At 40.2% G+C, this 57,671-nt stretch carries 53 protein-coding genes and 1 other RNA gene (2 of these 54 running past the window's edge); 30 read left to right on the top strand and 24 right to left on the bottom strand.

What is annotated here, in order from left to right; translation table 11 throughout:
• Positions 1-253 carry the final stretch of an ATP-binding cassette domain-containing protein gene (locus BLQ18_RS07785; protein ID WP_090293971.1) on the top strand. 998 nt of this gene lie to the left of the window's left edge, so the window shows 253 of its 1,251 coding nt (coding positions 999-1,251); the start codon falls outside the window, past its left edge; it ends in the stop codon at positions 251-253.
• A 77-nt stretch (positions 254-330) separates the two neighbouring features.
• Positions 331-1,794 carry a glycosyltransferase gene (locus BLQ18_RS07780; protein ID WP_090293969.1) on the top strand — a complete coding sequence of 488 codons (1,464 nt, stop codon included), beginning with the start codon at positions 331-333 and terminating at the stop codon, positions 1,792-1,794.
• Between the two features lie 69 nt (positions 1,795-1,863).
• Here the strand turns inward: BLQ18_RS07780 and secDF are convergent, their stop codons facing one another.
• On the bottom strand, positions 1,864-4,830 hold the full coding sequence (secDF, locus tag BLQ18_RS07775; protein ID WP_090293967.1) for a protein translocase subunit SecDF: 2,967 nt from the start codon (positions 4,828-4,830) through the stop codon (positions 1,864-1,866).
• A 222-nt stretch (positions 4,831-5,052) separates the two neighbouring features.
• Positions 5,053-5,979 (bottom strand): malate dehydrogenase, encoded by a 927-nt coding sequence (gene mdh / locus BLQ18_RS07770; protein ID WP_090293965.1) that lies wholly within the window; start codon positions 5,977-5,979, stop codon positions 5,053-5,055.
• Positions 5,980-6,227: 248 nt separating this feature from the next.
• Between mdh and BLQ18_RS07765 the strand changes: the two genes are divergently transcribed.
• Positions 6,228-6,602, top strand: coding sequence for a hypothetical protein (locus BLQ18_RS07765; protein WP_175443732.1), 375 nt, complete (start codon positions 6,228-6,230; stop codon positions 6,600-6,602).
• Positions 6,603-6,678: 76 nt separating this feature from the next.
• Here BLQ18_RS07765 and BLQ18_RS07760 read toward each other — a convergent pair whose 3' ends face one another.
• From BLQ18_RS07760 to asnB, 3 genes are all read right to left on the bottom strand, one after another.
• Entirely contained in the window at positions 6,679-7,689 is a 1,011-nt protein-coding gene (locus tag BLQ18_RS07760) for a DUF6588 family protein (RefSeq protein ID WP_090293963.1), read from the bottom strand.
• A gap of 71 nt (positions 7,690-7,760) precedes the next feature.
• Positions 7,761-9,701, bottom strand: coding sequence for a DNA topoisomerase (ATP-hydrolyzing) subunit B (gene gyrB / locus BLQ18_RS07755; RefSeq protein WP_090293961.1), 1,941 nt, complete (start codon positions 9,699-9,701; stop codon positions 7,761-7,763).
• 249 nt (positions 9,702-9,950) lie between these two features.
• A complete protein-coding gene (gene asnB, locus BLQ18_RS07750) occupies positions 9,951-11,621 on the bottom strand; it encodes an asparagine synthase B (protein WP_090293958.1) in 1,671 nt (556 codons plus the stop codon).
• 236 nt (positions 11,622-11,857) lie between these two features.
• Here asnB and BLQ18_RS07745 point away from each other — a divergent pair, with 236 nt between their 5' ends.
• Positions 11,858-12,388, top strand: coding sequence for a DUF2911 domain-containing protein (locus BLQ18_RS07745; protein ID WP_090293956.1), 531 nt, complete (start codon positions 11,858-11,860; stop codon positions 12,386-12,388).
• A gap of 46 nt (positions 12,389-12,434) precedes the next feature.
• Here BLQ18_RS07745 and BLQ18_RS07740 read toward each other — a convergent pair whose 3' ends face one another.
• From BLQ18_RS07740 to BLQ18_RS07720, 5 genes are all read right to left on the bottom strand, one after another.
• Positions 12,435-12,872 (bottom strand): hypothetical protein, encoded by a 438-nt coding sequence (locus BLQ18_RS07740; RefSeq protein ID WP_139150375.1) that lies wholly within the window; start codon positions 12,870-12,872, stop codon positions 12,435-12,437.
• 23 nt (positions 12,873-12,895) lie between these two features.
• Entirely contained in the window at positions 12,896-14,515 is a 1,620-nt protein-coding gene (locus BLQ18_RS07735; protein WP_090293952.1) for an amidohydrolase, read from the bottom strand.
• A 42-nt stretch (positions 14,516-14,557) separates the two neighbouring features.
• Positions 14,558-15,676: an OmpA family protein gene (locus tag BLQ18_RS07730; protein WP_090293950.1), complete on the bottom strand. Its 1,119-nt coding sequence runs from the start codon at positions 15,674-15,676 to the stop codon at positions 14,558-14,560.
• A 78-nt stretch (positions 15,677-15,754) separates the two neighbouring features.
• Positions 15,755-17,506, bottom strand: coding sequence for a TonB-dependent receptor (locus BLQ18_RS07725; RefSeq protein ID WP_090293948.1), 1,752 nt, complete (start codon positions 17,504-17,506; stop codon positions 15,755-15,757).
• Positions 17,507-17,518: 12 nt separating this feature from the next.
• Positions 17,519-20,542 (bottom strand): tetratricopeptide repeat protein, encoded by a 3,024-nt coding sequence (locus tag BLQ18_RS07720; RefSeq protein ID WP_090293945.1) that lies wholly within the window; start codon positions 20,540-20,542, stop codon positions 17,519-17,521.
• 146 nt (positions 20,543-20,688) lie between these two features.
• Here BLQ18_RS07720 and BLQ18_RS07715 point away from each other — a divergent pair, with 146 nt between their 5' ends.
• The 6 genes from BLQ18_RS07715 (at position 20,689) to ppgK (ending at position 25,715) form a co-directional block, all read left to right on the top strand.
• On the top strand, positions 20,689-21,372 hold the full coding sequence (locus BLQ18_RS07715; protein ID WP_090293944.1) for a cell division ATP-binding protein FtsE: 684 nt from the start codon (positions 20,689-20,691) through the stop codon (positions 21,370-21,372).
• Positions 21,373-21,451: 79 nt separating this feature from the next.
• Positions 21,452-22,534 carry a sensor histidine kinase gene (locus BLQ18_RS07710; protein ID WP_090293941.1) on the top strand — a complete coding sequence of 361 codons (1,083 nt, stop codon included), beginning with the start codon at positions 21,452-21,454 and terminating at the stop codon, positions 22,532-22,534.
• Entirely contained in the window at positions 22,531-23,214 is a 684-nt protein-coding gene (locus BLQ18_RS07705) for a LytR/AlgR family response regulator transcription factor (protein WP_090293939.1), read from the top strand. Before BLQ18_RS07710 ends, BLQ18_RS07705 begins: the two co-directional genes overlap by 4 nt.
• 95 nt (positions 23,215-23,309) lie before the next feature.
• Complete coding sequence (locus tag BLQ18_RS07700) at positions 23,310-24,140, top strand: dioxygenase family protein (protein ID WP_090293936.1); 831 nt, start codon at positions 23,310-23,312, stop codon at positions 24,138-24,140.
• 11 nt (positions 24,141-24,151) lie between these two features.
• Entirely contained in the window at positions 24,152-24,820 is a 669-nt protein-coding gene (locus tag BLQ18_RS07695; protein WP_090293934.1) for a pirin family protein, read from the top strand.
• A gap of 136 nt (positions 24,821-24,956) precedes the next feature.
• Positions 24,957-25,715, top strand: a complete 759-nt coding sequence (gene ppgK / locus BLQ18_RS07690) for a polyphosphate--glucose phosphotransferase (RefSeq protein ID WP_090293931.1) — start codon at positions 24,957-24,959, stop codon at positions 25,713-25,715.
• 181 nt (positions 25,716-25,896) lie between these two features.
• Here the strand turns inward: ppgK and typA are convergent, their stop codons facing one another.
• The 3 genes from typA to BLQ18_RS07675 all read right to left on the bottom strand — a co-directional run bounded on the left by typA (position 25,897) and on the right by BLQ18_RS07675 (position 28,997).
• Positions 25,897-27,696: a translational GTPase TypA gene (gene typA, locus BLQ18_RS07685; protein WP_090293929.1), complete on the bottom strand. Its 1,800-nt coding sequence runs from the start codon at positions 27,694-27,696 to the stop codon at positions 25,897-25,899.
• A gap of 97 nt (positions 27,697-27,793) precedes the next feature.
• Positions 27,794-28,351 carry a hypothetical protein gene (locus BLQ18_RS07680; RefSeq protein WP_139150374.1) on the bottom strand — a complete coding sequence of 186 codons (558 nt, stop codon included), beginning with the start codon at positions 28,349-28,351 and terminating at the stop codon, positions 27,794-27,796.
• 64 nt (positions 28,352-28,415) lie between these two features.
• Positions 28,416-28,997: a hypothetical protein gene (locus BLQ18_RS07675; RefSeq protein ID WP_090293923.1), complete on the bottom strand. Its 582-nt coding sequence runs from the start codon at positions 28,995-28,997 to the stop codon at positions 28,416-28,418.
• A gap of 73 nt (positions 28,998-29,070) precedes the next feature.
• Between BLQ18_RS07675 and kdsA the strand changes: the two genes are divergently transcribed.
• The 6 genes from kdsA (at position 29,071) to BLQ18_RS07645 (ending at position 35,459) form a co-directional block, all read left to right on the top strand.
• Positions 29,071-29,889, top strand: coding sequence for a 3-deoxy-8-phosphooctulonate synthase (kdsA, locus tag BLQ18_RS07670; RefSeq protein ID WP_090293919.1), 819 nt, complete (start codon positions 29,071-29,073; stop codon positions 29,887-29,889).
• Positions 29,890-30,052: 163 nt separating this feature from the next.
• The gene (locus BLQ18_RS07665) at positions 30,053-32,515 is read left to right on the top strand and encodes a TonB-dependent receptor (protein ID WP_090293916.1); all 2,463 of its coding nucleotides are present in this window, start codon (positions 30,053-30,055) and stop codon (positions 32,513-32,515) included.
• 9 nt (positions 32,516-32,524) lie between these two features.
• A complete protein-coding gene (locus tag BLQ18_RS07660) occupies positions 32,525-33,241 on the top strand; it encodes a DUF4198 domain-containing protein (protein WP_090293914.1) in 717 nt (238 codons plus the stop codon).
• 3 nt (positions 33,242-33,244) lie between these two features.
• Positions 33,245-33,577, top strand: coding sequence for a hypothetical protein (locus BLQ18_RS07655; protein ID WP_090293911.1), 333 nt, complete (start codon positions 33,245-33,247; stop codon positions 33,575-33,577).
• A gap of 3 nt (positions 33,578-33,580) precedes the next feature.
• Complete coding sequence (locus tag BLQ18_RS07650) at positions 33,581-33,880, top strand: hypothetical protein (RefSeq protein ID WP_090293909.1); 300 nt, start codon at positions 33,581-33,583, stop codon at positions 33,878-33,880.
• A 4-nt stretch (positions 33,881-33,884) separates the two neighbouring features.
• Positions 33,885-35,459 (top strand): PepSY-associated TM helix domain-containing protein, encoded by a 1,575-nt coding sequence (locus BLQ18_RS07645; protein ID WP_090297420.1) that lies wholly within the window; start codon positions 33,885-33,887, stop codon positions 35,457-35,459.
• Positions 35,460-35,463: 4 nt separating this feature from the next.
• Here BLQ18_RS07645 and BLQ18_RS07640 read toward each other — a convergent pair whose 3' ends face one another.
• The 3 genes from BLQ18_RS07640 to BLQ18_RS07630 all read right to left on the bottom strand — a co-directional run bounded on the left by BLQ18_RS07640 (position 35,464) and on the right by BLQ18_RS07630 (position 37,286).
• Positions 35,464-35,832, bottom strand: a complete 369-nt coding sequence (locus tag BLQ18_RS07640) for a DUF1801 domain-containing protein (RefSeq protein WP_090293906.1) — start codon at positions 35,830-35,832, stop codon at positions 35,464-35,466.
• Between the two features lie 13 nt (positions 35,833-35,845).
• On the bottom strand, positions 35,846-36,718 hold the full coding sequence (locus tag BLQ18_RS07635) for a DUF808 domain-containing protein (RefSeq protein ID WP_090293904.1): 873 nt from the start codon (positions 36,716-36,718) through the stop codon (positions 35,846-35,848).
• Positions 36,719-36,803: 85 nt separating this feature from the next.
• The gene (locus BLQ18_RS07630) at positions 36,804-37,286 is read right to left on the bottom strand and encodes a COG2426 family protein (protein ID WP_417935103.1); all 483 of its coding nucleotides are present in this window, start codon (positions 37,284-37,286) and stop codon (positions 36,804-36,806) included.
• A gap of 186 nt (positions 37,287-37,472) precedes the next feature.
• On the opposite strand from BLQ18_RS07630, the gene BLQ18_RS07625 reads away from it, so the two are divergent.
• Positions 37,473-38,585, top strand: a complete 1,113-nt coding sequence (locus BLQ18_RS07625) for an Sb-PDE family phosphodiesterase (RefSeq protein WP_090293902.1) — start codon at positions 37,473-37,475, stop codon at positions 38,583-38,585.
• Positions 38,586-38,588: 3 nt separating this feature from the next.
• Here the strand turns inward: BLQ18_RS07625 and BLQ18_RS07620 are convergent, their stop codons facing one another.
• Together BLQ18_RS07620 and BLQ18_RS07615 are read right to left on the bottom strand one after the other, a co-directional pair.
• A complete protein-coding gene (locus tag BLQ18_RS07620; protein ID WP_090293899.1) occupies positions 38,589-38,864 on the bottom strand; it encodes a hypothetical protein in 276 nt (91 codons plus the stop codon).
• Between the two features lie 80 nt (positions 38,865-38,944).
• Positions 38,945-40,150 (bottom strand): NAD(P)-dependent oxidoreductase, encoded by a 1,206-nt coding sequence (locus BLQ18_RS07615; RefSeq protein WP_090293895.1) that lies wholly within the window; start codon positions 40,148-40,150, stop codon positions 38,945-38,947.
• A 297-nt stretch (positions 40,151-40,447) separates the two neighbouring features.
• Here BLQ18_RS07615 and ssrA point away from each other — a divergent pair.
• The 4 genes from ssrA (at position 40,448) to BLQ18_RS07595 (ending at position 43,366) form a co-directional block, all read left to right on the top strand.
• Positions 40,448-40,848: a transfer-messenger RNA gene (ssrA, locus tag BLQ18_RS07610) on the top strand.
• A gap of 406 nt (positions 40,849-41,254) precedes the next feature.
• Positions 41,255-42,502, top strand: coding sequence for a type III sulfide quinone reductase, selenoprotein subtype (gene sqr, locus BLQ18_RS07605; RefSeq protein WP_090293890.1), 1,248 nt, complete (start codon positions 41,255-41,257; stop codon positions 42,500-42,502).
• Between the two features lie 23 nt (positions 42,503-42,525).
• Positions 42,526-42,834: a TusE/DsrC/DsvC family sulfur relay protein gene (locus BLQ18_RS07600; RefSeq protein ID WP_090293888.1), complete on the top strand. Its 309-nt coding sequence runs from the start codon at positions 42,526-42,528 to the stop codon at positions 42,832-42,834.
• 55 nt (positions 42,835-42,889) lie between these two features.
• Positions 42,890-43,366 (top strand): DsrE/DsrF/DrsH-like family protein, encoded by a 477-nt coding sequence (locus tag BLQ18_RS07595; protein ID WP_090293886.1) that lies wholly within the window; start codon positions 42,890-42,892, stop codon positions 43,364-43,366.
• Between the two features lie 111 nt (positions 43,367-43,477).
• Here BLQ18_RS07595 and BLQ18_RS07590 read toward each other — a convergent pair whose 3' ends face one another.
• Genes BLQ18_RS07590 through hypB form a run of 4 tightly spaced genes read right to left on the bottom strand, consistent with a single transcriptional unit; the run spans position 43,478 to position 46,859 of the window.
• Positions 43,478-45,220 carry a tetratricopeptide repeat protein gene (locus BLQ18_RS07590; RefSeq protein ID WP_090293883.1) on the bottom strand — a complete coding sequence of 581 codons (1,743 nt, stop codon included), beginning with the start codon at positions 45,218-45,220 and terminating at the stop codon, positions 43,478-43,480.
• Between the two features lie 15 nt (positions 45,221-45,235).
• Positions 45,236-45,919, bottom strand: a complete 684-nt coding sequence (locus BLQ18_RS07585) for a leucyl/phenylalanyl-tRNA--protein transferase (RefSeq protein ID WP_090293881.1) — start codon at positions 45,917-45,919, stop codon at positions 45,236-45,238.
• An 11-nt stretch (positions 45,920-45,930) separates the two neighbouring features.
• Positions 45,931-46,197, bottom strand: coding sequence for a HypC/HybG/HupF family hydrogenase formation chaperone (locus tag BLQ18_RS07580; protein ID WP_090293876.1), 267 nt, complete (start codon positions 46,195-46,197; stop codon positions 45,931-45,933).
• Between the two features lie 14 nt (positions 46,198-46,211).
• Positions 46,212-46,859, bottom strand: coding sequence for a hydrogenase nickel incorporation protein HypB (gene hypB / locus BLQ18_RS07575; RefSeq protein WP_245668087.1), 648 nt, complete (start codon positions 46,857-46,859; stop codon positions 46,212-46,214).
• Positions 46,860-46,880: 21 nt separating this feature from the next.
• Between hypB and BLQ18_RS17085 the strand changes: the two genes are divergently transcribed.
• A complete protein-coding gene (locus BLQ18_RS17085; protein ID WP_245668086.1) occupies positions 46,881-47,108 on the top strand; it encodes a hypothetical protein in 228 nt (75 codons plus the stop codon).
• Here BLQ18_RS17085 and BLQ18_RS07570 read toward each other — a convergent pair.
• Entirely contained in the window at positions 47,105-47,446 is a 342-nt protein-coding gene (locus tag BLQ18_RS07570; protein WP_090293871.1) for a hydrogenase maturation nickel metallochaperone HypA/HybF, read from the bottom strand. The two genes, BLQ18_RS17085 and BLQ18_RS07570, sit on opposite strands and share 4 nt — an antisense overlap.
• A gap of 160 nt (positions 47,447-47,606) precedes the next feature.
• Between BLQ18_RS07570 and BLQ18_RS07565 the strand changes: the two genes are divergently transcribed.
• From BLQ18_RS07565 to hypE, 7 genes are read left to right on the top strand one after another with little or no spacing between them, the layout of a single operon-like run.
• Complete coding sequence (locus BLQ18_RS07565) at positions 47,607-48,731, top strand: hydrogenase small subunit (protein ID WP_090293869.1); 1,125 nt, start codon at positions 47,607-47,609, stop codon at positions 48,729-48,731.
• Positions 48,732-48,741: 10 nt separating this feature from the next.
• Positions 48,742-50,475: a nickel-dependent hydrogenase large subunit gene (locus BLQ18_RS07560; protein ID WP_090293866.1), complete on the top strand. Its 1,734-nt coding sequence runs from the start codon at positions 48,742-48,744 to the stop codon at positions 50,473-50,475.
• 13 nt (positions 50,476-50,488) lie between these two features.
• A complete protein-coding gene (cybH, locus tag BLQ18_RS07555) occupies positions 50,489-51,241 on the top strand; it encodes a Ni/Fe-hydrogenase, b-type cytochrome subunit (protein WP_090293863.1) in 753 nt (250 codons plus the stop codon).
• 9 nt (positions 51,242-51,250) lie between these two features.
• Entirely contained in the window at positions 51,251-51,805 is a 555-nt protein-coding gene (locus tag BLQ18_RS07550; RefSeq protein ID WP_090297412.1) for a hydrogenase maturation protease, read from the top strand.
• A gap of 1 nt (position 51,806) precedes the next feature.
• Positions 51,807-54,062: a carbamoyltransferase HypF gene (gene hypF / locus BLQ18_RS07545; protein WP_175443731.1), complete on the top strand. Its 2,256-nt coding sequence runs from the start codon at positions 51,807-51,809 to the stop codon at positions 54,060-54,062.
• 3 nt (positions 54,063-54,065) lie between these two features.
• Complete coding sequence (hypD, locus tag BLQ18_RS07540; RefSeq protein WP_090293857.1) at positions 54,066-55,160, top strand: hydrogenase formation protein HypD; 1,095 nt, start codon at positions 54,066-54,068, stop codon at positions 55,158-55,160.
• A gap of 3 nt (positions 55,161-55,163) precedes the next feature.
• Positions 55,164-56,189, top strand: a complete 1,026-nt coding sequence (gene hypE / locus BLQ18_RS07535; RefSeq protein ID WP_090293855.1) for a hydrogenase expression/formation protein HypE — start codon at positions 55,164-55,166, stop codon at positions 56,187-56,189.
• Here the strand turns inward: hypE and BLQ18_RS07530 are convergent.
• Positions 56,186-56,893: a sulfite exporter TauE/SafE family protein gene (locus BLQ18_RS07530; protein ID WP_090293852.1), complete on the bottom strand. Its 708-nt coding sequence runs from the start codon at positions 56,891-56,893 to the stop codon at positions 56,186-56,188. The genes hypE and BLQ18_RS07530 overlap by 4 nt on opposite strands.
• 179 nt (positions 56,894-57,072) lie before the next feature.
• Here BLQ18_RS07530 and BLQ18_RS07525 point away from each other — a divergent pair, with 179 nt between their 5' ends.
• A protein-coding gene (locus tag BLQ18_RS07525; protein WP_139150373.1) for a DUF6340 family protein crosses the window boundary here: on the top strand, positions 57,073-57,671 show its 5' portion. It continues 406 nt past the right edge of the window; 599 of the gene's 1,005 nt are visible here — the first part of the coding sequence; the start codon lies at positions 57,073-57,075; the stop codon falls past the right edge of the window.

The raw sequence follows: 57,671 nt of genomic DNA, 5'->3' as shown, positions 1-57,671 counted from the left end.
TGAGAAAAGGTTGGTGATGATGGCACGGGCAATGGTAAAACACTCCCCGTTATTAATCCTAGACGAACCCACTGCAGGATTGGATGATGCCAGTGCTTCCTTATTTGTTGCACTAGTAAATAAAATTGCCCAAGAAAGCGATTCCGCCATTGTTTTTGTTTCCCACAGAAAAGAACCACAACTAGAACCAGAACGCATTTTTGAATTACAACCAGACCCAAATGGTTCCCTTGGCATTGAACTAAAACCCTAATCCTCTCATATTCAAAACGAAAGAAAACCGTCAATTTTTGCTATCTTAAAGGGAATTCAAAAATACACTTCCCACCCATGCAAAAAATTACTGTTAAGCCAGGCGCCAAAATCGCAGATTATAAGGCGTATGGCTCCCTCTACTCTTCTGTTCTGGATTTTATGGAACAGGCACAGGAACCGATTGACACTTTAAAAGGAAAAACCGTTTGGATGATCAACTCAACCGCCATTGGAGGTGGGGTTGCCGAAATGTTACCCAGTCAAATGCGTATACTTCGTGAACTTGGTACTTCCATTGAATGGCTGGTCATAGAAGCAAAGGAAAAATCGTTCTTCGACCTGACCAAACGCATTCACAATGCCATTCATGGGAGTGGCAATGGTGTTTTTACGGAGGATGACCGAAAAATATATGAAGCTGTCAACCGAAACAACCTTGCCAAGGCATTGGAATTCATAAACGATGGTGATATTGTTGTGGTTCATGACCCACAGCCTATGCCCTTGGCGGCTATGATTAAAAAAGAGAAAGATGTCTCCATTATTTGGCGTTGCCATATCGGATTAGAAGACGATACTGAAGTAACCGATGCGGTTTGGGAATTTTTAAAGCCATACACCAACGATTATGATCATTTTGTGTTCAGTTTGCCCAGTTATGTACCAAAATCTTTAAAGAGTCGCTCTTCCATAATTCCTCCTGCGATTGATCCATTGAGCCATAAGAACAGAGAGCTCCAATTGCATAAATGTATCGGAATTTTATACCAATCGGGAATCTTGGACGACCACAAGGCCATTCTTTATAATCGATACAACCATTTGGTTCGAAAAGTGATGCCCGATGGTTCCTTTGGCACTTTGGACGAGGGCACCAACCTCAATCTAATTTACAGACCTATCATCACCGAAATATCACGTTGGGATCGATTAAAGGGTTTTAAGGAATTGATGGAGGCTTTCATAAAAATGAAATTGGACAATCGCAAAAATGGCGACCCTGATAGCCTCGATTACAAACAAATAGAAATGGCATTGTTGATCATGGGAGGTCCAGATCCTGCTTTTGTTTCAGATGACCCAGAGGGTGAAGAAGTACTCAAAGAACTTATTGAAACATATAAAGAAGTGGATAGCGCCATGCAAAACGATATTGCCATATTGTTGTTGCCGTTGGACAATCCCAAGGAAAATGCCTTGATTGTAAACGCTATTCAACGTACATCGAGCATTATTGTTCAAAATTCGATCCAAGAAGGGTTTGGATTAACTGCCACGGAGGCGATGTGGAAACGGAAACCTGTTTTGGTATCCAATGCAGCTGGACTTAAGTTTCAGGTAGTACACAATAAAACGGGACAAATCAATCCTGATCCAACCAACATTCCCGCTTTATCAAAAACGATGGCACATATGCTGAACAACCCCAAAGATCGAGATAAGTGGGGCTTTAACGGACAGCTTCGAGTCATTCAAAATTTTACGTTGTTCAGTCAACTGTTATCTTGGCTTGAAGTTCTATCAGCAAACAAGAATTAAATATTTAACCCATAAAAAAAGGCCGCTTTTAAAAGTGGCCTTTTTTGGTGTAATCTAAAAAAACGAAATCTATGCTCCCGTAGCAGCAGCGATTTTCTTCTTTAATGAATCGAACATTACTGGTGTTGCAATGAATACAGAAGAATATGTACCCACTATTACACCCGTAATCATCGCGAACATAAATCCTCTTAAACTTTCACCTCCGAAGATGAAAATGGCCAACAACACGATCAATGTGGTAAGCGAGGTGTTCAAAGTACGACTCAAAGTACTGTTCAAGGCTTCGTTGATATTTTCTCCACCTTTCCAACCTTTTAGGCCAGTAATCTCACGAATACGGTCGAATACAACCACCGTATCGTTCAGTGAGTAACCGATTACGGTTAGAATGGCCGCTATGAAGGCTTGATCTATTTCCATGTTAAATGGCATGATACTTCCTGTTAGGGAGAAGATTCCCAATACGATCATAACATCGTGGAATACCGCTACAACTGCACCCAATGAGAATTGCCACTTTCTAAAACGTAATAAGATGTACAAGAATACTACTGCCAATGAACCTAAGATGGCCAAGAATGCATTTTTCTTGATATCATCCGCAATGGTAGGTCCAACTTTAACCGATTGCATAATACCGATAGACTTTTCTGAAGCACCCACGGTAAAATCATTAAAGCTAGTTCCGTCTGGAAGGTATTTTTGCAATGAAGTATATAGTTTATCTTGAATTTCAGCATCTACCTCAATTCCTTCTTCATCTACTTTATAAGGTGTAGTTACTTTAATTTGGTTGTTACCCCCGAATGTCTTCACATTGGTTCCACTTCCAAAAACCGTATTCAATTCTGATGCAATTTCAGAAGGGTTCACAGCCTTTTCAAAACGGATTTGATAGGTACGTCCTCCGATGAAGTCAACACCTTGTTGCAATCCTGTAGTCAATAATGAGAATACACTTACTGCAACCAAAATACCAGAGATGATATAGGCTATCTTACGTTTCCCTAAGAAATCAACAGTCAAGTTACTGAATAGGTTCTTTGTGATTCCAGTGTAGAAATCCAAACGTCTACCCTTTTTGCTTGTGTAAGCCTCAATCATTAATCGAGTTACAAAAATGGCGGTAAACAAGGAAGTAACAATACCAATCATCAAGGTTGTTGCGAAACCTTTAATAGGTCCAGAACCAAAGATGAAAAGGATAATCGCCGTTAAACCTGTAGTAATGTTTGCATCCAAGATAGAAGACAATGCATTTCCAAAACCATCAGCAATAGCTTGTGCTTTGCCCTTTCCTTTTTGCAATTCTTCTTTTACTCTTTCAAAAATAAGTACGTTGGCATCCACCGACATACCAATGGTCAATACAATACCTGCGATACCTGGCAATGTCAATACAGCACCAAGACTGGTCAATACACCAAAAATCAAAAGAATGTTGAAAATCAAAGCGATATCAGCAAATACTCCTGCTCTTCCGTAATAGAAAATCATCCACGCCAACACAAAAAGCATGGCGATCATAAATGATCTAAATCCACTGTCAATAGCTTCTTGACCCAAAGATGGACCCACTACTTCCGATTGGATAATGTCTGCAGATGCAGGAAGTTTACCCGCACGCAATACGTTGGCGATATCTTTAGTTTCGTTTACGGTAAAAGTACCTGTAATTTCAGATCGTCCACCAGAGATAGGCCCTGAAGAAACACCAGGAGCGGTGTATACTTTATTATCCAAAACAATGGCAATACCTGTTTGGTTATTGTAAGCATCACCAGTTAATTTTTCCCATTCTTTGGCCCCGCGTGTGTTCATGGTCATGCTCACTGCAGGCTTATTGAACTGGTCGAAAGTATCCTGTGCATCGGAAACTACGTCCCCACTGATTCTTGGTACACCATCCCTATTGGATTTAAGTGCATACAATTCAGCAATTTCAGAATCTTGAGATGGTCTTTCCCAAAGGAATTTTACAAACTGAATATCATTTGGAATCAACCTTTTGATTTCAGGCATTCTTAAATACGCACCAATTTCGGCAGTATCTGAAACCATAGCGCTAGCAATCGCATGTCCACCTGGGCTTGCTGGAATCAATTTTCCAAGAATTGGATTGGCCTCTTGGGTCATATCCAAAGAATCTTGTGCCACATCAGACAACAAAGAATCGATTTCAGACTCTGGTTTGGAAATTTCTTCCTCCGTAGTTTCTGGCTTCAAAATTTCTTTCAAACGCTCGTTGGCATTTACCAAGAAAACACCCAAACTTTGGTTGCTCTGTGGATAGGTTTCCCAGAATTCCAATTGGGCAGTACTGGAAAGAAGATCTTGTGCACGGGCAATATCCCTTGCACCTGGAAGTTCCACCAAGATACGTCCTGAATTTCCTTCACGTTGAATATTTGGTTGGGTAACCCCGAAACCATCGATACGCTCACGAAGCACTTCGAATGCAGAAACAATGGACTCATCAATTTTTCTTCTGATAACAGGCTTTACCTCATCATCACTCATTTGAAAATTGACATCGTCGCTAAGACCTTTATTGGCAAAAATATCTGGGGAGGCCAGTTTGGTATCTCCTTTAATATTATCAAAAGCGTCAAAAAACAGCTCCAAATAGGTAGCGTCACTATTTTTGGATGCAGCATCGGCATCAGCCAAAGCTTTGTTGAACACTGGGTTCTTGGTATTGTTGGCAAGTCCCTTCAAGATATCCTTAACGGAAATCTGCAAGGTTACGTTGATACCTCCTTTAAGGTCCAATCCCTTGTTCAACTCTTTCGTCTTCGCCTCTCCATAGCTTGTAAAGCCCAAAACAGTGTTGTCACTGATGGAATCCAAGTACGATGCCTCTAAAGCTTCACGCTTTGCCACATAATCTTCCTCAGCTTCCGAAATTTGGCTAACAGCATAAGCTTCAGCATCTTTCTCCAACTTACTTGTGATGAAAGTAAAGGATAGCTGATAGATGCTCACCAAGCCAAAAAGGATCGCGAAAAGCCTTATAAGTCCTTTATTTTGCATTGATTATTAAATTTTTAGAAGTTTTCTTAAACAGCGTGCAAATATATCATTTCCGATAAGATTTGCCAATAGAAATTAATGTAATTGCAATAATGGTGGGTTACCATAAAAATAAAATGAAATTGTCACCCCAGATTCCCCTCTACAGTTCCAAGTCAATCTATACTGATTTCTTGGCGGTTACACCTGAAATGACAATTTCTATACTTAAGTATTTCGAGCTTATACGTCTAGCAGACCATTGGTTTTTTTAACACCTTCGGCACTTTCTTGCATTTTAGCTTTTTCTGCATCAGTAAGTTCGATTTCTACGATTTCCTCGATTCCGTTTTTACCCAAAATCACAGGGACACCGATACAAATATCATCCAAACCGTACTCACCTTCCAACATTGTGGAACATGGGAACATTTTCTTTTGATCGCATGCGATGGCCTGTACCAATCCAGAAACTGCGGCTCCTGGAGCATACCAAGCACTGGTTCCCAACAATTTGGTCAAGGTTGCACCACCAACTTTGGTTTCTTCCACAACCCATTGCATTTTTTCTTCGGAAAGGAATTCGGAAACTTTTACACTGTTTCTGGTTGCGTGGGCGATCAATGGCACCATACCTACATCACTGTGGCCACCAATTACCATACCGTCCACATCGGAAATCGGAGCTCCCAATGCTTCGGCTAATCTGTATTTGAAACGCGCACTATCCAAAGCACCACCCATACCAATAATCTTGTTTTTTGGAAGACCAGTTGCCTTGTGCACCAAATAGGTCATGGTATCCATTGGGTTACTTACTACAATAATGGTCGTATTTGGAGAATGCTCCAATAAACTTGTTGCCACAGTTTTTACAATTCCAGCATTGATTCCGATCAATTCTTCACGGGTCATTCCAGGCTTACGTGGAATACCAGAAGTGATCACTGCGATTTCACTGCCAGCAGTTTTGCTGTAATCGTTGGTACTTCCAGTTATTTTGGTATCAAAACCATTAAGGGATGCTGTTTGCATCAAATCCATTGCTTTTCCTTCGGCATATCCTTCTTTGATATCCAACAAAACAACTTCTGATGCAAAATTTTTCATTGCTATGTATTCAGCACAGCTTGCTCCAACTGCGCCTGCTCCAACTACGGTAACTTTCATTTGTGTAAGTTTAAATTTTTAGACTTCAAAAATAAGGCATTTGAAGCAGAAAAAGACTGACTTTTACCAGTTTTAGCGGCTTAAATCACGTGGTAAATCCGAAAAACGGGATTCCCTCACAAATGCGATGAAAATTGTCTTTTTAAGCCCCTTAGGAACCATCAAAAAATCTTTCTTGGATTTTTGTGCAATAGATTCCTACAAAACTACGTTCTAATAGTCCCAAAACTTATTTAACCTACGAGACTATGAAAAAGCTCTTTTCATTGTTGTCTATTATAGCCATCTTGGCCGTAAGCAACTGTAGCGAGATTCCAGAGAACAACGACCCTATCTTGGGCATCTGGGCCAAAACCGAAATTTCTTCCGAAACCGATAAAGTTTCAAGCAATACCACTCGCGAGGAATGGATTTTTAACGATGTGTATCTGGGAAGATACCAGAGTTATTCCGATTCTAAACTTGTTTTTTATACCGATTTTAAATGGTCCGTAGACAACGGTATTTATACCATTATATATGGTGATCCTCAAGTGCAGGATATCACCGTTAGCATGCAAAAAGCAAAACAACCCGAAATTTTAACCCTGGAGAACGGTTCGGTCTTCGCCACCAGGGAGTAACACGTGAAGACTACTTATATGAAAATAGAAGGCCCCAATGCAGATTGGGGCCTTTCTTATGTTTGGTTGTTTGGTTTTATCTGAATCCAAAATTCAATCCGAAAGTAAAGGTGTTGAATTCTGCAAAATTGTACTCGGCATTGATTCTAAAGAATCCCAATTTGATTTTTGTACCCAAATTGGCCGCTACTCCACTTACTTTTTCTGAAACGCTAAAGGGATCCACTACTCTTTCTGAGAAAAATGGCCCATTGGCTTCATAGGTACCCAGCACATCGATATCAGATTTACCTGTGATATAACCAAGTCCTCCATAAAAATTGATTACTGGAATATTTCTTGTCGAAACCACTGCACTAAAATTCCATGTTTTGAATTTGGCATCTAACCGTTGGTCGCTACCATCAATGGTACTGGATTCGGTAAAATCGTATTCCCCACTTAAATTGGTGTATCCTATTACCCCAGAAATTGCCACTGGCAATAATTTGTCAGCAGGAAGCATTTTGGTGAAATCGTATTGCAATCCTGCACCAAAGAGTCCGATTTTAGCATCATCATCAAATTTGATTTTGGGCAAAAAACGAGCTTTTACTTCCAAACCTTTAACTAAACCAACACTACCTTGTAAATAGCCAGAAGGAATAAAATTAAAGTCCTCGGCTGCTAGACCCGAGGGCAGTTCAAATTCTTCACGGAACAAACCACTTTCATCTTCCACAAAAACCTGAATTCCTTCAATATCACCCAAGGCGGTAGACACCAATCGGGGTTGACCTGGATTCTGAACAAAGTCCAAATTGTCATATTCAGCAGGGTCCAACAAAAAGGCTTTCTTGTCTTCCTTGTTTTTGAATCCTGTTATGTTTCCTACAATTGAAATTTCGAAACCGCCAAGGGGTTTCGCATCTGCCGAATTGTACCATCCTGTTGAGATGCCATAAATGGCAGCTTCTGAAACGGGAGCCAAAAAAGAATTGGCAAATCGGTTGGCATCATCTACACCCGAAACCAATAAATCGTTGATGCCTTGTGCTTTCGCTAGGGAAACTGACGTTAATGCCAATAATAAAAGAATCTTCTTCATTATTTAAAATTTTCCCTAAAACTAAAAAACTCGCCTTTCTGGGGCGAGTTTTTGTTGTGAACGGCATTTATTTATGCATCTATATTCGCATAGACCGCATTTTTCTCGATGAACTCCCTTCGAGGAGGAACTTCATCCCCCATCAACATAGAGAATATTCTATCTGTTTCCGATGCGTTATCAATAGTAACTTGTCTTAATGTTCTGAATTCAGGATTCATTGTAGTATCCCACAATTGTTCTGCATTCATTTCCCCAAGACCTTTGTAACGTTGAATAATTGCTCCTCCATTCATGGAAGCATTAATTTCATCACGTTCCTTATCATTCCAAGCATATCTTCTCTTCTGTCCTTTACGCACCAAATACAAAGGTGGTGTTGCGATGTATACGTGTCCACCTTCAATTAGTTCACGCATGTATCGGAAAAAGAAAGTCAAAATCAAGGTTTCAATGTGGCTACCATCCACATCCGCATCACACATGATCACTACCTTGTGGTATCTCAATTTATCAAGGTTCAATGCTTTACTGTCTTCTTCGGTACCAATGGTTACCCCTAAGGCAGTGTAAATGTTTTTGATTTCTTCGTTTTCGAAAACCTTGTGCTGCATGGCTTTCTCTACGTTCAAAATTTTACCACGCAATGGCAAAATCGCCTGGAAGTTTCTATCCCTTCCTTGTTTGGCCGTTCCACCCGCGGAATCACCCTCTACCAAGAATACTTCGCATTTGGTTGGGTCTTGTTCGGAACAATCGGACAGTTTCCCTGGCAAGCCACCCACACTCATTGGGTTTTTACGCTGAACCATTTCACGTGCCTTGGCCGCTGCATGTCTAGCTTGGGCAGCCAATTTCACCTTTTCTACAATTTGCTTGGCATCATCTGGGTGCTCTTCTAAATAATCGGTAAGCATTTCAGATACCGCCTGACTCACTGCACTGGTCACCTCGCGGTTCCCCAATTTGGTTTTTGTCTGACCTTCAAACTGTGGTTCGGCCACTTTTACGGAAACAATTGCGGTAAGTCCTTCACGGAAATCATCCCCAGAAATTTCAAACTTCAATTTATCAAGCATCCCAGAGTTATCGGCATACTTTTTTAAAGTAGACGTTAGACCTCTTCTAAATCCTGAAAGGTGAGTACCTCCTTCGTGGGTGTTGATGTTGTTTACGTAGGAATGTAAATTTTCGGTATATCCAGTGTTGTACACCATTGCCACCTCAACAGGAATTCCGTTTTTCTCTCCTTCCATGGAGATTACACTCTGAATCAATGGTTCACGGTTTCCATCCAAGAATTTGATAAATTCCTTTAACCCTTCTTCGGAATGGAATGTTTCTGAAATATATTCTCCTTTCTCGTCCTTATTTCTTTTATCGGTAAGGGATATAGTGATTCCTTTGTTCAAATAGGCAAGCTCTCGCATCCTATTGGACAAGGTTTCATAGTTATATTCTGTGGTTTGGGTGAAGATGGTGTCATCTGGAACGAATGTAACGACGGTACCAGTCTCTTCGCTATCACCAACACTCTTTACTGGGTATAGTGCTTTACCCCTTTCATATTCTTGTTCCCAAACTTTACCTTCTCGGTAGACGGTCGCTTTAAGGTGATTGGAAAGTGCGTTCACACACGACACCCCAACCCCGTGAAGCCCACCGGAAACTTTATAGGAATCTTTATCAAATTTACCGCCCGCACCAATTTTGGTCATTACCACCTCAAGGGCAGAAACACCTTCTTTTTTGTGCAAGCCAACCGGAATACCCCGACCGTTATCTTTTGTAGTGATGGAGTTGTCCTCGTTGATGATCACCTCAATGGAATCGCAATATCCGGCCATGGCCTCATCAATGGAGTTATCCACTACTTCATACACCAAATGGTGCAATCCACGGACCCCTACATCTCCAATATACATGGAAGGTCTCATACGCACGTGCTCCATACCCTCAAGGGCCTGGATACTATCCGCTGAGTACTGTTTTTTGTTCGCTTCTTCGCTCATATATACTTTGTGTTTGCCTTCAAATTTTCAAATCTTACAAATATAATGATTACCCTATTGAAAAGGGTTTTCGGAAGGCATTGGACACCCTAAGTTATCAACAAATACTGTGGAAAAATGAGCGTTTCGTTGAATAAGTGGCAGTCAGCATCCTTTTCATAAAAAAACCCCTTAAAAAGGGGCTTTTTTGGCTAATTAAATGAAACGATCTTTAAAACCGATTCATTCTAATCTGATTTAAATAATGGATTATTTTTCATAGGCATCAGTATGCACCTTGGCCACTGCCCTACCTGAAGGATCGTTCATGTTTTTAAAAGCTTCGTCCCATTCGAGTGCAATTTTGGTGCTACAAGCTACCGATGGCTCTTGAGGTACACACAAGGCTGCTGCATCGGAAGGGAAATGACTTTCAAAAATAGATCTGTAATAATATTCTTCTTTGGTGGTCGGAGTTTGGATTGGGAATTTGAAATGCGCGTTTGCCAATTGCTCATCGCTCACCTCTTCGTTTACCATTTCCTTCAAGGTATCAATCCAGCTATATCCTACACCATCCGAAAATTGTTCTTTCTGTCTCCAAGCCACACTTTCTGGCAAATAATCTTCGAAGGCTTTACGTACTACCCATTTTTCCATACGCTCACCGTTGATCATTTTATCTTTTGGGTTGATGGTCATGGCGACATCCATAAATTCTTTGTCCAAGAATGGTACACGGCCTTCGATTCCCCAAGCAGCCAAAGATTTGTTGGCGCGCAAACAATCGTACATGTGAAGTTTATCCAACTTGCGAACAGTTTCTTCGTGGAAATCTTTTGGGCTTGGTGCTTTGTGGAAATACAAATACCCACCAAACAACTCATCCGCCCCTTCACCAGACAATACCATTTTTATTCCCATGGATTTGATTACACGAGCCATCAAATACATAGGCGTGGAGGCTCTAATGGTGGTGATATCGTAAGTTTCCAAGTTGTAGATCACATCTTTGATGGCATCCAAACCTTCTTGAATAGTGAATTTTATTTCGTGGTGAACGGTTCCGATATGATCGGCCACTTTTTGCGCAGCTGCCAAATCTGGAGAACCCTCAAGTCCTACAGAAAAGGAGTGCAATTGAGGCCACCAAGCATCGGCAGTATCACCAGACTCAATTCGTTTTTGGGAATATTTTTTTGCAATGGCAGACGTTACAGAAGAATCCAATCCTCCTGAAAGCAACACCCCATAAGGTACATCGGACATCAACTGGCGGTGTACGGCAGCTTCCAACGCATCTTTGATTTTTTGGATACTGGTTTCGTTTTCTTTTACGGCATCATAATCCATCCAATCTCTTTGGTACCATCTTACAAATTCGCCATCAGAACTATGCATGTAGTGTCCTGGAGGAAAAAGTTGGATTTTAGAACAAGTTCCCTCCAAAGCCTTTAATTCGGAAGCCACATAAAAAGTTCCATTCTTATCCCATCCAATATATAATGGAATAATTCCCATATGATCTCTTGCGATGAAGTACTCATCCTTTTCGGAATCATAAATGGCGAATCCAAAGATACCGTTCATTTCATCCACAAAGTCTACTCCTTTTTCTTGGTACAAAGCCAAGATCACTTCACAATCCGATTGGGTTTGAAAGTCATATTTGCCTTCAAACTGCTTACGAAGTTCTTGATGGTTATATATTTCACCATTGGCGGCCAATACCAATTTTCCATCGGCACTGAACAATGGTTGTTTTCCAGATGCTGGATCTACAATTGCCAATCTCTCGTGGGCCAAAATTGCTTTATCATTAGCATAAATACCACTCCAGTCTGGCCCTCTGTGCCTAACTTTTTTAGACATTTCCAATAATTGTGGGCGCAATACCTCCGTACTTTCCTTTACATCAAATGCACAAACAATTCCACACATAATTTTTTATTTATTGTTACAATTATGACACAAAAATGAACTATAAACTTAATATATAAAACTAAATATTAATTTTAAACTACACTTTGAAATTATTTAACTATCATTTATATCAAAATGAAATAATTTCAATGATTTTAGCTATTACATCGAACACATTGTAAGGTTCCTTTATTTTATCGTCTTTATATTGAACAATTATTAATTAGATTTGACAATAAACTAAAACCAAAATCATGAAAAATTTAACCTTAGTACTAATGTTATTTGCAGGTCTTGTATTTACGACCGAGGCTACAGCACAGAAATTCAGTGGACTGGACGCGAGTCCTGCGGACATTGCATACTACCCTTCCAGCTCTAGGGAAACCAATAAAATGGCAAAAGTAGTTTACAGCCGCCCACAGCTTAAGGGACGTAGCTTGGATGAACTTGCCCCTGTTGGTAAAGTATGGAGAACTGGCGCCAATGAGTCTACCGAAGTTACTTTTTATAAAAGCGTAACTTTTGGTGGTAAATCCATCAAAGCAGGTTCTTATGCATTGTTCACTATTCCAGGTGAAGGCGAATGGACTGTTATTTTGAACAGCAACCTGCATGAATGGGGTGCTTATTCGTACAACAGTGATGGCGATGTAGCAAGAGCTACTGCCAAAGTAAGCTCCGATAGTGAAGAATTGGAAGCTTTTTCCATTGCTTTTGACGATGACGGAAATATGGTAATGGGATGGGGAACCACTCGCGTTACTTTGCCACTTTCTTATTAAGCAGAAAAGTTGCTAAAAGATAAAAGCCCCTTAATTGGGGCTTTTTTTATTCTTCTTCAACACCAAAATACTTGACTCCTTTCTCTTTTGATTTCCTTAGATAGCTTTCAAGAATTTTTTGGTCATTTGGCAATAATCGGTGACCTGCAATGAAACTGATATCCTTATCTTTTTTATGAACTAGAACATAAAAACCATCACCCTCTTTCAACGCTAAATCAACATCCAATTCCTTGCCTATCAAAATTGAATCTGATTTAAGATTGTACGCATAATAAACATTGATTTCATCCCATCTAAAATGTGAACTATTTCCAACGATAGGTGTTCTTGTAATTTTAATCACAACCGCAGGCACCTGATCGAAATCATTTTCATCAAAATCCTCATATTTTGGTGGCCCATCATTCTTACATCCCGAAAAAACAAGTAATAATACCCAAATTGAAAAACTTATCGGTGCGTGTTTTGAAAGATTCTTCACGTTGTTCAGAATGACATTCAAACTTATTTCATCTTTTTACCGCCCAAGAAGACTTGTTCGGCTTCTATGTTTGGAATGTTTTGCAAAGGAGCAGTCATAATATCCTCACTCAAAATGACAAAATCTGCAAATTTACCTGGTTCAATGCTTCCCTTTTCATCCTCCTCAAAATTGGAGTAGGCTGCCCAAATGGTCATCCCTTTTAAGGTTTCTTCCCGAGACAAAGCATTTTCCATTTGATAGCCTCTTTCTGGATATTGCTCCAAATCTTGTCTGGCAACAGCAGCGTAAAAAGTTAAAAATGGACTTACACGTTCCACGGGAAAATCGGTCCCTAAAGCGACCAATCCAGCTTTTTCCAATAAATCTTTGTAAGCATAGGCACCCTTTTCACGTTCTGAACCCAATCTATCTCCTGCCCAATACATATCACTTGTAGCATGGGTGGGTTGCACGGATGGAATGATTCCCTTTTCGTAATAATCAAAATCGGAGGGGGAAATTACTTGAGCATGCTCAACTTTCCATCTGCGGTCGGATTTCCCTTCCAAAGCTTTATCATAAGCTCTAAGCACTACAATATTGGCAGAATCCCCAATCGCATGGGTATTCATTTGGTAATCAGAGGCAGCAATTCGTTGCGCTAATGCTTCAATCTGGTCCACTGGGGTTACCATGGCTCCAAAATGCCCAGGTTTATCGGAATATGGTTCACGCAAAGCCGCTCCTCTGGAACCCAAAGCGCCATCACCATACACTTTTACTGAACTTACATTTAAACCATCGGTTTTGATGATGCCTTTATTTAAAAAGTAATCCAAATTCTCGGGGTAATTGGCTACCATCGCATAGACACGAATGGACAATTCTCCTGCTTGTTGCAGACTATCAATAAGTTCGATGGTCTCCCTGGACAATCCTGCATCATTCACAGTGGTCAATCCATAATCCAAGGAAATTCTTTCAGCATCTTTTAGTGCCTGAATTTGTTGTTCTGTGCTTAATGGAGGAACAATAGGATCGATAAGTCCCATTGGATTATCCACTAAAACACCCGTTAGTTTACCGTTTTCCTTTACGATTTCACCCCCCTCGGTTTTAGTATCGACTGTAATTCCAGCCAAATCCAACGCTTTTTGATTGACCAAAAGGGCATGGCCATCAATTCTACGCAAGGCAACAGGCGTATCTGGAAATAATTCATCCAATTTCTCTTTGGTCGGGAATTCTTTCACTTCCCAATCGTTTTGGTCCCATCCCCTACCCATCACAAAACTGGATGGACGCTCTTTGTGAAAGGCGACAACCTTTTCCAATATTTCGTCATAACTCGAGGTTCCTACCAAGTCCACCACTTGCTGATTTTGTCCCAAACCATAAAAATGACAATGGGCATCGATCAGACCAGGAACAATGGTTTTGCCCTCAGCGTCTAAAAGTTCTTTGGCGTTGTATTTTTGAGTGATTTCTTCGATATTACCTACCGCAACAAACTTTCCATCTTTGATGGCAATGCTCGATGCTTTTGAAAAATCACCATCCACAGTGTAGATGTTGGCATTTTGAACAATAAGATCAACCTCTTCTTTGGTTTGGCAAGAAAGTGCCAGAAAAGTAATAGAGATAAAAAGGAACTTTTTCATTTTCGGATGGTTTCCACCAAAAATAGAAAAAGCAAAGGAATATTAAGGGTCTTCGTCTTCAAACTCGGTCATAACGAATTCCACACGTCGGTTCTTACGTCGAGCTTCTTCTGTCAATGTTGAGTCGATTGGTTTTTTGTCCCCGTAGCCTTTGGAGGAAATTCGTTTTTTATCCAGACCCAAGGCGATTAAATAATTAGCAACGACCAATGCTCTTTCCCGAGAAAGTACATCATTGTATTCATCGGAACCCAAATCATCTGTATGTCCACTAATGGCCACTTCGAGATTGGGGTTTTGCTTTAAGTATTCATAAACATCTTGCAAGCTTTGCTTCGCTTTGGGCTGAAGGTCGAATCGGTCAAAATTAAAATTGACATGATCTAACACATACACCTCATTGGCTTTGTACTCAGGACCAAGGTAGGTCAAAGAAATATCATCCAAATAGTAATAAGAGTAGCCCTCTTCTTTATTTGCCTCTTTATTGTGACTCACATAAGTGGTTCCTGCATTACTTTTAAAATTGCCCAGAATCAAATGGGTTTCAAAACCTTTGGCCACCACATTAAAACTTAACTCCATCCATTTCTGTTTGTCCTCATACAGTCCAGTGGCAGGAAATTGTTTGATGTGGGTTGTTTGCACTGGTGAAGAAGACAAAACGCCATGTGAAAGTTGTCTTTTGGTATGGATGGAAAGCGGTTTTTCGGCAAATACAGCACCAATATCCATCACAGAACCATCTGATTTTTCTGCAAGGCTGATGAATAAGGTCAAACGGTATCGGCTTCCCTTTTCAAGAGTTTCCTGCAATGGCACTTGAATATATTCTCGATAATCTTTGGGTGCATACAAATACAAACCTGCATAACCTGAACCTTCGTAGGGGTCTTGTTTCCCTTTGAAGTTCATGGGCACACCCAATTTTGTTTTGCTGCATTGGTTAAAATAATCGGTAGTTCCCAAAGATGGTGCGCTCCAATGTTCCGCATCACGATTGAGATTGCTCATTTTCACTGGACAGTTAATGAAGTCCTCAAAACCACCATTCAATACCAAATTTTGGGAAAAGCATATAGCAATGGCCGACAGAAATAGGATAGTTGAGGCTATGTATTGAGGTCGAAATCGCATGGTTTCCAGAACTTTGAGAACCATCAATCACATGATTATCAATGCATTGATGGAATGTACAAAACGTCCCATCTGCAAAATTATTGCGTAAAATCCTACAAATTAGAAATCGAACTTATAAGACACTCCTGCCAAAGCTTGGAATCCTTGCACTCTAAAATTGGCCCAACGCTGGTAATTGTTGTTCGCAATATTCGATGCTTTAACAAAAATGGAAAGTTGATCGTTGAAGCGGTATCCCACATGGGCATTGGCATCAAAAAAGCCATCCAAGGTAATTGGCGTGTAGGTAATCGTTGGAGGCACATTATTGGTTAGCACAACTGAGGTCAAAGCATCCCGCTCCCCTACATAAAACAGATTCGCCCCCATATACCATTGATCCGTAATCTGGTAATCCATGAACAAAGAACCCTTTATTGAGGGTAAATTCCACGCTGGATTATCCGTTTCTGTATCGTAATCATAAAACTCTGCGTTCACTCCCAAAGTAAAATTTCGGTTGACATCCACATTGATTTCCCCGAAGACACCCAAAGTTTTCACATCATCATAAAACACCTGAAAAGAATTACCGTAGTAATAGCTCTTTTCATCAGTTCTGTCCGTATTTACACTGTTTTGGTAAAACAAGGGTTTTCTGTTTTCCGCCATGTATGATCCTTTGATGTTGTATCCAATATTTGAGGTCAATTGTCCTTTTAATCCTAAATACCCCTCATATTGTTGGTCAGTAGGTTCAATATTTAGAGTTGGGGACACATAGGGGTTCTCGTCCACAAAATCGTGATAGGAGTTTTGTTTCAACTCGCCCTCGATTCCCCCATAAGCGATTACATTTTCATCCAATAATCGATATGAAGCGGTAACTGCTGGATAAATATAAAAGTTGCTGTCACTGTTTTCAATATCCAAACCGTAGACAATATTGGCACCAAGATTTACGGTAAGGTCATCACGTAGGATCAAAAGGCTTGGGTTTACCCCTGCTTGAAGCAAACCATACTTCTTCTCCCCTTCATTTACCCCTTCCGTAATGCTTCCATTTTCAAAACTACCTCCCACATAATCCACTTTGGCAGAAATGGTAATCAATTCTTCGGTAATGGGCAGCTCAAAAGTTGGGTTGATCACTGCACGGTTTTCTGCGGATTTGGTAGCATCCCAAAAACGTCTCAACAATACATTCCCACCTTTAAATGGGGAATCTTCCATGTTGAAATTCGCCTTGGCCTCTGCATTGAAATAATTTTGCGTCTCATCCATGGCATTAATCTCGTCTTCGCTGAACAATTCACTCTGGATGCCATACCAATTATAGAGTTGATGTTGCAAACCAATACTTGCCCCCCAATCCATATAACGGTCTTTTTTGGCGTAGGAAGCATTTACCTTGGTATCATAAAAATCAGTGTCCAAAGGTGTGGAGTCCAAATCTCCACGGGAAGAATTATGGGTCAAACCAAAATCCAAAAGGTCTTCGCCTCGATTAAATTCGCGACTTGTGTAAAAATCCACCAAGGCATTGTTGAAATTGCCCAACCCCACCGATGCATACGAATTGTACAAAGTTGGAGGCGGAGTTTTTTCAACTCCCGAAGCTTTTCCTTTTGCTGGGGTAAATGTAGATGCTACGGGTACCGAAAATATGCTGTAATTGATTTTCTTCTTTTGCAGCACAATGGAATCGTTCAAACTTGGGGAGGACTTGATTTTAAAGGCATCCGAAACGGTAGGGGAATACGGTTTTACCACCGTTACCGTTTCCGTACCAATGTTATCCTCTTCCTGGGCGATAACCACTCCGCAAAGGCTCAAAAAAAGTAATGAAAATATATAGGTTCTCTTTTGCATGTTGTGTCTCGTTTAGTTTTGGTTGGGATCTACGGATGAATTGCTCTCTGCCTCTTTGGCCTTAATGGTGGCCAACTCACTTTCTGCATCCGAAACGATATCCTCAAATTCGGAAAAGTTCGAAATCACACTTTCCAAAATGTAGGTAGCCTGAAAAGCATCACCCAGATTGTAGAAGTTCTTCGCCATGATCACCAAACCTTTCCCTGCCCATTCTTTGTAGGCCGCATAATCTTTGGCCAATTTTTGAACGGAGGTGTTAGAAGCCTCAAAGTCTTCCTCTTTATTTTTAAAATAAGCATCGTAATACCAAGCCTCTGCGGCCAATTCCCCAGATGCGATTTGTTGCACTTCTTGGTAAGCCGTTTTCGCCAAACGTTCATTGTCCGTTGCAATGGCGGAACGCGCAATCATGATTTGTGCATCACTTTTAATGCGGTCGTCAATTTTTGGGGCTTTCAAAACTTTTTCAGCATAGGCAATGGTCTGGGGATACTGCTTTTGACCATAATACCCTTTCATTAAATTGGACTGGGCAAAAGTTCTGTTTTCCACGATTCCCGCAGTGCTTTCCAAACGCTCCAAATACGTAATGGCACTATTGTAATCCTGTTTCTCCACATAAATTTCACAAACTCGGGTCAAGGCCTGTTCGGTATATTCCCCAGTTCCACTATCGGCAACAGCTTTATATTTTGGCAAGGCTTGGTCTTTATGCCCTTTAGCAAAGTAGAGTTGCGCCAAGGCAAAATTTACACTTTCAATATGCAATCCATTTGGAAATTGTTTGGCGTAATCTTCGTACCCACGAATGGCGGCATCGGTCTTGCCCTCGATTTGTTTTCTTTCTGCGGATTCAAAACTGGCATTATCGAGTTCGGCATCCGTTACCTCCACAAAATCGAGATTTCTGGCCCATGCAGCATATTCACTTACTCTACCCTCATCTACATACACCAATTTGGCCGTAGCCACTGCTTGTTTGGCCTCTTGCGTATTCGGATATTTTTGGACTACCTCTTTCAGTTTGTCCAAAGCTTGATCGTTTCGACTCGCATTGTAATGCACCAAACCTGCTCTCAACAATCCTCTAGGGGCAAATTTGCTTTTAGAAAATTCGGAAACGATTCGGTCGTAGGTTTGCAAGCCTAAATTTTCTTGGTTGTTTTGAATGTAAGAGTTCCCCAATTCAAACAAGGCATCGTCTCGCAAAGTGGATGTCGGGAACATGGTCAAAAACTGGTTGAGACCCTCAATCTTGGCTGAGTTGTTGCCCAAAAAGCCATCGCAAAGTGTTTTTTGAAAGGCTGCATAATCGCGTTCTGGTCCATTCATCTTTGATGAAGCATCGTACGCTTTCTTTGCCAATTGATATTTTCTGTTCACAAAATAGCTATCGCCCAATCGCAAATACCCGTCATTCTTCCTGGCTTCATCAATGGCATTGGAACTTACCACATTTTGAAAATAGGAAGTGGCGTTGTTGTAATCTTTCAGTTTGAAATAGGAATACCCCAAATTGTAATCCAATTGCTCATATTCGGGAAGCGATCTTGCCGCCGTTGAATTTTGGAACCGCACAAAATCGACTAAGGCCTCTTCAAATCGATTCATCCTATAGGCCGATTCAGCTTTCCAATACAACGCTCGAGCTTCAAAAGTTGCATTTTCGGCACTCTTCAACGATTTATCGAAGCGTTCCCAAGCACCCTCGTAATCCCCATCAATAAAAAGTTCCACCCCTCGGTAATAGGCCACTTTTTGATAAGTTTCCTTGCTTGCGTAGTTTTTGTTTTTCTCCAAAAGCTCCATCGCGCCTTCAAAATTTCTTGAAGTAATATAGGAGTCCACCAAAAGTTCTTGAATCTCCAGTTGATGCTCATCATTTGGATAAGTTTCCAAATATGTGGTCAACACTTGGGGTACGGGTTCATAGGCATTTCCAATTTCGTAGCTCAAACGAGCATAGTTCAACCAAGCATCTTTTTGAATTTCTGGACTGAAATCCATTTGCGAAGCATTTCGGAACGCATTCAAGGCCTCGGATTTTTTATCCAACTTCAAATAGCATTCCGCCAAGTGGTAATAGGCATTTTGGGAAACCGAATTATTCCCGTCAATGATTTTATTGAACTGCTGAATCGCACTTTGGTAATCACCTAACTTGTAGTGGCTATACCCTAACAAATAATAATCGGTATTGTTCCATTTGCCGCGTTTCCCTTTATATTCTTGTAAATATGGAATGGCCTCGGCATATTGTTCCAAGTTGAAATAACTCTCTCCAATGATCTTGTTCAATTCCGAAACTTCCTGTCGGTTGGATTTTGCCAATTGTTTTTTAGCCAAATCAATCGCTTCCTCAAACTTCCCTAGCTTAAAATTCATGTCAGCTTGGTAATAGGTCAACTTCTCATCCAACAAATCAGGATCTTGAATTTGATCAAATCGAGCATTTGCAGCACTGTAATCATCTTGTTCATAGGCAATATATCCCAAATAATATTTGGCCTGTGAACCATACTTTTGGGAAGTGGTCACTTTGTTCAAATACCGCTCTGCCTCTTCTGGACGTTTGGAGGCATACAAAGCATATCCGTTGTTGAAATTATAGCGGTCACGCTCCGAATACGGCATGGAAGATTCATCTACTTTTTTGTACCATTTAAGGGCATAGGGATATTTTCCTGTTTCAAAATAATAGTCGGCCACATCCAAAAAAGCGGAATTTCTTTTGGTCGAAGTTGGGTAACGCTCCACAAATTCTTCCATCAATTTATCTGCTCCCCGCTGATTCAATCGAATCGCAGCATTGGCAGCATAATAGGCGCTATTGGCCTCTGTTTCGTAATCTTTGGTAGTTGACTTTACCGACTCGAAAATGTTTTGTGCAGCCTGGTACTGTTCATTGTTGTAGAGCGCCAAGGCATCTTGGTAGTCTTTGTTTTCGTGGGTATATATTTGGGTTTCCTGGGCGGATACTGCAAAAAAAGTTCCCATTAAAATGGGAATAGCAAGGAGGTTTTTTCGATTCATAGTGTTCTAAGCTGTTCTCGATTGACTTTATTCATAACGTCAAAATTTAGGCCAAAGTATATTGGAATACAAAGTTGTAAAATTTGGTGAAACCAAAATGAAGAATAATTTTAGAACTTAGTACCTTTATTTCTCAAATCCATATTATGCCTGAGACCATCGTAAAATTACAAGATGTAGCCGTATTCCAAAACGAAAATTTGGTATTGAACCATGTCAACCTAGAAGTTAAAAAGGGAGATTTCGTGTATGTGATCGGTAAAACGGGCAGTGGGAAGAGTAGTTTTATGAAAACCTTGTATGCGGATATCCCGTTTAAACAAGGTACAGGCCAGGTGGTGGATTTTGATTTGGCCACTCTAAAAGAAAAGGACATTCCCTTTTTGCGCAGAAAATTAGGTATCGTTTTTCAGGATTTTAAATTATTGCCTGACCGAAACATCAACAACAACCTTGAGTTTGTGCTCAAAGCTACGGGATGGACAGACCCCATTAAAATGAAAGATAAGATTGAGGAGGTGCTGGACAAAGTGGGCATGAAAACCAAAGGTTTTAAGTTTCCGCACGAACTTTCTGGGGGTGAACAACAACGGATTGCGATTGCAAGAGCCTTACTGAACGACCCTGAACTAATTTTAGCGGATGAGCCTACTGGAAACTTGGATCCTCAAACCAGTGTAGAGGTGATGAAAGTACTTCAAGATATCAACCAAAACGGACGTACCATTATTATGGCCACCCACGATTACGCCTTGATTTTGAAGTACCCTCATAAAACTTTAAAATGTGATGGCAGTAAACTTTTTGAGGTGATTCAAAAGGCAATTTAACCGCAGTTTTGGTTTCACTCACCTCAATAATTAAAGCTCCTGTCCTGATTTACATAGCTTTGGCCAATTGCAAAAAATAATGGCACTAAAAAACAGAGATCTTTGGATTAATATTCTCATTGGGTTGGGGCTATTGAGTATTCCGATTTTAACCTCTCCTGATTTCGATTCGTTTTCAGATATGCTCAAAGCTAGAGGGTTTCGAGAGAATTTTATTGGATATTTGTTGTTATTAGTGTTCTACTACGCCAATTATTATTGGTTGGTGCCCAAGCTATATTCCAATAAAAAAAGAGGCATCTATTTTCTTTCTCTTTTTATCTGCTTTTTGATTGTTTCATATGTGCCCAAAGTACTATTCTCGGGAGCTAACGATTTCCCAGATCCCATGCAACGGCAGCCCATGCCCGAAAGATCTATGGAAAGGCCAGATGACATACCCCCAATGCCAAATGGACCAAAAAGAGAACCCCTGATCAATATCTTTGAGCTTCGCGACACCTTTTTCATTCAATTTATCATCATCACCATTTTGTCCATGTTGCTGCGATTGGACAACCGTTTGAAAAAAATTCAAAATGAAAAATTAAAGGCAGAGGTCAACTACTTAAAAGCGCAGATCAATCCACACTTTTTGTTCAACACCCTGAACAGCATTTATGCGCTTACCCTGAAAAAATCGGACCAAGCACCTTGGGCCGTTCTCAAGCTTTCGGACATGATGCGCTATGTGGTCACCGAAAGTGATTCGGAAAAGGTGCCTCTCGAATATGAGATTCAATACATTTCGGATTACATCGACCTACAAAAATTGCGAATGGGGAACAACACCGATTTCACATTTGAAATCAATGGAGAACCCAACCGCAAACGCATAGCTCCCATTATCTTGGTGAATTATGTAGAAAATGCCTTTAAATATGGGGTTAATCCAGATGAAGCTTCCAAAATTAGCATCATTATTACCCTAAACCCTAAAGGGGTGGAACTTCTTGTGGAGAACAAAATCACTGTCCGTAAAAACAGTATTATGGAGCAGACTACAGAGGGCAACAAGAACACAAAAAGGCGTTTGGATTATTTTTATCCCGATAAACACCAGTTGGAAGTCAACCAAAATGACGATTTTTACTCCGTAAAACTATATGTGGACCTTACATGATCAGAGCAGTGGCACTGGACGATGAAGCATTGGCTTTGGATGTGATTCAAGCCTATTGCGGTCAAATCGACGATGTTGATTTGGTCCAAATCTTCACGGAGCAGGGTAAAGCCATTCGTTACCTCAATAAATTTGATGTAGATCTGCTGTTTTTGGATATTCGAATGCCTGAAATCAATGGCATTGACCTCTATAAATCGCTCAAAAACAAAACCAAGGTTATTTTCACAACAGCTTACGATCATTATGCGGTTGAGGGTTTTAATGTGGATGCGATCGATTATTTATTGAAACCTTTTTCTTTCCCGCGGTTTGAAAAAGCCGTGAACAAAGCAAGGACACAAATCAATCTTGAACTTTCAAGCGCAAACGAAAAAACACATTTTACTATTCGGGCAGATTTTAAATTGTACCATGTGGCGTTTGAGGATGTCTTGATAATTGAAGCTTTGGACGACTATGTTCAGATCCATTTAATCGACGGTACTAAAATTGTGGCCCGAACCACCATGAAAGCCATATTGGAAAAATTGCCCCAACCCCAATTTTTGCGATCACATCGATCCTATATCATTGCGCTCAAAAAAATAACCAGTGTATATAAGGACACCGCCAAAATTGCTGATTTCACAGTTCCAATGAGTAAATCCTATAAGGCCGATATTTTAAAAAACCTTTAACTTTTCAAGTCCATTTACCTCAACAATAAGGGCATTTACCTCATTAATTATTTCTAACACCTTAATAAACATAGTTTTACATCAAAGTATTAACTATGAAACGAAAGGAATTTTTAAGAGGGGTTGGATTAGCTGGACTATCTGTTACCAGTTTGGCTGTTCTGCGCTCCTGTACGGCAGACAGCGACGATTATCTTTTGGAAGAGGATACAACATCAGATTCTTCCTCAAGTGATTCAACTAGTTCATCCTCCACAGATACCAGCACAGACTCATCATCAAGCAGCAGCACCAATACGTCCACATCAACGGAAACCGAAACCGTTGAAGATTGTGAAGTGACCCCAAGTGAAACCGAGGGTCCTTTCCCTACCCATGATCCAGAAAATTATGAGCGGGTGGATATTGTCGGTGACCGAACAGGTATTGATTTGGACCTCAACATTACCATTAGAAATGTAAACGATAGCTGTAATATTCTCGAAGGTGCAATAGTCGATGTGTGGCATTGTGACAAGGATGGCAATTATTCAGAATATGGAGGAACAGGAATGCAGTCCACCAATTACACCAACAACCATTTTTTAAGAGGAAGACAAATTAGTAATTCCAATGGCGTGGTTGAGTTCGCAACTATTTTCCCAGGATGGTACAGTGGTCGTTCCACCCACATACACGTGCACATTTATGATGCAGATGGAGATTCACTTTTGGTTACCCAAATTGCATTTCCAGAGGGAGATAACAGTGTCGTGGTCCGAGTAAATGCCGCCACTGAATATGGATATACCAAAGGCATGAGCGGTTACACCTACCATTCCCAAGACAATGTTTTTGGTGATGGTGTTGAAGAAGAATTGGCCAGTGTAAGTGGCAGTGTAGACGAGGGGTTTACCTTGACGCATGATATTTACGTGAACGGATAAAATAATGTGACATGGGAAACATGGTACAACAACCAGCAAAAATTTTCTTGGCGGAAAAACGGTATCGATACGAATCAAATGAATACCGATGTTTATCTACTCCTATTGAAAGAGCTGAAATCCAAGAAAATGCAACCAGGATTTCGGATGAAACCTTGGCTCCTGGAAAAAGCAAGTTGTTTACCATGGATAAGAACACCTCTGTGATTTTGATGCCACTGGTGGGTGAGGTGGAATATGGCACTTTGAACAAAAAGCAAACAATTAAGATTTCCCCAGAAGAGCTTCAAGTGGTTTCACTTAAAAAAGGCTCCACCTTTAAAATTCAAAATCCAAGTAAGAAGTATAGTGTAAATTATCTTCAAATTTGGTTGAAAGAATCGCTAGAAGATAGAACAGTTTCTTTTTCAGATTATGGTCACAATGCCCTAAATATCATATTCGAATCGCAAAACATGAAATTGCATTTTGGGGTTTTGGATGGACGGATCGAGGCTGAATTAGTACCTGCCAAAAAGGAGAACACACTCTTAGCCTTTGTGATCAATGGCGCCTTTGAATTACAAAACAGGTTGTTGGAAACCAGAGACAGTTTAATGCTATGGAATTTGGAGCACTTGGAACTTGAGGCACTATCCGAGAATGCCATAGTGCTCCTTTTAGAAGATTACAATTCATGATGATTTGATTTTTATTGTTGAACCTGAACCCGAACAGACCATTGCGCTGTTCGGGTTTTGTTTTTATCTAAAAGACTGAATTACCATACCAAAAAAAGATTTTGTTTCTTTGTCTAAATTAATCTTGCTTCCCTTTATGGAGATACTTGGTATTGATATTGGTGGATCGGGCATAAAAGGTGCCTTGGTCAACGCCGAAACCGGTGAAATGCTTACCGAACGTTTTAGAATTCCAACCCCAAAATCCAAAAAGCCCAAAGCCATGGCAAAAGTTGTGGCCAAAATCGTGGAGCACTTCAATTATGAAGGTCCTGTGGGATGTGGATTTCCATCCATTGTAAAAAATGGGGTTTGTTTATCTCCTGGAAATCTTCACAAAAGTTGGGTCGGCGTAAATATAGATGAACTGTTTACCGAGTATACCGGGCATGAATTTACCGTACTTAATGATGCTGATGCCGCTGGTTACGCATCCATGAATTATGGCGTAGGAAAGGGAAAGAACGGTTTGGTTATTATGATAACTATTGGAACCGGTTTGGGAAGTGGTGCTTTCTTAAATGGAGTGCTAATTCCCAATTTTGAATTGGGACAAATCCCATACAAAAAACACAAGAAGATTGAAGCTTGGGCCGCTGCTTCTGCTAAAGAAAGAGAAAACCTCAGTTTTGAAAAGTGGGGCAAGCGATTCAATAAGTTTTTACAATTGGTGGAACTGATTGTAAGCCCCGACCTTATTATAGTTGGTGGTGGAACTTCAAAAAACTGGGAAGAATTCAGCCATCATATTGATATTGAAACCGAGGTGATAAAAGCGGAATTAATGAACCACGCTGGAATCATTGGGGCTGCCGTAGCATGTTTGCGCGAACAACACCACGGACATTTGCATTAATCTTTTCGATTAGATCAAACAATGTCATTCTGAAAGAGCAAAGCGAATTCAGAATCTTTTTTAGAAAAGTATTCGTGCCATTCGAGTCAAATACTCAATCAAAACCAATTACTCTCAAAATAAAAAAGCGAATGAAGATATCTTCACTCGCTTTTCTTTTTATTTAAAAGTGTTTTTTTGATTAAATCACCTTGTTTCTTTTTCTATCCACTTCTTTTAAATAGATTTTTCTAAGTCTCAAGTGGTTTGGAGTAACCTCAACGTATTCATCTTTTTGGATATATTCCAAAGCTTCTTCCAATGAGAATTTGATAGCAGGAACAATCTTGGCTTTATCATCTGCACCAGAAGAACGAACGTTGGATAACTTTTTGGTTTTGGTTACGTTCACGGTCATATCATCCTGACGTGAGTTTTCACCAATTACCTGTCCTTCGTAAATATCCTCTCCTGGATCAATAAAGAACTTCCCTCTCTCCTGCAATTTATCAATAGAGTAAGGAATTGCAGTTCCATTTTCCATGGATACCAAAGAACCATTCAAACGCTGTGCAATTTCCCCTTTTAGAGGTTGATATTCTTTAAAGCGGTGTGCCATAATGGCCTCACCAGCAGTAGCGGTCAACAATTGGTTACGCAAACCGATAATTCCTCTGGATGGAATCATGAATTCACAGATCATACGAGAACCTTTCGCTTCCATACTGATCATTTCTCCTTTTCGGATAGAAACCATTTCCACAGCTTTACCTGAAACTTCTTCTGGCAAATCGATGGTCAAGTGCTCAACAGGCTCACATTTTACACCATCAATTTCTCTGATGATTACCTGAGGCTGTCCAATTTGAAGTTCGTATCCTTCACGACGCATAGTCTCGATCAATACGGAAAGGTGCAATACCCCACGGCCAAAAACCATGAATTTATCAGCACTATCAGTTTCTTGAACGCGAAGCGCCAAGTTTTTCTCCAATTCCTTCTCCAATCTTTCCTTGATGTGTCTGGAAGTCACAAATTTTCCATCTTTACCAAAGAAAGGGCTATCGTTAATAGTGAACAACATACTCATAGTTGGTTCATCGATAGCGATAGTTTTCAATTTTTCAGGATTTTCAATATCAGCAACGGTATCACCAATTTCAAAACCTTCCATACCAACTATAGCACAGATATCTCCAGCTACAACTTCTTCAACTTTTAATCGGCCCAAACCTTCAAAAGTGAACAATTCCTTGATTCTGGTCTTTACGATGCTTCCGTCTCTTTTTACCAAAGAAACTTGTTGTCCTTCACGAAGCGTACCTCTTTGCAATCTTCCAATCGCGATTCTTCCCGTAAATGAGGAGAAATCCAAAGAAGTAATCAACATTTGGGTAGTTCCTTCTTGTGGTTTGAATTCTGGAATGTGCTCAATTACCATATCCAACAAAGGCTCGATATTCTCGGTTGGCTTTTGCCAATCCTCTCCCATCCAGTTGTTCTTTGCAGAACCATAAACGGTCGGGAAATCCAACTGCCACTCTTCTGCTCCCAATTCGAACATTAAATCGAACACTTTTTCGTGAACTTCTTCTGGAGTACAGTTTTCTTTATCTACCTTATTGATAACAACACATGGCTTTAAACCAAGGTCGATAGCTTTTTGAAGTACAAATCGAGTCTGTGGCATAGGACCCTCAAAGGCATCCACCAACAACAACACCCCATCGGCCATGTTTAAAACACGCTCTACCTCACCGCCAAAATCGGCGTGACCAGGAGTATCGATAATGTTGATTTTAGTGTCTTTGTACATTACGGAAACGTTCTTGGATACGATGGTAATCCCACGTTCCCGCTCCAAGTCGTTGTTGTCCAAGATCAAATCTCCTTTGTTCTCGTTATCTCGGAACAACTGGCAATGGTACATGATTTTATCCACCAAGGTAGTCTTACCGTGGTCTACGTGTGCAATGATTGCAATATTCTTTATCTTGGACATAACCTGAATTTTAAGCCCGCAAAGATACTGCTATTTTTCACTTGTCAATACACCTAAATGTTATTTTTATCTTATTGATTTTGTGGTAGTTCCAAGCCTATAGACCAACACACCATCGCTTTTCGCTAATAATCCACCCAATACTAAGGTTAACAACAGGGTGAATTGCCCCTTTAAAGGGACCTACATAATAGCCAGCACCAGCATCAATGGAGAAGCTAAAACCAGAATCGTAACTACGCTGAATTCCATAGACCAATCCGCCATATCCATGCACGCCATCTACTATTTGACCATCCACTGTGCGCTTTCCAGGTGAGAAAATCGCCGCCGATGGAGCCAAATAATTTCCAGAATTGCCATAAATGGACCTTCTTCGTCTTTCGCGACTATGTAAATTGTGGTAGTAACGGTTTTGAACCGTAATGGCAGGAAAAAAATCGAAGTCCTCCAAAGGCGTCGCACTTGCAGGTTCCAAAGCAGCTTGCCAAGCAACGCGAAAATCCAAGGTACTGTTTACACCCACGGCCATTTCGTATTCAATTCCAGGATTGAAAATATTGAGCTTAAACTGACGTATTTCGCAGTTTTTACCATATTGGGCATGCATAAAATAGCCCATGGATAGGAATACCAAAAGAAGTAAGCGACGCATTGTAGGTTAATTTGGTACTATTATAACCTTTGGTTTGGGAAAATAGTATGTTTTAAGCTTCCATTTAGTCGAAAATGGGTTCTTTAGATTTCCGTTTGGTGGCCACCCATCCGAAAGTGAAATTAAACAAAGGCCCGTATCCATCAGGAATACCATCACCTTTATAAAATCCAGCACCCAATTCTGCATTAAAATTAAACCCATTTTTAAAGGTTCTTTGAATCCCATAAACCAATCCGTAAAATCCCAAGTTGAAATCTTTTGGACCTTCGATATTGGTAGAAATGCGCAATTGTGAAAAGAAAATAGCTTGAGCCGCAGCAATATAGTTGGCTGAATTACCAGAAGTATTCTTTCCCAAATATTCCCTTCTACCAAAATTGTAATAGTAACGGTACCTATTGTTACTGGCCAATCCAAAGGCATAGCCCTCTTCATAAGTGGCGGCGGCTAGACCTAAATCGGTAGAGACACTTTGGTTCTTAAAAATTCCGAATTCATAGGTAAACCCAGGACTCAACAGGTTCAATCTAAATTGATGGCGTTCCAGATGGATCAAATCAAAGGTTCCACCCCTTTCTTGCCATTGTGCATGTGAAAAAACTGGAAATAAGCACAACACAAACAATAGAAAAGTATACTTCATGGTTAGTGGTTTATCTTGATAAATCTAAAAAGTATACCATGGTTTAGTACTATATTTGTGCAAACTTTAAGAAATGGACTTGACCAAAATTCCTCAGATAAAACATTCCGAAGGTGATAACTTTTTTCTATTGGCAGGACCTTGTGCCATCGAAGGCGAGGACATGGCCATGCGTATTGCCGAGAAAGTGGTCTCGATTACCGATGACTTGAAAATACCTTATATTTTCAAAGGAAGTTTTAAAAAGGCCAACCGTAGCCGTATCGATTCTTTCACAGGGATTGGGGATGAAAAGGCACTGAAAATTTTGAGAAAAGTCTCTGAAACCTTTAAAGTTCCAACAGTTACCGATATCCATGAAATTGCTGATGCCACTATGGCCGCAGAATATGTGGATGTACTTCAAATACCAGCTTTTTTGGTTCGCCAAACCGATTTGGTGGTTGCCGCAGCAGAAACTGGAAAAGTCGTCAACTTGAAAAAAGGTCAGTTTATGAGTCCAGAAAGCATGAAACATGCGGTGACCAAGGTGACAGAAACGGGAAATGAACAAGCCATAATCACCGACCGAGGAACCATGTTCGGTTATCAAGATATGATTGTGGATTTTAGAGGTATCCCAACTATGAAACAGTACGCTCCCGTAGTTTTGGATGTAACCCACTCCCTACAACAACCCAATCAATCTTCTGGGGTAACGGGTGGAAGACCTGCGTTAATCGGTACCATGTCCAGAGCAGGAATCGCAGCTGGTGTTGATGGACTGTTTATGGAGACCCATTTTGATCCAGCCAATGCCAAAAGTGATGGTGCCAATATGCTTGATTTAAGTTTATTGGGAAAATTATTGACAGATTTAACCGCCATTCGCAAGACCATCAACTCCCTTTAAGTACCTGTTTTAGCTTTTTCTTATAAAATTAATATATTGATTTAAAGATACTTACGTATTGTTTTAAATTTTATTTATAATTAGTCTAAATATATTTTGGATAAATAGCTCTCGGCATATACATTTGCGAAACTATTTATTTAGACTAATTTCAAATAATAAAATGAAACATATATTGCTCATCCTAAGCTTGGCATTTTACTCTTTTGCGCAAGCCCAATCAGGAAACATTACTGGTAAAGTAACCGACCAAAGAAACAATCCGTTGGCAAATGTGAACATTGCTGTTTCCAACACCAGTTTAGGTACCAATACCGATTATTCAGGTGCATATAAAATCACTGACCTTGCCCCTGGCTCGTACACTTTGACATTTTCGATGGTAGGTTTTGGTACGCAGAATAAAACAGTGACCGTTTATGCAAATCAAACCACCAATGTTCAGACCATCACTTTGGTGGAACGCCAAGAACAGCTCAATGAGGTGGTTGTTGAAGGGGACCAAATCAACAAATATGCCCGAAAGGCAAGTGTTTACGTATCCAAAATGCCCTTGAAGGACATTGAAAATCCACAGGTGTATAATTCCATCTCCACCGAATTGTTGCAAGATCAAGTAGTGACCAATTTTGATGACGCCCTTAAAAACGCCCCTGGAATCGACAAACTTTGGGAATCAACAGGTAGAGGAAACGATGGTGCTGGATATTTCTCGCTTCGTGGCTTTGCTGTACAACCTACCATGATCAACGGATTGCCAGGCTTGACCAACGGAAGTCCAGATCCTGCCAATGTAGAATCCATCGAAGTGATCAAAGGCCCATCGGGAACTTTATATGGTAGTAGTTTGATTTCTTACGGTGGATTGATCAACATCAACACCAAAAAACCATTCTACGGTTTTGGAGGTAATATTTCTTACACTTCTGGCAGTTATGGATTGAACAGGGTAAGTGCCGATGTCAACTCCACCTTGGGCAACCAAAATAACATTGCTCTTCGCGTGAACACTTCCTACCACACACAGAACAGCTACCAAGATGCTGGATTCAGAAAGTCGTTTTTCTTTGCGCCATCATTGGCATTTCAGGCCAGTGATAGACTTTCATTCAACATCAATACAGAATTTTACAATGGCAGAAGCACTAACCAAACTATGCTATTTGTTGACCGCAGTTCGCCACTTCGCGTAACCAATCTGGATGAATTGGGTTACGACTACAAACGTTCTTACACCAGCAACGATTTGTACATCGATACACCTACTTACAGTCTGCAAGGTCAAATGAACTACATTTTGAACGATTCTTGGACCTCTCAGACTGTAATCTCCAGATCCAATGCAAAGTCGGATGGTTACTACTCTTATTTATATGAAATAACCTCAACTGTGGAAGCCTTATCTGGTGCACCTATTGAAGACGGTATTATTTTGGCTCGCTACACCAGCAACCAAAACTCTGAAACCTTGGGAACTGATATCCAACAAAACTTTATCGGTGATTTCAACATTGGAAACATGCGCAACCGTTTAGTGGTTGGATTGGATTATTTCAAAACCAGATTAATCAACAACAGTACAGGTTACGGAAACCAAGGTTTTATTTACGTAGGTCAAAACCCTGATGAATTCCAAGCCGTTGCCCCTGCCCTACATGCCTATTATGGAACGCCGATGGGAACTGGTTTGTACGATTCAGGTGTGTTGACACAAGCTGGTGCCGACGCGGGAATCGCAACTTTGTCCAACCCAGGAGCACAATTCAGTGAAGCAGAGCAAGAAATCTTTAGTGCATACGCTTCAAACGTCATAAACCTATTGCCTGAATTGTCTGCTATGGCAAGTTTGCGAGTGGATCGTTTTTCCAACGACGGATACAATCAAACGGCATTTTCTCCAAAATTTGGAGTGGTGTATCAGCCTATCTTGAACACAGTATCCATATTCGCCAATTATATGAACGGATTTAGCAATGTGGCCCCTGTAACAGAACTATCCGACGGAAACACTTCCGTAAGAGCATTGAATCCAGAGCATGCCAACCAGTTTGAGGTAGGTGCCAAATTGAACTTGTTTAACGACAAACTTTCCGCCACTTTCAGCTACTACGACATTACCGTGAGCGATATGGCACAACGTATCGACACTGATGCTGACAACTATTACTACACCCAAGATGGGGAACAGACCAGCAAAGGTTTTGAAGCAAGTCTTATCGCCTCTCCTGTTGATGGCTTGAATATTGTTGCAGGATACAGCTATAACGACAGCGAATTGGTTGAAGGAGCTGCTAGTTTCACAGGATTTAGACCTGAAAGCGCAGGCCCAATGAACTTGGTCAACGTTTGGGCAAGCTATCGATTCACCCAAGGAGCCTTAGAAAACTTTGGGCTTGGTTTTGGTGGAAACTACGCCAGTGAAAACAAAATCTTCAATAGAACCAACGGCACATTCACCATTGATGAATATACCATTCTGAATGCCTCAACTTTTTATGAAGCAAGGGATTTCAGGATCACTTTGAAGTTGGACAACATTGCAAACAAAGACTATTACAAAGGTTGGTCTACCATCAGCCCTCAAAACTTGAGAAGTCTTTCTGCCAACTTCACTTATAAATTCTAAGAGAAAGTCATGAAAAAACTTATTGCAACAATATTGCTAATCACCTTACCATTATTGTCAGCATCGGCCCATTATTTATGGATAGAGACCAATGGTACAGGAGCATTGGGTCAAGTACAGGAAGTTCGTGTGCATTATGGAGAGTACACTTATGGAGTTATCGAAAAAGTTGAGGGCGAAGCATTTCCTGCAGTTTCCAAATTTACCCTTTGGGTAATCGCTCCCAATGGCACAAAGACCCAGTTGAGCACAACAGCCAAAGAAGACCATTATTTGGCCAGTTTTACCCCAACAGAAAAGGGAGTTTACACCATTGCCTTGAACAACAATGAAATCGACGTAATCGATTACACACAATACGATTTTGGAATTTTTAAAACGCACTATCATGCAACGGCAAAAGTTCAAGTAGAGGCTAATGGCGATACAAAAGCTGAAAATCCTGATGGAATTGTTGTGAAGCAATTGAAAAATGATGGCGAAGAAATCCAACTTCAAGTAATGTACAAAGGACAACCCATAGCCAAAAATGAGCTTAAAGTTTATGTTTCCGATCTATGGTCAAAAACATTGTACACCGACGACAATGGGGAAGTTTCTTTTACCCTGCCTTGGAGGACCAAATACATTGTTGAGACCACGACCAAGGAAGAAATTCCAGGAACCTATAATGGCGAGGATTACGAATTTATTTGGCATTGCGCCACCTATTGTATTAAACGATAAGTCATGGTCACCTTCATTTCATTGCTCACCTTTTTGGCCTTTTATCTTTCATATGGCACCTCAAAAAAAATGGCTGCCGTTGGGAATTTAGGCCTGGAGAAATGGTCGGGTGAACATAAAAAGCCATCTCAATTAGCCAGTTTGGCCCTAATGATTTTCTCATTGGGGCTTAGCTGCTTTTTTTGGGGCGTAGGTTCGGGAACGTTCACTTTTTTCATTTTGTTAATGACTGTTGCCAGCTTGGTTATTCTATTGGCTCCCTTGCGTTTATTGAACTACCGTTTTTTGGGCATCCTATTTATATGCTCCATCCTTTTTGAAACCATATTGTTTTAACCTATGCCAGCCAACAAAAAATATCTGACCCCATCTCCCTCGCAACGATTTGCAAAGATTACAGCGGCTATTATAGGTGGACTTATCGTAGCTGTAATGTTCCATATGGCTTTAGCCAGTTGGTTCAACCATGTGGCGGTAATTATTACCAGCACCTTTTCGGCATTTATTTTATGGGCCGTTTTAATGGTGGTTGCCTTTTTGGGCAAAAACGGCTGGAAAGTCTGGGGCATCTACCTAATGATCAGCCTAGTCCTCTTTGTCATTTTCTATTTCGGAAACCAAACCAACCCTCTTGTTTAAAACTATGGGAAACCGCATTTACAATATTTTGTTCCATACACATACCGTAAGCGGTATTGTAATCAGTGTTGCACTCTACGTTATTTTCTTCACAGGATCATTCTCCTTTTTTAGGGATGAAATTGCCAATTGGCAACGTGGACATCATGTAAGCCAAGAAGATGCTATGCCTGAGGGAATTGACAGTCATTTAAATGACCTTTCGCTTGAATACAATTTATACGGTCGGGATGTAGAACTACGACATTATTACAACGAAAGAAGCATTACCGTCAACTTGGGAGCAACCAAAGACACATTGGCATCGGAGGAAGATAAGACACCCGTATTTTTCTATTTGGATCCCGAAGCCAAGACCAAAACCGAAAGCTATGCAGACAATTATCATTTGGGAGAATTCCTATACCGCCTCCATTTTTTAGATCAGATCCCCTACCCTTACGGAAGAACACTGGCTGGCATTGTCGCCTTCTTTTTTCTCTTTGCAATCATCACAGGAATCTTGGTACACTGGAACAAAATTGTTTCCAACTTTTACACTTTTAGGCCTTGGGCCAAATTAAAAACCATGTGGACAGATGCCCATACCGCTCTTGGAGTAATAGGCTTCCCGTTTCAATTTGTATATGCCGTTACGGGAGCTTTCTTTTTATTGAAAGGTATTCTGGTACTCCCTATGGTGATGGGTTTATACGATGGCGATGCGAATAAATTGTACGAAGATTTGGAGTATAACCATCCTGTTTATGAATTTCAGAACGAAAAATTGGACAAGACCATCAATCTGGATCAATATGTAATGGAAATGCAAAAAGAATGGGGTGATTTTAGAGTAACCGAAACCCATATTTTCAACTACGGCGACCAAAATATGCACGCTGCCATTAGTGGTTATCTCGGGTATGACACCAAACTCAATGGTTTGGGGTATCGTATTTACAAAGTCGCGGATGGTTCCATTGCACAAGAAAAAGTGCCCATTGCCTCAACCTCCTATTTAGATGGGGTGAAAAATATGATGTTCCGCCTCCATTTTGGTGATTATACTGGATACGGGTTACGAATAATTTCCTTTATTCTAGGATTGGTTTCCTGTTTTGTGATTCTCTCTGGAATTATGATTTGGCTCGTGGCCAGAGATAAAAAGAACATACCTGAAAAGCGACGAAAGTTCAACCAACAAGTTGCCAATTGGTATATGGCCATTTGCCTAACTTTGTTGCCTGTAACCGCATTGGAATTTATCATTGTAAAGTTTGCCTCAACGGTTAATATGGGCTTTCTCTACAAAACCTATTTTTTAATCTGGTTGGTCGCTACTGTATTCTTTATCCTTAAAAAAAATATTGCTTTCACCAACAAATGGACGTTGATCTCTGGTGGTGTTTTAGGATTGTTGGTTCCGATAGCAAACGGAATTACAACAGGTAATTGGATGTGGGTTGCCTATCAAAACGGATATCAACATATCCTTTTGGTGGATTTGCTTTGGTTGATCTTGGGGGTCGTATCACTTTGGATTGTGTTCTTCAAATTAGGCAAGAAAGAGATTGGGAAGGTCGCCAGTCAAAAAATTTGAAAAATTATCTCTTATAAAAACCTTTATGCTTGAGCAAGTAACATTCCTGTAAAACTTCAACCAACACCTCTTGGTCAATTTCTTCCAACGAAAAATAGCGAAGGGACTTAACCACCTTTCGGTTTTCACTCACCATTTTATCGGTGTGCAAAGTCAAATGGGCTGAATTCCAAAAGGCAATGTCCACAAACTTCTTTTTTTGGGACACATTTAAATAGCAGATGGGCTGTTTTCCAGCATAAAAGCAAGGAATACCCCATTTGTACTTCATATCTACATCTATTACAACCGACTCAATCACAGCTTTTAGATGCAACAAAACACTTCTGTAGGGTTCTTTCTGGTTGATGATATATTCTTCAGCTGGATTCATACCAACAGTTAGATTATTTTTTACTCTTGAAAAGCTTTTTCACCAACTTCATTAACAGAAGTGCTACAAAGCCAATAACCAATCCAAAGATAAAATCTTTAAGCAGGGTCGGAAGACTAGGAAACAAATGATGGAAAAACTCAATGTTGTGGTTAAAGATTCCACCAGATACAAGAAGTAATGCCAAAGTCCCAACAATGGATAGTGCCTTGATAATTTTTGGAAGTGCATTTACCAATACATTCCCCACATTATCCGAAAAGCTGTCAGTTTCTTTATTTAAATTAATGAGTTTGTACCCGTAATCATCCATACGAACAATCAAGGCCACAATACCATAAACTCCAACAGTGGCCAACAACGCCACCACCGAAACAGTCGCTATCTGAATGGTTAACGGTTCATTCACAACTGTACTTAATGCAATAATTACAATTTCGATTGAGAGTATAAAATCGGTAACAATGGCCTGTTTTATCTTTTGCTTTTCCAATTCTGGGAGTTCTTCTTCGGGAACCTCATCAATCTTCGGTTTGTGTTCATCTTCATTGCGGTGAAAAATGTATTCGTATACTTTTTCGGCACCTTCATAGGCCAAATACACACCACCCAAAATCAAAATAATGGTTATGGCAACAGGTAAATAGGCGCTCAACAAAAATGCAATCGGAAGTATGATCAACTTGTTTAAAAAAGAACCTTTGGTGATGGCCCACAGCACAGGAATTTCACGGCTGGATAAAAATCCTGTTGCTTTTTCAGCATTTACCGCCAAGTCATCCCCCAAAATACCCGCTGTTTTTTTGGTTGCAATTTTACTCATGGTTGCCACATCGTCCATCAATGCAGAAATGTCGTCCAACACGGCAAAAAACCCTGAAGCCATAGAAATAGTTTAAGATTAGTGTTAACAACAAAGTAACTAAATACTACTCTAACAACAGAAAAACAGGGGCAATAATAACTTGATTTTAGGAAACCCCATTCAATGACATGAGAGTGGCCACCCAAATAATTAGTGAGGAAAAGAAAATACCAATGGTATTGGCGGCAAAAGCTTGTCGCTTTTTCATTTTAAAGAGGTAGGATGCAATACTTCCAGCATAAACCCCTGTTCCAGGTAGCGGAATCATCACAAAAAGTACAATGCCTAAAAAACCGAAGCGCTGAATGTTCTTACCAGATCCTTTTTTGGCTCGTTGACCTACATAAACAGCTGATTTCTTATAAAATCGCCATTTGATCAGGTGTTGGTTGATGTATTTTAAAAAGAACATCATTAAAGGAAAAACCGCAACATTGGCCGCAAAACACACAATGAACACCAAATAGGCATTCACCCCTTGGTACATTCCATAAGGAATACCCACTTTAGCCTCTCCAAAAGGGGAAAGACTCCAAAGGGCCGCTACAATCAAATCAATGTGCAAGGTGTCGAGGTTTAAAGCTAGCAAACCTAACAATGATTTTGCGTATTGGGGTGCTTAACTTCCTTAAAAATTTATTAATTGTGATTTCCGCCATCACTATTTCTGTTATTAAAATCCAACGAGTTTATCTTGAGGTTAACAGTTTGTAAAATATCATACAACCTGTTAAAAACAGCTTTAAAGTTTTTTAGTTTTGAAAAAACCATCATCATGAAATTCCGACCTTTTTTTATCGCATTTTTAGCTACCATTACTCTATTTGCTCAGGAACACATACATAAAAGTTCAAGAGCACTTGAATTTCCGAATGTACCAGGGTATATCACTTTAAAAACTGATTTGCACCAGCATACAGTGTTTTCCGATGGTAATGTTTGGCCAACCATTCGAGTTGGTGAGGCACTTCGCGATAATTTGGATGTAATTTCTCTAACGGAACATTTGGAGTATCAACCCCACAAAGCAGATATTCCACACCCAGATAGAAACCGCTCGTATGAAATTGCCTTAAAAGAGGCCAAAGACCATGATCTTATGATCATTCATGGTTCGGAAATTACACGACAGGCTCCCATGGGGCACAGCAATGCTATTTTTATAGAGGATGCCAATAAAATATTGCACAATGAAGCCAAAGATGCCTTCGGTGAAGCTAAAAAACAAGGTGCTTTTGTATTTTGGAACCACCCTGCTTGGTATGCACAATCGCCAACTGGAAATCCAATTTTGAGCGAATTTCAAAAGGAACGCATCAAAAATGGGGAATTGCATGGAATTGAAGTCATCAATGTGGGTGATTATGCCGAAGAATCGTTAGCGTTGGCCTTGGAAAACAATCTGACCATTATGGGTACCAGTGACATTCACGGGTTAATTGACTGGGACTATGTGGGTAAAGGAATAGATCGACCTGTTACATTGGTCTTTGCCAAAGAAAGAACTCCTGAATCGCTGCAAGAAGCATTGTTTGCAGGTAGAACAGTTGCAGTTTTCAATTCTTTGTTTGTGGGTAAAAAAGAACATTTGGTTCCCTTATTGCAAGCTAGTTTGGTGATTGAAAAGGCCAACTACATTGACAAAACTTCCATTTTGGAGGTGACCCTTACAAATGTGACCAGCAGTGACCTATTATTGGAAAATCAAATGGAATATACTTTTTATTCGAGTTCTCCTGTATTCACCATTCCTGCTGGTGAAACCAAAACATTAAACATTAAAACTTTGGAGAAAAAGGATAGCGTGACACTAACCCTAAAGGCCTTGAGCGCTTATGTTGCTCCAAAAGAACAAGCTGTTATAGATTGGGAAATTAAGGTTGAATAAATTCTACGCTACCGAAGGAAAAGGAGAACCATTAATGGCCGCATCAAAATCGGACCAGATTTTACTGATCAATTCTTTTGGGGTTTTGTCGGAAATAGATACCCATTTTCGGTCCACATCCACATCAAAACAAAAACGTGAAAGGTCGCCAGAATAATCACTGTCCAACTTAGAAAGGAGGAACTTTGTGATTTTTGGTCTCAACTTGTACTCGAGGTCAATACAAGTTCGTTTCATCACTGGATTGTCATCTCCAGAAAATAACCAGTTAAACTTCACTATTTCGCAAGTATAGGACGTACAATATACTAAAAAACAACACATTACCAACACTTTAGTGTTGGTTCTCGTTTTATGGCCTATTCTAACCCAACAACGTAGTTTTGAAGGTAGTTATAGCGTGGTGTTAACGTACCATTTTGTGTCATTCGTGCACGCTCCAAAATTCCATCTTCATCGTTGTTGAAAAATGCTGGAATCACATGTTTTGAGAATGCTCCGCCGAAGCCAACACTGGCATCTCTTGGCAATTCGCAAGGGAGATTATCAACGGCCATAACAGCAATTACATCTTCCCTTTTGTAATCATCAACAGTTTCGGAAACAGGATTATATCCATATATGGGATCTGCAATTGTGGATGGTTGAATTGTAGTTGCTACAGGTCCGTCGATATCGCAGCTAATATCGGCCACAACTTTGATTTTAAAATCTGGATGCTTGGCATCTTCTCTTGTATATAAAAATGGTGCTCCATCGCCATAAAAGTGTCCAGCAATATAGAAATCGGTCACCTTGGCAAAACGGAAGAAATTGGATTTATATTCCTGAGGATTCTGGAAAAAATCGGCCTTATTTCCTCTTACACCATCTTTCCTTTTGTTGTATTCGGCTGCATCTATTTGGCAATAAACAGGCTCCGAAAAGGTTTTGTGCAAATAATCGTCTACACCAACTTTCTTTAATCCCATGCCGTCGAGCATTTCCTTGGAGCCATTACCTACCCTTCCTTTTCCAGTTAGAAGAATTTTGATATTGGGCAATTTAATCTGCTGTAGTTCTGCGATCAAAGCTTGTTGATCCTTTAGGTTTTCTGCTTTGGGCAGTTGATACAAATCGTATTTTAAACCATAGGTTCTAAATCCGTTATAGGCACCTACAATGCCCGCATACCTTCCGAACGCCACCAAACGTTGTCCTTTAGGATTGGTGATCACCTCATGATCGTACAACTCAATGTTCTTGTCGAGAATGGCTCGTAACAAATCTCGATTATAGGGTTGTTTTTTTATGGTGTGGGAGAAGAAAAAGTATTTTTTATTGGGTACCAAAGCATCGATAGGAACTTCTTTTACCCCTAAAAGCACATCGCAGGATTCCATATCGTCACCGACTTGCAGTCCTATTGCTGTGTATTCTGCATCGGAAAAGGTTCGGATGGGAGACGTTTCCACCAAAATTTCTGCCTTTGGAAACTGTTCCAAGACATTTTGGCATTCTGATGGGGATAGTACCACCCTACGATCGGGCGGATTTTTACGTTCGCGTATGATTCCGAATTTCATAAACTGCTTTGGTATAATTGTTGACCAAATTAAGGGTATTGGGTAGATAGCGCAAACTTTTTATCTTTTGAAGATATAAGTTACCTTTGCCGCCCGCGTTAGGGATAGAGGCAAATACCTTGTATGGCCGATAGCCCGACCGAGAACTTGCGTTGCAGGTTCTTGGAAACGCCAACACTTTGACTGCGCTATGTGCAGGATTAGTTCTTTGATAAAAAAATGAGTTTAGGATGAGGTCCCGAAACAAGTTCGGGACGTAATTCGATCACGCAAATCATAGATTTGCTATCTCATTACGGGGCCGACTGGTTTTGACAGCGAGACCAATGGTTATGTAAGCATGTCGAGCTATGGGAATGATGCTCGTTAATTCAATGTCTCAACTTTTTTAAATGGCGAGTCTAACTACGCTTTAGCTGCTTAATTGACTGAATTATAGTAAGTCCAAGCCTCGGTGCGCAAGGCGCACAAGCTGAATGTCCCTTGACAGCCCTTGTTGATGGCGGTCTTTTTTGGGGCACCATAAAAGTCAACATAGCGATCTTATAGCTTCGTTAAGGTCGTAAAACTTAAGAAGCTAAGCGTACGATAGGCTGTTTTGGGTCGGTCGTGCGTCGAAAATTGAACCAAAACTAAGCATGTAGAAAGCCTAGTTATTGCTTGTTTGGACGAGGGTTCGAATCCCTCCGGCTCCACTTCATAAAAAAAGCCACCTTTAAAAGGGTGGCTTTTTTATTTATCGGCCCTCTTTCAGGTTGTTTTTAATAATATTCAGCACTATTTATTCCATCTGCCTCATATTATTTTGCCCTATTTAGGTTACAATTGACCTTAATTATCCACACGCCAAGTTCCACAGAAATGAATTGTGGCATTTTTTTAAAAAAAGTATGATTTCACTCTGAATTTTTTAGTCCGAAAATGGTTAGGGCATAAATGCCCGAAAGCTCCTTAAACAGAGCGATATACAATTATAACTTATTATTTTTCAATGTATTATGTAACTTAAGTTACACAAGAAAACGTCAAAAACTGACAAATGTCATACTTGTAAACACTCCCTATTACTACTTTTATTCATGTAATTCACAGAATCCTAAAGTCATGAAAAATTTAGTCATATTAGGTGCAGGAACGGCCGGAACAATGATGTCTAACCATCTTGTATCAAAACTTCCAAAAAATGAATGGCAGATCACAGTTGTGGATCAATATAAAACCCATTACTATCAACCTGGATTTTTATTCCTCCCATTTGATATTTATACCACTAAACAGGTAAAGAAAAAAGGAGAGAAATTCATTCCGAAAGGTGTAAATTATATCAATGAGAAGATAGATCTTATCCAACCTGAAGACAATAAGGTTCTTTTGGAAAATGGAAATGTACTGCCTTATGACATCTTGATCATTGCTACAGGTACTAAAATTGCTCCCGAAGAGATTGAGGGCATGAAAGGTCCTGAATGGCACAAGAGCGTTTTTGACTTTTACACTTATGAAGGCGCCAAGGCACTTCGCGATAAATTCCGTGAATGGGAAGGTGGAAAATTGGTGGTACATATTACAGAAATGCCCATTAAATGTCCTGTTGCTCCTTTGGAATTTGCCTTTCTAGCAGATTCTTACTTTAAAAACAAAGGAATGCGCGACAAAGTGGATATCACTTTTGTTACTCCTTTGGGAGGTGCTTTTACCAAACCAAAAGCGACTCAAGCCTTGCACCATTTATTGACCGACAAAGGCATTACTGAGGTAACAGATTTTAACATAGAACGAGTAGATTACGAAAACAACAAGATCATAGATTATGCGGAAACAGAAGTACCCTATGACATTTTGGTAACTGTACCCACCAATATGGGTGATGCATTGATTGAGAGATCTGGTATGGGTGATGATCTAAACTATGTCCCAACCAACAAAGCAACACTGCAAACTGATGATTACGAGAATATTTTCGCACTTGGTGATGCTACCAACTTACCTGCATCCAAAGCTGGTTCTGTTGCCCACTTTGAAGCTGAAATATTAACTGAGAATATTTTAAGGTACATCAACGGAGAACCCTTAAAAGAAGAGTTTGACGGACATGCCAACTGTTTTATTGAAACAGGGGGAGGAAAAGCACTCTTGATAGACTTTAACTATACCCATGAACCTGTTGAAGGTACATTCCCCTTCCCTGGTGTAGGCCCATTGAACCTGCTCAAGGAAAGTAGGACAAACCATATGGGAAAAATGGCCTTCCGATGGGTCTATTGGAACATGTTGATCAAAGGCATCCATATTCCTTTTGTTTCAGCAACCATGAGTGAAAAAGGAAAACATTTTGAAGAAACACAAGCTTAATTTAACATCTAAATACTACTAAAATGGACAAGACAATAGCACAAGCAACAATTTCAGTGGACCAAGAAGGATACCTAACCGATTTTTCACAATGGAACAAAGAAATTGGCACAGAGATAGCACATGAACAAGGTATTGAAATGACCGATAAACACTGGGAAATCATTGATTATATCCAGGATAAATTCAAAAACGAGGAGCCATTATCCATTAGAGGAATTAAAAAAAGTGGCGTAATCGATATTAAACAGTTTTACGCCTTGTTCCCAGGTGGCCCATTGAAAAAAGCCACTATGATCGCGGGTATTCCAAAACCAAAAAGCTGTATTTAATCTCGAGTACAGGACAGGAAAAACCTAATTGAGAGAATAAATAAAAACTACAGAAATGAGCAATACAAAAGTTAAAAAAATGCTTTTTATACTCTCCAAAGCCACCCTGGAAAATGTGTATGCCGCATTTGTGATGGCCAACGGAGCAAGAATGGAAGGTATTGATTCTGAAATATTCTTCACATTCTTTGGATTGGAAGCCATTCAAAAGAAAAAACTGGAACATTTGCACGTTGCAACTGTTGGTAACCCTGCCATGCACATGCCCACAATGTTGGGAGGTTTGCCTGGGGTTGAAGCACTAGCTTCCAATATGATGAAAAAAGAAATGGACAAATTGGATATGCCCCCAGTAGGTGAATTCTTGGAAATTCTATCAGATTCTGGATGTAAACTTTGGGCCTGTAAACTGGCTGTGGATATGTTCCATTTGGAAGAAAAAGACCTGATCGACGAATTGGATGGAATCTTAACCATCGGGGATTTTTATAGTAGAGCCGATCAAGAAGGCACCCAATTATTGTTCATTTAAACAACAGAAAAAGAGAACTTTTTTATATTAAATCGAAAGCCGTTCAAAAAGTAAAACTGTGACTAAAACAGCATCGCTTTTTGATCGGCTCTTTTATTTGGGTTAGTGTATTTATTTTATTTGTAGTGCCACAATTTCAAATCCTTCGTGATCAATGCCATCCCTTTTCAAAATTTCAAAATCCTTAATTATAATGGATCTATAGCTTTCACCTTCAGTATTTTCTTTTTGTGTCAACGCATCATAAAGTTTCCAAGCTTTTTCAAATTGGTCTTGTAACAGATAACTGTGGGCCAGATTACAGGTCAAAGAAAGTAAAGGATTTTCCAATTTTGGTGAGTTCCTTATGACTTGTTCAGCTTCCACATATTCTTGAAGCCTCAAATGGAGCCAACTTTTATTGGCATGGGCTTGGGCAAGTTCAAAAAGTAGACGTGGATTATCATTGTAATTTTTAAAATTATTCTGAAGTAATTGCATGATCTCCTCTTGGAATTCCATTTTCTCTTGTGGAAAAATAGTCTCGTCAATCTGCTCTCTTAGATTACTAACTTTTTGAAATACTTGATGCAATGACAATTCTTCTTCATTAACACCCATAAAATAATCCAGATAATGCTTGGTATCATTCTTCATGTTTTTGATAACTGGCAATTCAACCCCATATTTTTCCAATCGATTTTCAACATCCGCCAAAAGTTCCAAAGCCTTGGTTTTGAAGGTGAAATCCACTTTACTCTCCAATTCGGATTGATACAATTCCACCAAATTCAAGGCTGTTGCACAATAATCGGCATCAAAATCAATAGGTTGTTCCAGCGCTAATTTCCTTCTTATTTTAAGGGCTTGATCAAAATAATCCTCGGCCACTTCATAATTCCTTAATTCAAAATGAAACAATCCCAAATTGTGCAACCCTGTTGCCAAATAATGGGTAAACTCCTGTGGTCGTGAATCAGCAAGTTCATTGTACCGATCCACTGCCTCTTTCATATGTTGAATGGCCTGATCAAAATTCTTCATTTCTGAATGTACAATCCCTAAACTGTTATAGGTTGATGCCAGATAGGGTTGAAAGACCTCAAAATTAAGATTGGATAATTCTTGATACGCTTTTAGAGCCAATCCGTAATACTGTATCGACTTTTCTGGTTCTTCCATTGAATTGAAAGTGACGGCCAAATTATTTAGCACAGCAGCCAAATATGGTTTTAAGGCCTCATCCCCCTCTTCTATCAAATCCTCAAAAAGCTTTTGAGCTTTAAGGTATTGCATCTTGGCATCGAACAAATTGAATTCTTCTGTGTAGATATTTCCCAATTGGTAATGCCCACTGGCTCGAAATCTTGAATATGCTGGATCTTTTAAGCTTTCATAGATTTTAATCGCTTCCTTGTAATATTTTTTCGCGAAGTAAAAACCCCTTTTCTTGGCATGTACCTCAGCCAATGCAAACTGGGTATTGGCCAAATGCGGATTAAATTCCGATTCCCCATTGGAAACAGCTTGACTGTATATTTCCAAGGACTTTTTATAATTGTCAATGGCTTTTGAAAGTTCAGTTATAGACTGAATGGCAGCGATATTGTTGAGAATGGCTGCTCGTTCCATTGCCGTACCAAGCTGGTCATATGCTTCCATCAAGTGCAAAGCATTTTCGAATGCCTCAACCGCTTTATTCGGATTCTTTGTTCTTTGGTACAAACGTCCCAAAACACTATTTAAGTGAAGTTTTTGCTCCAAAGATGTAGCGGAAATTAATGCTTCTTTGTAATGTTCAATGGACTTTTCAACTTCGTTCTCGTGTAAGAGCACATTGGCATTTTGTATCTGTTCTGCAAATGATAGTCTCATAACTGCACATTTTTATTAAAATTCTGTTTGGGCATCTTTATACTGCGAGGCATTTTCTTTGCAGATGCCCACATACTCCAATCTTGGCAATTCATCATACTCAATGCCAGGCAGGAAAAAGGTCTGTTTTTGCATATCCAACAATCTAAACCTTTGTTGCTTCAAATGTTTCACCAAGCTAAGAACAGCCAGTTCATCAGCGCTATCAACCGTGGAAAACAAATATTCTCCAAAAAATATTTTTCCATTGGCCACACCAAATAATCCACCTACCAGTTTGCTGTTCTTCCACACCTCAACCGAATGGGACTTTCCTATGTTGTGCAATTCGGTAAAAATTCGAAACATTCGTTCGGTCAACCATCTATTGTCCATTTGTCCATCAATATTGTACAACTGTTGGCAATTGCGCAATACTTGTTCAAAATCGGAATCCATGGTAACAGTGAACTCTTTATTCAGAGTTTCCCATCTGGACACTGGGATGTCGAAGGCTTCGGGAATTAATACAATTCTGGGATCGGGAGACCACCATTTAATATGTTTTAAAGGAAAGTGCCAATAAAAAATTCCGCTGTTATAGGCCAAGAGCAAACGCTCAACAGACATTTGACCTCCAACGGCCAACAATCCTTCTATATCCGCAAAATAGGCGGGCGGAAAGCTGATTTCATCATTTTTAAGCTCAAAATATGGCACGTTAAAATAATTTAACCCGTAGTGTCAGGCAGTTGGTTCAAATCTTCCAATTCTCCCAATAAAGAGAGTATTTCAAATGTTTTTTTTGCTTCTTCCTCATCCACCACACTTATGGCGGCACCTACATGGACCATAACATAATCATCGACTTTTGCCTCTGGTACCAAAGCAAGGCTCACCTCTTTTTTTACACCTCCGAAAGAGACTTTTCCCATTCGAAAGGTCTCATCCAACTTTGAGGTTATTTCCAATAATTTTCCTGGGATAGCCAAACACATTGTTTCAGGTTTTATTAATGTTCAGGAATCATTTTGAGATTCTTTTCCAACCAATTATACCATGCTTCCATCCCTGTTCCCTTGGTGGCCGATACTTCAAAAAAGACCAAATTTGGGTTCACTTGCAGGGCATTTTTCTTCAATTCCTCAATATTAGTGTCCAAATAAGGAGCAAGATCAATTTTGTTGATGATGCAGATATCCGAAGTATGGAACATATCGGGATACTTGATAGGTTTATCATCTCCCTCGGTAGTACTAACTATAACCACGCGTTTGTGCTCTCCTAAATTAAACATGGAGGGACAAACCAAATTCCCCACATTCTCGATCATTAACACCGAGTCATTTTTAATATTCAATTTTTTGACGGCATCGTGGATCATATCACTTTCTAAATGACAGCCCTTTCCCGTATTAATTTGAATCACGGGAACGTCCAAAGCGGCAATACGGTTGGCATCGTTCAAGGTTTGCTGATCTCCTTCTATCACATAAAAAGGAATTTTGTCTTTCATATCTGAAAGAGTACGCTCCAAAAGCGAGGTTTTTCCCGAACCAGGAGAACTCACCAAGTTAAGGGCGAAGATATCCTTCGCATCAAAATACCCTCTGTTTCTTGCCGCCATGATCTCATTTTGCTGCAAAATGTCTCGCTCCACCTCCAAAACTGTTTTGTGCTGATGCTCATGATCATGGGAATGGTCGTGATGATGGTGGTGATGACCATGATGATGGTCGTGGTCATGATCGTGATGATGATGATGGTGATGTCCGTGAGAATGGGAATGGTGCCCTCCATTTTCATGGTTATGGCTTTCATTTCCAATTGTAGGGGTCAATATTTTTGGCCCATTTTCTTCGCTTCCGCAACCGCAAGTTCCGCACATAATTGTATCCTTTATTTTTAAACCACTTCCAGGGCCTTAACCCTTAGTTCTTTTCCTTGAATTATTCCTTTTAAATTGCTGCCACAGTTTGGGCACGAATCATAAAAATGTTTGATTTCAAAAACTGTATCGCAATCTGCGCATTGTCCCAGTCCCTCTTTTACATCAATCCTTTTTTCTGCACTTTCAAGCACTGTATTTTTAACTGCTGCAGGCCACACAAAATCCAACGATTCAAATTCAACACCAGCCAGTTTACCTATTTCAAGCTCGATCAATGTCACCTTTTTCGCCATGGCCTTTTTGATCTCGTTCTCGGCGATCTTTACTATTCCCAATGCCACAGAAAGTTCGTGCATCCGTTACAATTTTAAGTATTGATTACTAGCAGTGTAAGACACAATATTATCGAAAATCAATTTTTTACAACATGACATTTATCATACCCAAGCCATTGATTATTAGGTACTTTTAAAGCTAAACCCTTTAAAAGAAATATCCAGGTTTAAACAATTGGCCATGGCAACAGAAAAATCAGTAAAAGAAACTTATTACGAAAGCATTATAAAACAGGGATATAGCAGACGTGATTTTATGAAATTCGCTACCTATATCGCTGCTTATATGGGCTTGGAAACTTCCATGATCGGCCAAGTGGCCAAATCCTTGGAAAACACCTACAGAATACCCGTTATTTGGGAGCATTATCAAGAGTGCACCTGCTGTAGTGAATCTTTCATTCGATCGGACCACCCTATAGTTTCGGACATTATTCTTGATAAAATTTCTTTGGATTACACCTTGACCTTGATGGCTGCATCAGGACATCAGGCCGAAGCCGCCAAGCAGGCGACGATGGAAAAATACAAAGGAGAATATATTCTTTGTGTGGAAGGTTCGGTACCTCTTGGTGACGATGGAAATTATTGTTGTATTGCAGGAAGATCAGCCAAAGACTTGTTGATTGAAGCCGCTGAAGGTGCCAAAGCCATCATTGCTTGGGGCAGTTGCGCATCCAACGGTTGTGTTCAAGCTGCATATCCCAACCCCACCGAAGCAACCCCAATACACAAAATAATTAAAAACAAACCTATTATCAGGGTTCCAGGCTGTCCTCCAATTGGAGAGGTTATGGCAGGCATTATTGTTCACATGATCACTTTTGGACGTTTGCCAGAGTTGGACGGATTGGGCAGACCCAAAGCCTTTTACTCAAAAAGAGTACACGATTCTTGCTATAGAAGACCGTATTATGATGCAGGTCTTTTTGCAGAAACCTTCGATGATCAAAATGCCAAAGAAGGGTACTGTTTGTACAAAGTAGGCTGTCGTGGACCAATGACCTATAATTCTTGTGGAACCATTAAATGGAACAATGGGGTGAGTTATCCTATTCAATCAGGTCATGGTTGTATAGGTTGCAGTGAAGAAAATTTCTGGGACAACGGTCCTTTTTATGAGCGTTTGACTGGTTTAGCAGGATTTGGCATCGAAAGCACTGCAGATACCATAGGTAAAGTGGCCGCAGGTGTAGTAGCGGGTGGATTGGCCGTACATGCCGTTGCCGCCAATATTTCCAAAAGAAAAGAGCTGAATAGCCGAACAACGCGTGGAAAGCAAAATGAAAAGAAACTAGAGTCTTAACAAAAGTATCATGGCAAATAGAATAGTAGTAGATCCCATAACAAGGATCGAAGGGCATTTAAGAATAGAAGTTGAGGTAAAAGACGGTAAAATTACCGAGGCCTATAGTTCCAGCCCCATGGTGCGGGGACTTGAAAATATTGTCAAAGGAAGAGACCCAAGAGATGTTTGGGCATTTGTTCAGCGAGCCTGCGGAGTTTGCACCACCATTCACGCATTGGCATCCGTAAGATCTGTGGAAGATTCCTTGGGAATTGAAGTTCCCCCGAATGCCGAAATGGTTCGGAACATTATGGAAGGGGCACTTTATATGCACGATCATACCGTACACTTTTATCACCTACACGCCTTGGATTGGGTGGATGTGGTAAATGCATTAAAAGCTGACCCTGCCGAAACCTCTAAATTGGCACAAAGCATTTCCAGCTGGCCCAAAAGTTCACCTGGCTATTTTTCCGACATCAAAAAAAGGATCACAAAGTTTGTTGAAAGCGGTCAATTGGGAATTTTTGCGAACGGGTATTGGGGCCATCCACAAATGAAATTGCCACCAGAAGTTAATCTTTTGGCCGTGGCCCACTATCTGGAAGCCTTGGAATGGCAAAAAGAAATTGTAAAGATCCATACCATTTTCGGAGGTAAAAACCCTCACCCCAATTATTTAGTTGGCGGTATGGCGTGCGCTATCAATACGGAAAGCCCTGGTGGAATCAACGCCGAACGTTTGGCCTATGTGGGTAGATTATTAAAAGAGGGCAAACAGTTTATTGAACAGGTGTACATTCCCGATCTATTGGCCATTGCCTCCTTCTACAAAGATTGGGGAGCCATCGGAAAAGGATTTGGAAACTATATGTCCTACGGAGATTTCCCAACCAATGGTTATCGTGATATTTCGAATTTTAAATTTCAGCAAGGTGTTATTTTGGATAGAGATCTATCTAAAGTGTACGACGTAGACCATAGAAATGATGATATTGCTGAATTCATCAATAATTCTTGGTACGACGATTATTCAGAAGGAAAAGATCACGGAAAACATCCTTGGGACGGTGAGACCAACATCAATTACTCAGGTCCAAAACCACCGTATGATCAATTGGATATAAATCAGAAATACAGCTTTATCAAAACACCACGATGGAGGGGCAAACCAATGGAAGTTGGACCGCTTTCCAGATTATTGGTGGGATATGCACGCGGCAACAAAGAAATTCAAGATGCTGTAAATGGAGCCTTAGGTCATTTGGATGTACCTGTTGAGGCATTATTCTCTACCCTCGGTAGAACGGCGGCAAGAGGAATCGAAACCCAATTGGTGGCCAACTGGACCATGGAGTTTTATGACACGCTATTGCTGAACATTAAAAATGGGGATACCCGAATGGCCAATATGGACAAATGGGAACCTGAATTATGGCCTACTGAATCAAAAGGAGTCGGCTTTGCAGAGGCGCCCAGGGGAGCACTTGGTCACTGGATCCAAATAAAAGAAGGTAAAACAGAAAATTACCAACTGGTGGTTCCATCCACTTGGAACGCCTCACCTCGTGATCCAAAAGGGCAACGTTCCGCTTACGAATCCACCTTGTTGGGAACACCTGTCGCCGATCCAGAATTGCCATTGGAGATCATTAGGACCATTCACTCCTTTGATCCCTGCATTGCATGTGCGGTCCATTTGTACGATGAACATGGCAAGCATTTGTCACAAGTACAAAATGTTTCAAGCTGCGAAATATAGAAATTAAAGAATCATGAAAGCACGAAGTTTTAAACGGGTATATGTCTGGGAATTGCCAGTTCGGTTTTTCCATTGGATCAATGCTTTTTCTATTACCATTTTGGCTGTTACTGGGTTTATAATTGCAAATCCGCCCGCCATTATGTCCAATGCAGAAGCTAGCGATGCTTACTGGTTTGGAACGGTACGTTTCATCCATTTTGCAACAGCCTATGTATTCTTTTTCAATATGATTCTAAGGGTATACTGGTCCTTTGTGGGCAATCGATTTTCAAGTTGGCGTGCCTTTTGGCCTTTTAGCAAGAAAATGTGGCATAACTTTTTACACGTCATCAAGGTTGATGTTTTTTTGGCCAATGAGAAAAAGCCTGATATCAAGGATATCAGTATTGGACATAACAGTGTGGCTTCATTTTCATATGCTGCATTGTTTTTATTGGCTCTAGTTCAAGTGTTTACTGGATTTGGTTTATATGCTGCAAATGCTGGCTGGTGGCTTCCCAAGCTTTTCAGTTGGGTTGTTCCTTTTATGGGCGGTGATTTTATAGTTAGAACCATCCACCATATTGCAACATGGGGTTTTATACTGTTCACCTTGATTCACGTTTATCTGGTATTTTACCACGACTGGCTCGAAGGTCGAGGTGAAGTTTCATCCATGTTCGGAGGGTACAAATTTGTATGTGAAGAACGACTTACCAAAGCTTTGGAAGATGAGGAAATTGAAAGTCCAGTGGATGAAGAGACACTGGAAATTATAGATTAAATGCATAAAATGACACAATCACCAACAACTGATTCAGGTTTAAAAGATAAACCCGTAGCGATAAGCAGCGATGCATTTTTCTTTGAAAAAGATAAATCCAAGAGTATTTTGGTTTTAGGGGTGGGCAACTTCCTAATGGGCGATGAAGGGGTAGGAGTGCATTTGATCCAGAACATGGACCTTAGGGAATTGCCCCCTTATGTTGATATTCTAGATGGTGGCACAGGTGGATTTTTACTGCTCAATTGTTTTGAAAGTTATAATAAAATCATCTTTGTTGATGCCACTATGGATGGTAAGGAAGAGGGTACCATCTCCTTGATACGTCCAAAATTTGCAAGCGATTTCCCCTCTGCATTGAGCGTTCACGATGTTGGATTAAAAGATATGATTGAAGCAGTCTACCTTATGGAAAGCAAGCCTGATCTATACCTTTTTACCATTTCGATTGAAAACGTAGTTCCAATGACTACCCAATTGGCACCAAAAGTTGAAAAGGCCATTCCAAAGACTATTGATCAGATTTTGTCGCTGGCGGAAACCTTGCACGATCAAATCATATAAAGTGCCAAAAACATTCAAAATAGTAATAACTGGCCGTGTTCAGGGAGTTGGCTTTAGACCTCATGTCTTCAATTTGGCCAATACGTTCCAATTAAACGGTACGGTATCCAACAACGAGGAAGGGGTTATCATCTTCATTACTGGTGATGAAGATGTAGTGCATTCCTTTTATCGATTATTGACTGAACATCCACCTGTTGCATCCAAGATTTGGGAGCACCATATTGCCGAAACAAAACACAAAACATTTCAAGGGTTTTCAATTGTCCCCTCCAAAAAATCTGGAAAGCTAAATTTGCAATTGACACCTGATTTTGCCATTTGTGAAGATTGCAAAACAGAAATTACCGATCAAACTAACAGACGTTATCAATACCCTTTCACCACCTGTGTAAATTGCGGTCCTCGATGGGCGATCACCAACACTTTCCCCTTTGAACGGGATCATACCAATCTGGTTTCATTTCAAATGTGCCCCAGCTGTTCCAAAGAATATGGCGATCCTAAAGATAGGCGGTTCCATTCACAGACCAACACATGTCCCGATTGTGGAATCCAGCTCCAATTGTCAAAGGCAGATGGTGCTATTATATCAGCTGAATATCCCATCGAAAATGTTGCAAAACTTATTAAAGAAGGAAATATAGTCGCCATAAAGAACACCAGTGGTTATCTGTTATGCAGCGATGCCAATAATGCAGATGCTGTAAGATCATTGCGAAAAAGAAAAAACAGACCCACAAAACCCTTCGCAATTCTTTATCCTTCTTTGGAAATTTTAAAAAGCCATTTGAAAACAAATACTGTAGAAGATGAAACCTTGGCCTCTCCAGAAAGTCCCATTGTAATACTTCAAAAAAAAGATTTTAAAGGTGAATTGGCGTTATCAGAACTTGCACCTGGACTCAATCAATTGGGTGTTATGCTCCCCTACTCTGGAATTTTACATTTGCTGGCCAAAGAACTGGAAATTCCAATTGTGGCAACCAGTGGTAATATTCACGCTTCTCCAATTATCAGTGACGAAAAGATTGCACATAGGGAACTTTTCAATGTAGCGGATTACTTTCTGGACCATAATCTAAAAATCACCAATCCTCAAGATGACTCTGTGATAAAGTTCAGCTCTCGCAACAAAGAGAAAATCATTTTCAGAAGATCAAGGGGGCTAGCTCCTAATTTTGATATTAAAATCAAAAAAGACAAAAAGATTTTGGCCATGGGCGGGCACCTAAAAAGCACCCTTGCCTTTTTACCCAATAATTACCTATATATCAGTCAATATTTAGGAAATCTGGACCATTTTGACGTGTTTGATCGCTATATACAAACGGCTGAAAAATTTATGGAGCTGTTTGAGGAACATCCCGAAGTGGTTTTAGTTGACAAGCATCCAAGCTACAACAGTTCCCGTCACGGCATAGAACTGGCCAAAAAACTGAATTCCGAACTTTATCAAATTCAACACCATAAAGCCCACTTTGCCTCTGTTTTGGGGGAGTACCAACTTTTTAAGAAAAAATCACCAATCCTTGGTGTAGTTTGGGATGGAACGGGCTACGGAGACGATGCACAGATTTGGGGTGGCGAGTTTTTCAGTTACCAAGAGGGTACAATGGAACATGTGGGACAATTTGGATATTACGATTGGTTGGCGGGAGACAAAATGGCCAAAGAACCGAGAATATCCTTTTTCTCTCTGGCCAATGAAAAAATGCAAGATGAAATAAGTGCAAAGTTCTCCAAGCAAGAAATTGCGATTTACAATCATTTAAAGAAGAAGGAAGTCTTAAAAACCTCGTCCGTTGGTCGACTTTTTGATGCCGTTGCATCCCTTTTGGGCATTTGTGATTATAACACCTATGAAGGTGAAGCTGCCATTTTACTGGAAAATCAAATTACGGACTACAAGCTTTCACAATGCAAATCCTATTGCCCTGAAATCACAAATGGTATTGTTCCGACCAAAGAACTGTTCAACAATCTGTATGTCGATTTTAAAAATGGTAGACCAAAAGAAGAAATCATTTTGAACTTTATATTCAGCTTGGCCATGATAGTAATTAAAATGGCGAATCAAAACAAAATCAAAAAAATTGCAATGAGTGGAGGTGTATTTCAAAATACCACCTTGGTAGATATGCTAAAAGAATTGGCGGGTGCGGAATACGAGCTATATTTTAATCGTAACTTAAGTCCAAACGATGAAAATATTTCCTTCGGGCAGTTGATGTACCACCAACACATAAAAAATTGAACGATGAAGTACTTAAGTGAGTATCGAAATCTAGAAGCCACCAAAAAATATTTGGACTTGATCGCAAAGACCGCTACCAAAACATGGAACATCATGGAAATATGTGGCGGACAGACCCATGGTTTGGTGAAAAATGGCATTATCAATCTGTTACCTGAAAATGTGCGAATGATCCATGGGCCTGGGTGTCCTGTATGTGTAACTCCTCTTAACCTGATTGATAAAGCCATTGAACTGTTGGAAAATGGGGTGATTGTCTGTTCGTTTGGTGATATGGTCCGTGTTCCTGGCAGCAAAAAAAGTTTATTGGAAGCAAAAGCAAATGGCGGTGACCTTCGCATTTTGTATTCGCCCTTGGAAGCCGTGAACATTGCCAAACAAAATCCCGATAAAGAAGTGGTTTTCTTTGCTGTGGGATTTGAAACCACTGCCCCTGCAAATGCCCTTTCCGTTTTGCATGCCAAAAAGGAAAATGTTTCCAACTATTCCATTTTGGTATCCCACGTACTTGTACCTCCTGCCATGGAAGGCATTTTGGATGATGAACTCTGTACCATCGATGCTTTTTTGGGCGCAGGTCATGTCTGCGCCATAATGGGAACCGAAGAATATTATCCATTGGTTGATAAATACAAAATACCCATTGTAATTACAGGTTTTGAACCCTTAGATCTTGTTCAAGGTATTTATATGGCCATTGTACAATTGGAAAAAGGAGAATATAAATTGGAAAACCAATATTCACGAGTGGTGAAGGAAGAAGGCAATGTAGCAGCAAAGAAAATGATGGAGTCCGTTTTTGAAATTGCCGATCGCGAATGGCGTGGCATCGGAACCATACCAGAAAGTGGGTATCGCCTTAAAAAGGAGTTTCTGGCTTATGATGCTGAAACTAAATTTGGAATCAGTTCCATTGCAACACCAGAAAATTCAACTTGTATTGCGGGTCAAATTTTGAAAGGCATCAAAAAACCACATCAATGTACACAATTTGGTAAGGCTTGTACTCCTGCCAACCCGCTTGGTGCTCCTATGGTTTCTTCGGAAGGTGCCTGTGCAGCCTATTATCATTTTTCAAACAACTTAATCACTTCTTAAGCCATGAGCAGAAACGATCTTGGATTCGACACTATAAATTTAGGACATGGAAGCGGAGGATTGATGACACGTGACCTATTGGACCACATCATTTTTGAAACCTTCAACAATCCTTACCTCAACCAAAAACACGACGGTTCCATTATTACAGTTGATGGAGAATTGGCCATTTCAACAGACAGTTTTGTGGTGTCCCCTATTTTTTTCAAAGGAGGGAATATTGGTGAATTGGCCGTGAACGGGACCGTAAACGATGTTGCCATGTGTGGGGCCGATCCTAAATTTCTTTCATTGGCATTTGTGGTGGAAGAAGGTTTGCCCATGGAAGATTTTGTGAAAATCGTCGATTCCATCAAAAAAGCGGCAGATACCGCAGGTGTACAAATTATTACTGGAGACACCAAAGTTGTGGAACGTGGAAAAGGAGACAAAATCTTTATCAACACCACAGGATTTGGGAAAGTACACCCAAAGGCAAACATCTCCTCCAACAAAATTAAATCAGGGGACAAAATCATTATCAGTGGACCAGTGGCGCAGCATGGCATGGCCATTATGTCACAAAGGGATGGACTCGAATTTGAATCTACCATTGAAAGTGACACCACTAACCTCAACTTTTTGGTGAAAGATCTTTTGGATGTCTTTGGAGCTAAAATTCACCTATTCCGAGATCCTACAAGAGGTGGAGTGGCCAGTGTACTTTCAGAATTGGCGGATGACACCAATTTGGGAATTAAATTGCAAGAAACCGAAATCCCATTGGATGATCAAGTCGCCGCTGCCTGCGAAATTTTGGGCCTAGACCCACTATTTGTGGCCAACGAAGGTATTTTCATTACCGTGGTTGGTGCTGAAATAGCAGATGAAGTCGTAAAGCTTATGAAAAAGCATGAAAAAAGCCCAAGAGCTTCCTGTATTGGAGAATTTACATCGGAACATCCCAAAAAAGTAGTGATGCACAGCGTTATTGGTGGAAAACGAATGGTAACCCCATTGTTAGGTGAACAATTGCCGCGTATCTGCTAAGTACTAAAAATCCAATAAACACCAATTATGATGGCAAAAAGCCCTCCTGCCATTCGTATGCCATTGAAAAACATATCGCTGTAACCATTCTTGGCCATAGATGACACCTTCCCGATTACAAATGCGAAAGTGATCATAGCCACGAGTATTCCAGCAGCAAAACCAATTATATAGGCGATGGAATCCGTTTGCGTTTCAAACCCTAAAACAGGTAGAAATAGCAAAAAATGGGAAATGCCTGCCAAACCATGCAAAATACCAATGGAAAAAGAAGCGAAATTATTCTGCTTTAGCTTATCACTATGAACATGGTGGTGAGAGCTATCATGGGCATGCTGGTGTTCATGCGTGTGCAGAACAGGATTATGCTCGGTATGCAAGTGCAAATGCTTGTGCTTTTTGCGTTTTTTGAAAATACGGTACAAAGCCCAACAACCAATTCCTAACAAAACAAAACCCACAAGTTGTTCGCTGTATTTGGAAATCTCATCTACGGGAATAATTTCTTTGAAAATGGAAAACAACAATCCAATGGCAATCATGCCCAATAAATGCCCTATGCCCCAAAAAAGACCAATTTTCCAAGCCTTTCTTTTTGATTCAATGGCAAAGGGTGCCACCGCCGCCAAATGATCGGGACCCGCTATTACATGAAGTACCGAAGCAATTAAACCAGCGGTTAAAGGAAAGGTTGCATCCATCATATTGATCAGGAATATTTACAAAAATAAAACTTCTGATAGCAGATAAACCTGATAAAAATCAACTTAAAACACTTTAAAAATAAAAGACATTACCGCTCGTTTATGTAAATGGTAAAAAGGTAATGGCCATTTTTTTGGCATGCTTGTTGTTTTTAGCTCATTACCAAAATCTTACTATTATGAAAAACCTCAACTTTTTTATACTCACTATAATTGCAATTTCTTTGGTTTCTTGTGCCAGTTCTGGATATGTAAACTTGAACTACCCACAGGAACCTGCAATGTTATTACCAGAAGACATCAATAATATCGCTGTTGTCAATCGCTCTTTGACCAAAGAAGAAGATAAACCCAACAAAACGTTGGAATCCATTGCCACAGGTGAAGTGGCAGGTTCCGATAAATGGGCATCGGATGATGCGTTAAAAGGGATTTTTGATGGGCTTAGGAACAGCCACCATCTTACCGTAAAAATGCCCTCCACTACTCGATTGGAAGGTACAGGTACACGAGTAACGCCTGAACTTCTGGATTGGGGTCAAGTTCGTGCCATTTGTGATGAAACTGGTGCTGATGTGCTTTTAGTTTTGGAAAATTTTGATTCCAACACTGATTTCACCATAAACTCAGCGGTTGAACAAATTGCTTCGGTAATTCGAACTGGGCAACCAAGTGGTCGAATTCCCAGACGGGCTCGAGTGAACATTAAAAGTTATTGGAGGCTGTACGACCCTGTTACCAATACGATCATAGATCAATTTCAACAAAACTATTATAC

Source organism: Flagellimonas zhangzhouensis (assembly GCF_900102925.1).
Taxonomy (GTDB): domain Bacteria; phylum Bacteroidota; class Bacteroidia; order Flavobacteriales; family Flavobacteriaceae; genus Flagellimonas; species Flagellimonas zhangzhouensis.
This window is presented reverse-complemented; position numbering and strand designations above follow the sequence as displayed.

What these genes read in the sequence shown, in the direction of transcription:
- BLQ18_RS07635 (WP_090293904.1), bottom strand. Translation starts at nt 36,718, where the DNA reads ATGGCTTCAGGGTTTTTTGCCGTGTTGGACGACATTTCTGCATTGATG.
- typA (WP_090293929.1), bottom strand. Translation starts at nt 27,696, where the DNA reads ATGTCCAAGATAAAGAATATTGCAATCATTGCACACGTAGACCACGGT.
- BLQ18_RS07565 (WP_090293869.1), top strand. Translation starts at nt 47,607, where the DNA reads ATGGCAACAGAAAAATCAGTAAAAGAAACTTATTACGAAAGCATTATA.
- BLQ18_RS07530 (WP_090293852.1), bottom strand. Translation starts at nt 56,893, where the DNA reads ATGATGGATGCAACCTTTCCTTTAACCGCTGGTTTAATTGCTTCGGTA.
- BLQ18_RS07700 (WP_090293936.1), top strand. Translation starts at nt 23,310, where the DNA reads ATGAAACGAAAGGAATTTTTAAGAGGGGTTGGATTAGCTGGACTATCT.
- cybH (WP_090293863.1), top strand. Translation starts at nt 50,489, where the DNA reads ATGAAAGCACGAAGTTTTAAACGGGTATATGTCTGGGAATTGCCAGTT.
- asnB (WP_090293958.1), bottom strand. Translation starts at nt 11,621, where the DNA reads ATGTGTGGAATTGTTTGTGCATTTGATGTAAAGGAAAGTACGGAGGTA.
- hypE (WP_090293855.1), top strand. Translation starts at nt 55,164, where the DNA reads ATGAGCAGAAACGATCTTGGATTCGACACTATAAATTTAGGACATGGA.
- BLQ18_RS07675 (WP_090293923.1), bottom strand. Translation starts at nt 28,997, where the DNA reads ATGAAGTATACTTTTCTATTGTTTGTGTTGTGCTTATTTCCAGTTTTT.
- BLQ18_RS07600 (WP_090293888.1), top strand. Translation starts at nt 42,526, where the DNA reads ATGGACAAGACAATAGCACAAGCAACAATTTCAGTGGACCAAGAAGGA.
- BLQ18_RS17085 (WP_245668086.1), top strand. Translation starts at nt 46,881, where the DNA reads ATGCTCATGATCATGGGAATGGTCGTGATGATGGTGGTGATGACCATG.
- BLQ18_RS07655 (WP_090293911.1), top strand. Translation starts at nt 33,245, where the DNA reads ATGGTCACCTTCATTTCATTGCTCACCTTTTTGGCCTTTTATCTTTCA.
- BLQ18_RS07735 (WP_090293952.1), bottom strand. Translation starts at nt 14,515, where the DNA reads ATGAAAAAGTTCCTTTTTATCTCTATTACTTTTCTGGCACTTTCTTGC.
- sqr (WP_090293890.1), top strand. Translation starts at nt 41,255, where the DNA reads ATGAAAAATTTAGTCATATTAGGTGCAGGAACGGCCGGAACAATGATG.
- BLQ18_RS07745 (WP_090293956.1), top strand. Translation starts at nt 11,858, where the DNA reads ATGAAAAATTTAACCTTAGTACTAATGTTATTTGCAGGTCTTGTATTT.
- BLQ18_RS07640 (WP_090293906.1), bottom strand. Translation starts at nt 35,832, where the DNA reads ATGAATCCAGCTGAAGAATATATCATCAACCAGAAAGAACCCTACAGA.
- gyrB (WP_090293961.1), bottom strand. Translation starts at nt 9,701, where the DNA reads ATGAGCGAAGAAGCGAACAAAAAACAGTACTCAGCGGATAGTATCCAG.
- BLQ18_RS07570 (WP_090293871.1), bottom strand. Translation starts at nt 47,446, where the DNA reads ATGCACGAACTTTCTGTGGCATTGGGAATAGTAAAGATCGCCGAGAAC.
- BLQ18_RS07780 (WP_090293969.1), top strand. Translation starts at nt 331, where the DNA reads ATGCAAAAAATTACTGTTAAGCCAGGCGCCAAAATCGCAGATTATAAG.
- BLQ18_RS07720 (WP_090293945.1), bottom strand. Translation starts at nt 20,542, where the DNA reads ATGAATCGAAAAAACCTCCTTGCTATTCCCATTTTAATGGGAACTTTT.
- secDF (WP_090293967.1), bottom strand. Translation starts at nt 4,830, where the DNA reads ATGCAAAATAAAGGACTTATAAGGCTTTTCGCGATCCTTTTTGGCTTG.
- BLQ18_RS07595 (WP_090293886.1), top strand. Translation starts at nt 42,890, where the DNA reads ATGAGCAATACAAAAGTTAAAAAAATGCTTTTTATACTCTCCAAAGCC.
- ppgK (WP_090293931.1), top strand. Translation starts at nt 24,957, where the DNA reads ATGGAGATACTTGGTATTGATATTGGTGGATCGGGCATAAAAGGTGCC.
- kdsA (WP_090293919.1), top strand. Translation starts at nt 29,071, where the DNA reads ATGGACTTGACCAAAATTCCTCAGATAAAACATTCCGAAGGTGATAAC.
- mdh (WP_090293965.1), bottom strand. Translation starts at nt 5,979, where the DNA reads ATGAAAGTTACCGTAGTTGGAGCAGGCGCAGTTGGAGCAAGCTGTGCT.
- BLQ18_RS07725 (WP_090293948.1), bottom strand. Translation starts at nt 17,506, where the DNA reads ATGCAAAAGAGAACCTATATATTTTCATTACTTTTTTTGAGCCTTTGC.
- BLQ18_RS07760 (WP_090293963.1), bottom strand. Translation starts at nt 7,689, where the DNA reads ATGAAGAAGATTCTTTTATTATTGGCATTAACGTCAGTTTCCCTAGCG.
- BLQ18_RS07560 (WP_090293866.1), top strand. Translation starts at nt 48,742, where the DNA reads ATGGCAAATAGAATAGTAGTAGATCCCATAACAAGGATCGAAGGGCAT.
- BLQ18_RS07715 (WP_090293944.1), top strand. Translation starts at nt 20,689, where the DNA reads ATGCCTGAGACCATCGTAAAATTACAAGATGTAGCCGTATTCCAAAAC.
- BLQ18_RS07705 (WP_090293939.1), top strand. Translation starts at nt 22,531, where the DNA reads ATGATCAGAGCAGTGGCACTGGACGATGAAGCATTGGCTTTGGATGTG.
- BLQ18_RS07590 (WP_090293883.1), bottom strand. Translation starts at nt 45,220, where the DNA reads ATGAGACTATCATTTGCAGAACAGATACAAAATGCCAATGTGCTCTTA.
- BLQ18_RS07765 (WP_175443732.1), top strand. Translation starts at nt 6,228, where the DNA reads ATGAAAAAGCTCTTTTCATTGTTGTCTATTATAGCCATCTTGGCCGTA.
- BLQ18_RS07580 (WP_090293876.1), bottom strand. Translation starts at nt 46,197, where the DNA reads ATGTGTTTGGCTATCCCAGGAAAATTATTGGAAATAACCTCAAAGTTG.
- BLQ18_RS07645 (WP_090297420.1), top strand. Translation starts at nt 33,885, where the DNA reads ATGGGAAACCGCATTTACAATATTTTGTTCCATACACATACCGTAAGC.
- BLQ18_RS07660 (WP_090293914.1), top strand. Translation starts at nt 32,525, where the DNA reads ATGAAAAAACTTATTGCAACAATATTGCTAATCACCTTACCATTATTG.
- BLQ18_RS07650 (WP_090293909.1), top strand. Translation starts at nt 33,581, where the DNA reads ATGCCAGCCAACAAAAAATATCTGACCCCATCTCCCTCGCAACGATTT.
- BLQ18_RS07615 (WP_090293895.1), bottom strand. Translation starts at nt 40,150, where the DNA reads ATGAAATTCGGAATCATACGCGAACGTAAAAATCCGCCCGATCGTAGG.
- BLQ18_RS07730 (WP_090293950.1), bottom strand. Translation starts at nt 15,676, where the DNA reads ATGGTTCTCAAAGTTCTGGAAACCATGCGATTTCGACCTCAATACATA.
- BLQ18_RS07665 (WP_090293916.1), top strand. Translation starts at nt 30,053, where the DNA reads ATGAAACATATATTGCTCATCCTAAGCTTGGCATTTTACTCTTTTGCG.
- BLQ18_RS07550 (WP_090297412.1), top strand. Translation starts at nt 51,251, where the DNA reads ATGACACAATCACCAACAACTGATTCAGGTTTAAAAGATAAACCCGTA.
- hypD (WP_090293857.1), top strand. Translation starts at nt 54,066, where the DNA reads ATGAAGTACTTAAGTGAGTATCGAAATCTAGAAGCCACCAAAAAATAT.
- BLQ18_RS07710 (WP_090293941.1), top strand. Translation starts at nt 21,452, where the DNA reads ATGGCACTAAAAAACAGAGATCTTTGGATTAATATTCTCATTGGGTTG.
- BLQ18_RS07680 (WP_139150374.1), bottom strand. Translation starts at nt 28,351, where the DNA reads ATGCGTCGCTTACTTCTTTTGGTATTCCTATCCATGGGCTATTTTATG.
- BLQ18_RS07695 (WP_090293934.1), top strand. Translation starts at nt 24,152, where the DNA reads ATGGGAAACATGGTACAACAACCAGCAAAAATTTTCTTGGCGGAAAAA.
- BLQ18_RS07625 (WP_090293902.1), top strand. Translation starts at nt 37,473, where the DNA reads ATGAAATTCCGACCTTTTTTTATCGCATTTTTAGCTACCATTACTCTA.